At 70.8% G+C, this 57324-nt stretch carries 46 protein-coding genes, 1 tRNA gene and 3 pseudogenes; 18 read left to right on the top strand and 32 right to left on the bottom strand.

The genetic code is table 11. The features are described 5' to 3' along the window. Positions 1 to 109 precede the first annotated feature (109 nt). The 7 genes and pseudogenes from B0A89_RS07880 to trxA all read left to right on the top strand — a co-directional run bounded on the left by B0A89_RS07880 (position 110) and on the right by trxA (position 10334). Positions 110 to 997 carry an IclR family transcriptional regulator gene (locus B0A89_RS07880; RefSeq protein ID WP_169712147.1) on the top strand — a complete coding sequence of 296 codons (888 nt, stop codon included), beginning with the start codon at positions 110 to 112 and terminating at the stop codon, positions 995 to 997. 297 nt (positions 998 to 1294) lie between these two features. After that, a pseudogene (gene tsaE, locus B0A89_RS07875) lies at positions 1295 to 2575 on the top strand (tRNA (adenosine(37)-N6)-threonylcarbamoyltransferase complex ATPase subunit type 1 TsaE); the annotation flags it as partial. A 318-nt stretch (positions 2576 to 2893) separates the two neighbouring features. Next, positions 2894 to 3555, top strand: a pseudogene (locus tag B0A89_RS14965) (nucleotidyltransferase family protein). A 1-nt stretch (position 3556) separates the two neighbouring features. Then, positions 3557 to 6478: a double-strand break repair protein AddB gene (gene addB / locus B0A89_RS07865; protein WP_085377668.1), complete on the top strand. Its 2922-nt coding sequence runs from the start codon at positions 3557 to 3559 to the stop codon at positions 6476 to 6478. After that, positions 6405 to 9296: pseudogene (gene addA / locus B0A89_RS07860) on the top strand (double-strand break repair helicase AddA); the annotation flags it as partial. The gene addB and the pseudogene addA, both read left to right, overlap by 74 nt. After that, positions 9248 to 9976, top strand: coding sequence for a PD-(D/E)XK nuclease family protein (locus B0A89_RS15385; protein ID WP_338045719.1), 729 nt, complete (start codon positions 9248 to 9250; stop codon positions 9974 to 9976). The pseudogene addA and the gene B0A89_RS15385, both read left to right, overlap by 49 nt. A gap of 37 nt (positions 9977 to 10013) precedes the next feature. Then, on the top strand, positions 10014 to 10334 hold the full coding sequence (trxA, locus tag B0A89_RS07855; protein ID WP_085377667.1) for a thioredoxin: 321 nt from the start codon (positions 10014 to 10016) through the stop codon (positions 10332 to 10334). 60 nt (positions 10335 to 10394) lie between these two features. Here the strand turns inward: trxA and B0A89_RS07850 are convergent, their stop codons facing one another. The 8 genes from B0A89_RS07850 to pyk form a co-directional block, all read right to left on the bottom strand. After that, complete coding sequence (locus tag B0A89_RS07850; protein WP_169712146.1) at positions 10395 to 12044, bottom strand: putative bifunctional diguanylate cyclase/phosphodiesterase; 1650 nt, start codon at positions 12042 to 12044, stop codon at positions 10395 to 10397. 366 nt (positions 12045 to 12410) lie between these two features. Continuing rightward, the gene (gene pheT / locus B0A89_RS07845; protein WP_085377665.1) at positions 12411 to 14816 is read right to left on the bottom strand and encodes a phenylalanine--tRNA ligase subunit beta; all 2406 of its coding nucleotides are present in this window, start codon (positions 14814 to 14816) and stop codon (positions 12411 to 12413) included. Positions 14817 to 15366: 550 nt separating this feature from the next. Continuing rightward, the gene (gene pheS, locus B0A89_RS07840; protein WP_085378829.1) at positions 15367 to 16449 is read right to left on the bottom strand and encodes a phenylalanine--tRNA ligase subunit alpha; all 1083 of its coding nucleotides are present in this window, start codon (positions 16447 to 16449) and stop codon (positions 15367 to 15369) included. Positions 16450 to 16521: 72 nt separating this feature from the next. Continuing rightward, positions 16522 to 17616, bottom strand: a complete 1095-nt coding sequence (locus tag B0A89_RS07835) for a calcium:cation antiporter (protein ID WP_085377664.1) — start codon at positions 17614 to 17616, stop codon at positions 16522 to 16524. 153 nt (positions 17617 to 17769) lie between these two features. Continuing rightward, a complete protein-coding gene (rplT, locus tag B0A89_RS07830; RefSeq protein WP_085377663.1) occupies positions 17770 to 18150 on the bottom strand; it encodes a 50S ribosomal protein L20 in 381 nt (126 codons plus the stop codon). 15 nt (positions 18151 to 18165) lie between these two features. Further along, positions 18166 to 18366: a 50S ribosomal protein L35 gene (gene rpmI / locus B0A89_RS07825; protein WP_024843601.1), complete on the bottom strand. Its 201-nt coding sequence runs from the start codon at positions 18364 to 18366 to the stop codon at positions 18166 to 18168. A 117-nt stretch (positions 18367 to 18483) separates the two neighbouring features. Then, positions 18484 to 18708, bottom strand: coding sequence for a hypothetical protein (locus B0A89_RS07820; RefSeq protein WP_085377662.1), 225 nt, complete (start codon positions 18706 to 18708; stop codon positions 18484 to 18486). Between the two features lie 32 nt (positions 18709 to 18740). Then, on the bottom strand, positions 18741 to 20189 hold the full coding sequence (pyk, locus tag B0A89_RS07815; RefSeq protein ID WP_085377661.1) for a pyruvate kinase: 1449 nt from the start codon (positions 20187 to 20189) through the stop codon (positions 18741 to 18743). Positions 20190 to 20305: 116 nt separating this feature from the next. On the opposite strand from pyk, the gene B0A89_RS07810 reads away from it, so the two are divergent. Continuing rightward, complete coding sequence (locus tag B0A89_RS07810; protein ID WP_420814375.1) at positions 20306 to 21073, top strand: N-formylglutamate amidohydrolase; 768 nt, start codon at positions 20306 to 20308, stop codon at positions 21071 to 21073. Positions 21074 to 21090: 17 nt separating this feature from the next. Here the strand turns inward: B0A89_RS07810 and B0A89_RS07805 are convergent, their stop codons facing one another. Genes B0A89_RS07805 through B0A89_RS07795 form a run of 4 tightly spaced genes read right to left on the bottom strand, consistent with a single transcriptional unit; the run spans position 21091 to position 24976 of the window. Then, entirely contained in the window at positions 21091 to 21957 is an 867-nt protein-coding gene (locus B0A89_RS07805) for an NAD(P)H-hydrate dehydratase (RefSeq protein ID WP_085377660.1), read from the bottom strand. Continuing rightward, a complete protein-coding gene (locus tag B0A89_RS15380) occupies positions 21954 to 22268 on the bottom strand; it encodes a histidine phosphatase family protein (protein ID WP_205949819.1) in 315 nt (104 codons plus the stop codon). The genes B0A89_RS07805 and B0A89_RS15380 overlap by 4 nt, the downstream gene beginning before the upstream one ends. Then, complete coding sequence (locus tag B0A89_RS15375) at positions 22265 to 22717, bottom strand: histidine phosphatase family protein (protein WP_205949737.1); 453 nt, start codon at positions 22715 to 22717, stop codon at positions 22265 to 22267. Before B0A89_RS15375 ends, B0A89_RS15380 begins: the two co-directional genes overlap by 4 nt. 51 nt (positions 22718 to 22768) lie before the next feature. Continuing rightward, a complete protein-coding gene (locus B0A89_RS07795) occupies positions 22769 to 24976 on the bottom strand; it encodes a primosomal protein N' (RefSeq protein ID WP_085378827.1) in 2208 nt (735 codons plus the stop codon). Between the two features lie 625 nt (positions 24977 to 25601). Between B0A89_RS07795 and B0A89_RS07790 the strand changes: the two genes are divergently transcribed. From B0A89_RS07790 to B0A89_RS07770, 5 genes are all read left to right on the top strand, one after another. Further along, entirely contained in the window at positions 25602 to 27353 is a 1752-nt protein-coding gene (locus tag B0A89_RS07790) for an ABC transporter ATP-binding protein (protein ID WP_085377659.1), read from the top strand. Next, a complete protein-coding gene (ygfZ, locus tag B0A89_RS07785) occupies positions 27354 to 28085 on the top strand; it encodes a CAF17-like 4Fe-4S cluster assembly/insertion protein YgfZ (protein WP_085377658.1) in 732 nt (243 codons plus the stop codon). A 156-nt stretch (positions 28086 to 28241) separates the two neighbouring features. Beyond that, positions 28242 to 29306 (top strand): DNA polymerase IV, encoded by a 1065-nt coding sequence (gene dinB, locus B0A89_RS07780; RefSeq protein WP_240558452.1) that lies wholly within the window; start codon positions 28242 to 28244, stop codon positions 29304 to 29306. A 60-nt stretch (positions 29307 to 29366) separates the two neighbouring features. Continuing rightward, on the top strand, positions 29367 to 30242 hold the full coding sequence (locus tag B0A89_RS07775) for an EamA family transporter (RefSeq protein WP_085377656.1): 876 nt from the start codon (positions 29367 to 29369) through the stop codon (positions 30240 to 30242). A 288-nt stretch (positions 30243 to 30530) separates the two neighbouring features. Then, positions 30531 to 30857, top strand: coding sequence for a DUF6280 family protein (locus B0A89_RS07770; protein WP_085377655.1), 327 nt, complete (start codon positions 30531 to 30533; stop codon positions 30855 to 30857). Positions 30858 to 30971: 114 nt separating this feature from the next. Here B0A89_RS07770 and B0A89_RS07765 read toward each other — a convergent pair whose 3' ends face one another. Together B0A89_RS07765 and B0A89_RS07760 are read right to left on the bottom strand one after the other, a co-directional pair. Then, a complete protein-coding gene (locus tag B0A89_RS07765) occupies positions 30972 to 31691 on the bottom strand; it encodes an LrgB family protein (protein WP_085377654.1) in 720 nt (239 codons plus the stop codon). Further along, positions 31681 to 32037 (bottom strand): CidA/LrgA family protein, encoded by a 357-nt coding sequence (locus B0A89_RS07760; protein ID WP_085377653.1) that lies wholly within the window; start codon positions 32035 to 32037, stop codon positions 31681 to 31683. The genes B0A89_RS07765 and B0A89_RS07760 overlap by 11 nt, the downstream gene beginning before the upstream one ends. 175 nt (positions 32038 to 32212) lie before the next feature. Here B0A89_RS07760 and smc point away from each other — a divergent pair, with 175 nt between their 5' ends. From smc to B0A89_RS07740, 4 genes are all read left to right on the top strand, one after another. Further along, complete coding sequence (smc, locus tag B0A89_RS07755; RefSeq protein ID WP_085377652.1) at positions 32213 to 35674, top strand: chromosome segregation protein SMC; 3462 nt, start codon at positions 32213 to 32215, stop codon at positions 35672 to 35674. Between the two features lie 161 nt (positions 35675 to 35835). Further along, positions 35836 to 36291, top strand: coding sequence for a RidA family protein (locus B0A89_RS07750; protein ID WP_085377651.1), 456 nt, complete (start codon positions 35836 to 35838; stop codon positions 36289 to 36291). A 23-nt stretch (positions 36292 to 36314) separates the two neighbouring features. After that, positions 36315 to 37067, top strand: a complete 753-nt coding sequence (locus tag B0A89_RS07745; protein ID WP_085377650.1) for a glycerophosphodiester phosphodiesterase family protein — start codon at positions 36315 to 36317, stop codon at positions 37065 to 37067. After that, entirely contained in the window at positions 37055 to 37780 is a 726-nt protein-coding gene (locus B0A89_RS07740) for an SDR family oxidoreductase (protein WP_085377649.1), read from the top strand. The genes B0A89_RS07745 and B0A89_RS07740 overlap by 13 nt, the downstream gene beginning before the upstream one ends. Here the strand turns inward: B0A89_RS07740 and B0A89_RS07735 are convergent. The 18 genes from B0A89_RS07735 to B0A89_RS07655 form a co-directional block, all read right to left on the bottom strand. Next, entirely contained in the window at positions 37777 to 38241 is a 465-nt protein-coding gene (locus B0A89_RS07735) for a PTS sugar transporter subunit IIA (RefSeq protein ID WP_085378826.1), read from the bottom strand. The two genes, B0A89_RS07740 and B0A89_RS07735, sit on opposite strands and share 4 nt — an antisense overlap. A 113-nt stretch (positions 38242 to 38354) precedes the next feature. After that, complete coding sequence (gene hpf, locus B0A89_RS07730) at positions 38355 to 38936, bottom strand: ribosome hibernation-promoting factor, HPF/YfiA family (RefSeq protein ID WP_085378825.1); 582 nt, start codon at positions 38934 to 38936, stop codon at positions 38355 to 38357. Positions 38937 to 39026: 90 nt separating this feature from the next. Next, entirely contained in the window at positions 39027 to 39800 is a 774-nt protein-coding gene (gene lptB / locus B0A89_RS07725; RefSeq protein ID WP_085377648.1) for an LPS export ABC transporter ATP-binding protein, read from the bottom strand. After that, positions 39800 to 40282, bottom strand: a complete 483-nt coding sequence (gene lptA, locus B0A89_RS07720) for a lipopolysaccharide transport periplasmic protein LptA (protein ID WP_085378824.1) — start codon at positions 40280 to 40282, stop codon at positions 39800 to 39802. The genes lptB and lptA overlap by 1 nt, the downstream gene beginning before the upstream one ends. Further along, a complete protein-coding gene (locus tag B0A89_RS07715; RefSeq protein WP_085377647.1) occupies positions 40282 to 40896 on the bottom strand; it encodes a hypothetical protein in 615 nt (204 codons plus the stop codon). The genes lptA and B0A89_RS07715 overlap by 1 nt, the downstream gene beginning before the upstream one ends. Position 40897: 1 nt before the next feature. After that, a complete protein-coding gene (locus B0A89_RS07710) occupies positions 40898 to 41857 on the bottom strand; it encodes a KpsF/GutQ family sugar-phosphate isomerase (protein WP_085377646.1) in 960 nt (319 codons plus the stop codon). 9 nt (positions 41858 to 41866) lie between these two features. Then, positions 41867 to 42481 carry a ribonuclease D gene (locus tag B0A89_RS07705; protein ID WP_085377645.1) on the bottom strand — a complete coding sequence of 205 codons (615 nt, stop codon included), beginning with the start codon at positions 42479 to 42481 and terminating at the stop codon, positions 41867 to 41869. Positions 42482 to 42788: 307 nt separating this feature from the next. Then, entirely contained in the window at positions 42789 to 42884 is a 96-nt protein-coding gene (locus tag B0A89_RS14620) for a DUF2474 domain-containing protein (RefSeq protein WP_157115285.1), read from the bottom strand. Continuing rightward, positions 42881 to 43900 carry a cytochrome d ubiquinol oxidase subunit II gene (cydB, locus tag B0A89_RS07700; RefSeq protein ID WP_276207411.1) on the bottom strand — a complete coding sequence of 340 codons (1020 nt, stop codon included), beginning with the start codon at positions 43898 to 43900 and terminating at the stop codon, positions 42881 to 42883. The genes B0A89_RS14620 and cydB overlap by 4 nt, the downstream gene beginning before the upstream one ends. Further along, entirely contained in the window at positions 43900 to 45315 is a 1416-nt protein-coding gene (locus B0A89_RS07695) for a cytochrome ubiquinol oxidase subunit I (RefSeq protein WP_085377644.1), read from the bottom strand. The genes cydB and B0A89_RS07695 overlap by 1 nt, the downstream gene beginning before the upstream one ends. Positions 45316 to 45423: 108 nt before the next feature. Next, positions 45424 to 46347 (bottom strand): SDR family oxidoreductase, encoded by a 924-nt coding sequence (locus B0A89_RS07690; protein WP_085377643.1) that lies wholly within the window; start codon positions 46345 to 46347, stop codon positions 45424 to 45426. Positions 46348 to 46437: 90 nt separating this feature from the next. Next, the gene (locus B0A89_RS07685; protein ID WP_085377642.1) at positions 46438 to 47490 is read right to left on the bottom strand and encodes an AI-2E family transporter; all 1053 of its coding nucleotides are present in this window, start codon (positions 47488 to 47490) and stop codon (positions 46438 to 46440) included. A 94-nt stretch (positions 47491 to 47584) separates the two neighbouring features. Next, the gene (gltB, locus tag B0A89_RS07680; protein ID WP_085377641.1) at positions 47585 to 52129 is read right to left on the bottom strand and encodes a glutamate synthase large subunit; all 4545 of its coding nucleotides are present in this window, start codon (positions 52127 to 52129) and stop codon (positions 47585 to 47587) included. Further along, the gene (locus B0A89_RS07675) at positions 52126 to 52548 is read right to left on the bottom strand and encodes a GFA family protein (RefSeq protein WP_476704024.1); all 423 of its coding nucleotides are present in this window, start codon (positions 52546 to 52548) and stop codon (positions 52126 to 52128) included. The genes gltB and B0A89_RS07675 overlap by 4 nt, the downstream gene beginning before the upstream one ends. Then, positions 52548 to 53270 carry a hypothetical protein gene (locus tag B0A89_RS07670; RefSeq protein ID WP_240558448.1) on the bottom strand — a complete coding sequence of 241 codons (723 nt, stop codon included), beginning with the start codon at positions 53268 to 53270 and terminating at the stop codon, positions 52548 to 52550. Before B0A89_RS07670 ends, B0A89_RS07675 begins: the two co-directional genes overlap by 1 nt. 38 nt (positions 53271 to 53308) lie before the next feature. Further along, a complete protein-coding gene (locus tag B0A89_RS07665; RefSeq protein WP_085377639.1) occupies positions 53309 to 54886 on the bottom strand; it encodes an NAD(P)-dependent oxidoreductase in 1578 nt (525 codons plus the stop codon). A 139-nt stretch (positions 54887 to 55025) separates the two neighbouring features. Next, complete coding sequence (locus tag B0A89_RS07660) at positions 55026 to 55835, bottom strand: undecaprenyl-diphosphate phosphatase (RefSeq protein WP_085377638.1); 810 nt, start codon at positions 55833 to 55835, stop codon at positions 55026 to 55028. An 11-nt stretch (positions 55836 to 55846) separates the two neighbouring features. Beyond that, positions 55847 to 56833 (bottom strand): complex I NDUFA9 subunit family protein, encoded by a 987-nt coding sequence (locus B0A89_RS07655; protein ID WP_205949736.1) that lies wholly within the window; start codon positions 56831 to 56833, stop codon positions 55847 to 55849. Between the two features lie 186 nt (positions 56834 to 57019). Here B0A89_RS07655 and B0A89_RS07650 point away from each other — a divergent pair. After that, positions 57020 to 57104 (top strand) — tRNA-Leu (locus B0A89_RS07650). Positions 57105 to 57324 lie beyond the last annotated feature (220 nt).

Raw genomic sequence — 57324 nt, 5'->3', positions numbered from 1 at the left:
GCTGTATCGTGCAGGGTGGGCGATGCGGGGACGTCAACGCAAGGGTTTTGCCCCGCTTTCCACGATGTGGATTGCGCCCTGCCGCACCTTGCGCCAGCCTTGCGGCACCATGACACGCTCGCACAAAGCTTCCCCGGCCGCCCCTGCGGGCCGCCCGCGCAGATCCGCCCCGCCGGCAGAGGCGGGCGCGGGCCGGACCCCGAGCGCAAACCCCGCCGCCGGACAGGGGGCCGCTGGGGCCGCGGGCGCGGTAGATCGGGCGCTGGCGATTCTGGATGCGCTGGCGGCGCAGGACGGGCTGGCGCTGTCGGACCTGGCGCGCGGCCTGGGGCTGGCGCCCTCGACCACGCACCGGCTGCTGGGGGCGCTGGCGGCGCGGCGGCTGGCCGAGGTCGATGCGGCGACGCAGGGCTGGTCGGTCGGACCGGCCGCGGTCCGGCTGGGCGCGGCATTCCTGCGCCGGGGCGGGCTGGCCGAACGCGCCCGCCCCCTGCTGGACCGCCTGGCAGCCGACAGCGGCGAGACGGCGGTGCTGGTGGTGCCTGACGGCGATGCCGCACTGGTTGTGGCCGAGGCGGCGGGCGCGCCCAGCCTGCGGGTGGTCATGCCGCCCGGCACGCGCCTGCCCTATCACGCCAGTGCGGCCGGCAAGGCGCTGATCGCGCATCTGCCGCTGTCGCGGGTGCGCGTTCTGCTGGGCGCGGACGGCGCGCTGCCGGCGCTGACCCATCGCACCCTGACCGATGGGGGCGAGCTGATCGCCGACCTGGCGACGCTGCGCCACAGCGGCTGGCTGGCCGAACGGGACGAGGCCGCCGAAGGCCAGTCCGCGGTCGCCGCCCCGGTCTTTGGCGGGCTGGACGATCCGGTGGCCGCGCTGGCCCTGGCCGGGCCGTCGCTGCGGCTTGAGTCGCGCATGGCCGCGCTCGGCCCCGTTGTCTGCGCGGCAGCGCGGCAGCTGGGGGCGGCGCTTGGCGGCAGGCCCGCCGCGCAATAGGGCGGGCACTCCGGGCCGGCCTGACCGATGGGCAGGCCGGCCCGCCGGCGGCACACAGGCGCTGGCGGCAGGCATCGACGGCACGCCGCCCTGCCACGATGCGCGGCGTTGAAGCAGCGGGCATCCGCCACCGACATGCTGCAGGCCAAGACGCGATTGACCCTTGCCGCAGACGCGGACTGACCGGGCCGGGCCGGGCCGGGCAGCAGGTCAGGCGCGCAAGGGGGCTGGCCGCAAGAGCGACCGGCGGATCGGCGGGCAGTCGGGCGGCGGGTCGGCTGCTGGCGGGTCGGCGGGATGCGCGTCGAGGGATGCGCCTGCGGGGCGATGTGGGTGCGCAGGCCGGGTTTCGGCGCGCGGGGCAGCGGCAAGGCACCGGCCGGCGCATCCGATCCGGCGGCATCTTTCCGCCGCCGCAATGCAGGGATAGGGTGCATGGCGATGATGCAGACGCCCCCTTCACTCGCCGTTCTCGACGACGCGGACGAAATGCTGACCGCCGGGCTGGCGCGCGCCCTTGCGCCTTTACTGCGCCCCGGCGACACGCTGCTGCTGGACGGGCCGGTGGGCGCGGGCAAGACCCATTTCGCCCGCGCCCTCATCCGCGCCCGGCAGGGCGAGGCGGCCGAGGACGTGCCCAGCCCGACCTTCACCCTGGTCCAGACCTATGCCGATGCCGAGGGGACCGAGCTGTGGCATGCCGACCTCTATCGCCTGGCCGACCCCTCGGAACTGGCCGAACTTGGCCTTGACGAGGCGATGGGAACGGCGATCACGCTGATCGAATGGCCGGATCGGCTGGACCGGCCGCCCAAGGGCGCGCTGCGCGTGGCGCTGGCCCCCGCGGGGCCGGACCGGCGCCGCATCACCCTGTCCGGCGATCCACGGCGCTGGGGGGGCGCCGCGCGCGCCGCCGCGATGGCCCTGTTCCTGCACAGGGCCGGCCGGGCAGAGGCGCGCCTTTCCCCGCTGGCGGGCGATGCCTCGGCGCGGCGGTATTTCCGGCTGGCGGACGCGCAGGGCACGGCGGTGCTGATGGACGATGCCGCTGGCGCAGTCCGCCCCTATCTCGCCATGACCGGATGGCTGCGCGCGCGCGGCTTTCACGCCCCCGCGGTGCTGGCCGAGGACGAGGGCGCGGGATTTTTGCTGCTTGAGGATCTGGGCGACGATCTGGTCGCGCGGGTGCTGGAAAACCGGCCCGAGGCGGCCGGGGCGATCCATGACCGCATCACCGATCTGGTCGTCGATCTGCAACGCCATGCGCCGCCCCCCTTCGTTCCGGCGCTGGACGGGCCGGCGCTGGCCGATCAGGTCGGCCTGTTCGCCGACTGGTATGCCCCCGCCGCCGGGGCGGGGGACGCGGCGGCCGGGGTGGCCCCTGTCGTGGCCGCGCTGCATGCGGCACTGTGCGCGGCCGAGGCGCCCGTCCTGTCGCTGCGCGACTTTCACGCGGAAAACCTGGTCTGGCGGGGCGATGGCCCGCTGGGGCTGCTGGATTTTCAGGACGCGGTGGCGACCCATCCGGCCTATGAGCTGGCCTCGGCCCTGCAGGATGCCCGCCGCGACATCCCTCGGGCGATCGAGGAGCGGCAGATCGCCCGCTATCTTGCCGCGACCGGCAGGGACAAGGGGCGGTTCGCCGCCGCCTATGCCCTGATGGGGGCGCAGCGCGGCCTGCGCATCATGGGCATCTTTGCCCGGCTGTGCCTGCGCGACGGCAAGCCGCGCTATCTCGATTTCATGCCCCGCGTCTGGGCGGCGGTGCGCCGCAATGCCGCCCATCCCGCGCTGGCGCCCTTGGCCGCCGCGCTGGAGGACGTGCCCGCGCCGACCCCGGTGGTGATCGCGGCGCTGCGCGAGCGCTGCGGCACGCAGGCGCCGCCCGACCGGATGATGCTGTTCGCCGCCGGCCGGGGCACCCGCATGGCGCCGCTGACGGATACCACGCCCAAGCCCCTGATCCCCGTGGCCGGGCGCCCGCTGCTGGATCATGCGCTGGACCTGGCCCGCGCGGGCGGGGCGCGCAAGGTGGTCGTGAACACCCATCACCTGGGCGAGCAGATCGCCCGCCACCTGGCCGGCACCAGCGTTGCGATTTCCGACGAAGGCGCGCGCCTGCTGGAAACGGGGGGCGGGCTGCGCAAGGCGCTGCCGCTGCTGGGGGCGGGGCCGGTGCTGACGCTGAACCCCGACGCGGTCTGGCGCGGCCCCAATCCGGTCGCGGGCCTGCGCGCGGCATGGAACGGGCTGCGCATGGACGCGCTGCTGATGCTGGTCCCGGTCGAGCGCGCCCGCGGGCGGATCGGGGGGGCGATTTCACGCTGGGTCCCGATGGCCGCATCCGCCGGGGCGGCCCCCTGGTCTATACCGGCGCGCAGGTCATCCGCACCGACCGGCTGGCCGCCATTCCCGATGCCGTGTTCTCGCTGAACCGGCTGTGGGACATGATGATCGCGGATGGGCGCGCCTTCGGCATCGTCCATCCGGGCGAATGGTGCGACGTGGGGCGGCCGGACTGCATCCCGCTTGCCCAGGCCCTGCTGGCGGAGGGCTGAGATGCGCGGCCTTTACGCCCTGCCACCCGGCGTCGATTTCGCGGCCGAGGTCGTGCGCGGCCTGCAGGCGCGCATGGCCCCGCGACCGCCCGAGGCGATGGCGTCGGTCACGATCTGGTGCAATTCGGGCCATACCCTGCGCGCGATCGAGGGGGCCTTTCACCGCGGGCCGGCAATGCTGCTGCCCCGCCTGCGGCTGGTCGCCGATCTGGGCGCAGAGGCGGGGCCGGCGGCCGCGCCCCTGGGGCGGCTGCTGGATTTGTCGCAGCTGGTCGCCCGCGCCCTGCCCGAGGCCGAAGGACAGTCGCTGCCCGCGCTGACCCGCTCGCTGGCCGATCTGATGGCCGAGATGCAATCCGAGGGCCTGCCCCCCGAGGCGCTCGACGCCATCGACGCGGCCGACCACGCCGCCCACTGGCAGCGGGCCCTGGCCTTTTTGCGCATCGCCGCGCGCTTTCACCTTGAGGGCGACCCCGTTGACCGCGAGGCGCTGCAACGGCTGGCGGCCGAGCGGCTGGCGGCGGACTGGGCGGCGGGCCGCAACCTGCCCGGCGGGCCGGTGATCGTCGCCGGCTCCACCGGATCGCATGGGGCGACGCGGCTGTTCATGCAAGCCGTCGCGGCCCTGCCCGACGGCGCCGTGATCCTGCCCGGATATGACGAGACGATGCCGGCGGGGATGCTGGCGGACGGGCAGGACGACCACCCCCAGGCCCGCTTCACCCCCTTGGTCGCGGCGGCGGGAACGCCGCGCGCCTGGACCGACGCGCCCCCGCCCGACCAGGGCCGCGGGCGGCTGGTCAGCCTGGCGCTGCGCCCCGCCCCGGTCACCGATCAGTGGGTGGCCGAAGGGCCGTCGCTGGGGCCGCTGGCCGATGCCGCCCGCGGCATGACGCTGATCGAGGCCGACACCCCCGCCGCCGAGGCGAACGCGATCGCCGTCCTGATCCGCAGCGCGGTCGAAGGCGGCCGGGCGGTGACGCTGATCGCCGCCGACCGGACGCTGACGCGCCGCGTCACGGCGGCGCTGGACCGCTGGTCGATCCGCCCTGACGACAGCGCCGGGGCGCCGCTGCCGCTGACCGCGGCGGGGCTTTTCCTGCGCCATATCGCCGAACTGCCGCTCTCGCCCCTGGGCATTGCGCCGCTGCTGGTGCTGCTCAAGCATCCGCTGACGGCGACGGGCATGGGGGCGGACGACAAGGCCCGCCGCGCCGCGCGCCGGGCCCATCTGCTGCACACGCGCGATCTGGAACTGAAGCTGCGCCGCGACGGCCCGGCCTTCCCGGACGGCGCGGCGCTGCGCCGCTGGGCCGAACGGGGGGGCACGGCCCCTGCGCGGGCGGTCTGGGCGCAGGGCATCGCGGCGCTGCTTGACGAGACGCTGCCCCTGATCGCCCGGGCCGATGCCCTGCCGCTGGGCGAACACGCCGCCCGCCACCGCCATCTGGCGGAAATCTGGGCCGCCGGTCCTGGCGGCGATGTCGAAGCCTCGCAGCTTTACGCCGAGCAGGCGGGCGAGCAGGCGCGCGCGGTGCTGGACCATCTGGCCCTTTACGCGGGGCGCGGCCCGGCGGCGGGGGCGCATGACTTTGCCGCGCTGCTGGCCGACCAGTTGCAGGCGAAGGCGGTGCGCACCGAGGCGGATGCCCACCCCCTGGTGCGCATCCGCGGCCCGCGCGAGGCCCGGACCGAGGCGACCGGCCTTGTCATCCTGGGCGGGCTGAACGAAGGGGGCTGGCCGCAGGCGCTGGACCCCGACCCCTGGCTGTCGCGCCCGATGCGGCGGCAGGCGGGGCTGACGCTGCCCGAACGGCGCATCGGGCTGGCCGCCCATGATTTCCAGATCGCCGTCGCCGCCGAGGAGGTCGTGCTGACCCGCGCCCGCCGCAACGACGAGGCCGAGACGATCCCCTCGCGCTGGCTGAACCGGCTGGTCAACCTGATGGCCGGCCTGCCCGGTCAGGGCGGCCCCGAGGCGCTGGAGGGGATGCGGGCGCGGGGGCGGGCCTGGCTCGACATGGCCGCTGCCCTGGCCGAGCCGCAGCCCGCCGACCGCGCGCCCCCCGCGCCGCGCCCCTCGCCCCTGCCCCCCGCCCCGGCGCTGTCCGAGCTGTCGGTCACGGCCGTATCGCGCCTGATCCGCGACCCTTATGCCGTCTATGCCGACAAGGTGCTGGGCCTGCGCCCGCTGGACCCGCTGCGCCCCCAGCCCGACGCGGCCGAACGGGGCAACGTGCTGCACGACATCGTGCGGCTGTTCCTGACCCCGCCCCCCACGGCGATGGACCCGCCCGAGGCGCTGCGCGAGCGGCTGATGCAGGCCGCCGACACGGTCCTGGCCCGGCAGGTGCCCTGGCCCTCGGTGCGCATGTTCTGGCGCGCCCGCATCGCCGCGATCGCCGGCCCTCTGTCGCGCCAGGAACATGAGCGCCTGCACGAGGGCGAGCCGGTGACGGTGGAAACCCGGCGCAGCCTCGATCTGCCGGGGCTTGGCTTCACGCTGACGGCGCGGCCCGACCGGATCGACCGGCTGCGGGATGGAAGGGCGGTGATCTATGACTACAAGTCAGGCGCCCCGCCCACGCGAAAGCAGATGCTGGCCTTCGACAAGCAGCTTCCGCTTGAGGCGGCGATGGTCGAACGGGGGGCCTTCGGCGCGCCGATGGCGGTTGCCGATCTGCGCTATATCCGCCTGGGCGGGGACGGGGCGGTCCAACCCCGCGGCTGGGACGACGAGATGCGCGCGACATGGGACGGGTTCGTGGAGCTGATCGGGGGCTATCTGTCCGGCGCGCACGGCTTTACCGCCCGCCGCGCGATGGAGCGGACGGCCGGCGGCTCGGCCTATGACCAGCTCAGCCGCCATGGCGAATGGTCCGATGCCGATGCGCCCTGCCGGATCGAGGTCGGCCGTGACTGAACCGGACGCCGGCGCACCCCCTGCCCCCCGCTTCGATGGGGCCACGCTGAACCAGCATCGCGCGGCCGATCCGGGCCGGTCCACCTGGCTGACCGCCAATGCCGGGTCGGGCAAGACCAGCGTGCTGACCGACCGGGTGGCGCGGCTGCTGCTGGGCGGCACCCGCCCCGAACGCATCCTGTGCCTGACCTATACCAAAGCGGCCGCGACCGAGATGCAGAACCGCCTGCTGCGGCGCCTGGGCGAATGGGCGATGCTGGACGATGCGCGCCTGACCGCCGCGCTGGACGGGGTGGGCCTTGGCCGCGGCGCCGACCTGAACGCCGCCCGCCGCCTGTTCGCGCAGGCGATCGAGACGCCCGGCGGGCTGAAGGTGCAGACGATCCACAGCTTCTGCGCGGGCGTCCTGCGGCGCTTTCCGCTCGAGGCCGGGGTGCCGCACGGCTTTGCGGAACTGGACGAGCGGACGGGCGCGAACCTGCGCGCGGCGGTGATCGAGCAGATGGCGGCGGATGAGGCGCCCCAGATGGCCGACCTGCTGGAGCTGCGCTCGGATGACGGGCTGGACGGCTTTCTGGCAGGGCTGCGCGATTTCGATGCGCCGCCCTGCCCGGAAAGGCTGTGGGCCGATTGCGGCCTGCCCCCCGCCTTTGACGAGGCGGCGCTGCTGGCAGACTGTCTTGACGGCGATGAGGCGACGCTGATCCCGGCGCTGATCGCCCTGCTGGATACGGGCGGCACCACTGACATCAGGGCCGCCGCCGCCCTGCGCCGGGGCTGCTGGGACAAGGCCGGGGTCGACGAGATCGCGCTGCTCGAAGCCGTGCTGCTGACCGGCGAGAGCGCCAAGGCCCCCTTCAGCGCCAAGCTGGGCGGCTTTCCGACCAAGGCGCTGCGCAACGGGCCATGCGCGCCCCTGATGGGCGCGCTTGAGGCATTGATGAGCCGGATCGAGGCCGCGCGCCCAAGGCGGCTGGCCCTTGCCCATGCGCAGCGGACACTGGCGCTGCACCGCTTCGGCCATGCGTTCTGCCAGCGTTACGCGGCCGCCAAGCGGGCGGGCGGCTGGCTGGATTTCGACGACCTGATCGCGCGGACGGCGCGGCTGCTGGACAGCGCGGCGATGGCGCAATGGGTGCTGTTCCGGCTGGACGGCGGCATCGACCACATCCTGGTGGACGAGGCGCAGGACACCTCGCCGGCGCAGTGGCAGGTGATCGAACGCCTTGCCGCCGAGTTCACCGCCGGCGAGGGCGCGGCCGACCGCCCCCCCGAACATCCGCGCACCCTGTTCGTCGTGGGCGATCCCAAGCAGTCGATCTATTCCTTCCAGGGCGCGGACATGCAGGTCTTCGCCCAGCGGCGCGACGCCTTTGCAACGGCCTTTGCGCAGGCCGGGCGCCCCATGCAGGACGAGGCGCTGCTGCATTCCTTTCGCTCGTCCCCGGCAATCCTGTCGCTGACGGATGCGGTCTTTCAGGGCAATGCGGCGCAGGGCCTGGGCGATCGCCCGCCCCGGCACATCGCCTTCTGGGACCGCATGCCGGGGCGGGTCGATCTGTGGACCCCCGTGCCCGAACCGGAAAGGCCCGAGGCCGCGGAATGGCATCGCCCGGTGGACGCGGCCGCGCCCGATGCCGCGGGCCGGGTGCTGGCCGATGCGGTCGCGGCCGCGGTCGCGCAGATGATCGGCACGCCCATCCTGCCCCGCCGCAGCGATGCGGCCCGCCCGATCCGGCCGGGCGACGTGCTGATCCTCGTGCAGCGGCGCGGCCCGATCTTTCACGAGATCATCCGTGCGCTGAAGCAGGCCCGCCTGCCGGTCGCCGGGGCCGACCGGCTGCGCCTGGGGGGCGAGCTGGCGGTGCGCGACATCCGCGCCGTGCTGTCGGCCCTGGCCACGCCCGAGGATGACCTGTCGCTGGCCTGCGCGCTGCGCTCGCCCCTGTTCGGGCTGGACGAGGATGCGCTCTACCGGCTGGCCGCGCATCGCCGCGGCTATCTGATCGAGGCGCTGCGCGCCTCGGACCACCGCGCGGCGATGGCGGTGATCGAGGATCTGCAGGCGCGCGCCGATTTCCTGCGCCCGCACGATCTGATCGCGCGGCTGCTGGTGCGCCATGGCGGGCGGGCGCGGCTGGTCGGGCGGCTCGGCCCCGAGGCCGAGGACGGCATAGACGAGCTGCTGTCCCAGGCGCTGGCCTATGAACGGGCCGAGGCGCCTTCGCTGACCGGGTTCCTGGCCTGGCTGGCCGACGATCAGGCCGAGATCAGGCGCCAGCCCGGCACGGCAGGCGAGGGCGAGGGGCTGATCCGCGTCATGACCGTGCATGGCGCCAAGGGGCTGGAAAGCCCGATCGTGATCCTGCCGGACTGTGCGGCCCGCAAGGGCGCCCCGCCCGGCCTGCCGCTGGTCATGCCCGATGCCGGGCCGCCGGCGCATTGGCGCCCCGCCAAGGCCCAGCAGACCGGAGCCGTCGCCGCCTGGGTCGCCCGCGACCGCCGCCGGATCGAGGAAGAACGCCGCCGCCTGCTGTATGTGGCGATGACACGCGCGGAAAGCTGGCTGATCGTCGCCGCGGCCGGCGACACCGGGGGCGACGCCGGGGACGGCACGGGGGACGATGCCGGCAGCGATGCGGCGGGGGGCAGCCAAAGCTGGCACGCGATGGTGCAGGCCGGCTTTGACCGCGCCGCGCTGCACGGGCTGACCGAAACCCGCATCGACGATGGCCGGGGCGGGCAGATGCGCAGATTGTCCTTCGGCCAATGGCCCGCCGCCGCCGACGCGGCCGGCCGGGACGGGTCCGAGGCGGCGGCGCTGCCCGCATGGCTGCGCCAGGATGCCCCGCCCGCCCCCCGCCCCCCCGTCCCGTCGCGGCAACGGCGCTGGGGGGCGACAAGGTGCTGCCCGGCGATCCTTCGGCCGGGGCGCAGGACCGTGCCGCGGCGCTGCGGGGGGGCACGCGGCTGCACCTGCTGCTGGAACACCTGCCCGGCACGGCGCGCGAGGGCTGGCCCGCCCGCGCGGCGGCCCTGCTGGCGGGAACCGAGGACGGCGTTCCGACACGGGCAGAGCTGGCGGCGCTGCTGGACGATCTGGCCGCCATCGTCGAGGCCGAGGCGCTGGGGGATGTCTTTGCCCCCCCGCCCGGCGCGCAGGTGCTGCGCGAAGTTCCCCTGACCGCGCCGCTGCCGGGGGGCGGGCGGCTGACGGGCGTGATCGACCGGCTGATCGTGACCGATCAGGGCGTCACCGCCATCGACTACAAGTCGAACGCCGTCGTGCCGGCGGATGCGGGGGGCACGCCTTCGGGCTATCTGCGGCAGATGGCGGCCTATCGGCACGCGCTGCGGGCGATCTGGCCGGGACGGCGGATCGACACGGCGATCCTGTGGACCGCCGCGCGGGAACTGATGGCGCTGCCCGACGCGCTGCTGGACGAGGCCTGGGACGCGGCGCTGCGCGACCTTGACCCGGAACGGGGGCGCTCCTAGCTGTGAAGGCAACCAACGGTCCATGAAGGAGCCACAGATGGCCACGATGAAAGCCACCGACGCCGATTTCGACAGCGTCGTCCGCCAGTCCGATGTTCCCGTCATCGTCGATTTCTGGGCGGAATGGTGCGGCCCGTGCCGGCAGATCGGCCCCTCGCTTGAGGAACTGTCCGACGAATATGCGGGCAAGGTCAGGATCGTGAAGGTGAACGTGGACGAGAACCCCGATGCCCCGGCCCAGCTGGGCGTGCGCGGCATCCCGGCGCTGTTCATGTTCAAGGACGGTCAGGTCGTCTCGAACCGCATGGGCGCGGCGCCCAAGGCCTCGCTCAAGGCGTGGATCGACGAATCGATCTGACGCAGGCGGCGGCACCCGGCGGCGCCCTGTCCCTGGCGGACGGGCGCCGTTCTTCCATCCTCAGCCCGCAGCGGGTGCGCCGGTCCCCAGTTCATGCAGCGCGCGGGGACGGCCGAAATAATAGCCCTGCATCAGCCTGATTCCATGCTGCTTGAGACAGGCAAGCTCGCCCGGCGTTTCCACCCCTTCGGCCACAATCTCCATCCCCAGCCCCTCGGACAGCCCGACCAGGTGGCGCAGCATCACCCCGGCCCGTTCGTTCACGCAGCAATGGCGCACCAGATCGCGCGAGAGCTTGATGCCGTCGAACTGCCCCGACGTGATATGGGACAGCATTGCATATTCTGTCCCGAAATCGTCCAGCACGGTGCGAAAGCCATGCTGGCGCAGGCGGGCGAAGGCATCGCTGCCAGCCAGCACCGCCATGTTCACGCTTTCCGTCAGCTCCAGCGTGATCCGCTGGGGGGCGATGGCGTATTCGCGGGCGATGGCAAGGACATCGTCGGCAAAATCCGGTGCGGCAAGCTGGCGGGCCGAGACGTTGAGATTGACGCGGATATCGGGTGCGGTGCCTGCCATGTCGGCGCAGGCGCGCCGCAGGACCCAGCGCCCCAGTTCGGCGATCAGGCCGTTCTGTTCGGCCAGATGCACGAAGGTGGATGGCCCGATGCGGCCGAACTGGGGATGCTGCCAGCGGATCAGCGCCTCGACCGATACCTGCGCGCCGCTGTCCACATCCACGATCGGCTGATATTCCAGAAAGAACTCGTCATTGCGGCAGGCAGGGGCGATGGCGCGCAGCAGAAGCTCGCGCCGGTCCGATTCGGCCTGCATCCGGGCGTTGTGAACGACGATGCCTCCCGATTGCGCCTTGGCCCGGCGCAGCGCAAGGTCGGCCTTGCGCAGGACCATCGAGCCAGGGTCGGGGTCGTCCCAGTCTGCATCGGCGATGCCGGCGCTGAAGGACAGGGGGACAAGCAGATCGCCTATGGCGATCCCGGCGGTGCTGGCACCGGCCAGGGCCGCGCACATCGCCCGCGCCTCGTCCCCGTCAGCGACTGCGACGCAGAATTCATCCCCGCCCATCCGCGCGCATAGCGAATGGGCAGGCGCCGCCGCGACCAGCATCTGCCCCAGCCGCACCAGAAAACGATCCCCGACCTGATGGCCGTGCAGGTCGTTGATCGCCTTGAACCCGTCCACGTCCAGCATGACCACCGTCGCGCTTGCCTGCCGGTCGCGCAGCCGCGTCAGATAGGCCGACAGCGTGCGCCGGTTGCCAAGCCCGGTCAGCGCGTCGCGTTCGGCCAGATAGCGCGCCCGGTCCAAGGCCCGACGCTGGTCGTGGATATCCTCAAGCGTGCCGACCCATTCCGCGGCAAAGCTGCTCCGCTCGCTCAGGCGCACGCCGCGGCCGCGCACCCATCGCCAGCGTCGGTCGCGGTCCAGCACGCGGCATTCGATCTGAAGGCTATCGCCCATCGCCTGATTGCGGAAATCAAGCAGCATCTGATCGTCGGGATGAAAGGCCGCAACATAGCCGCGGCCGATCGCCTCATCCGCGGGGCGGCCGGTCAACTGCTCCCATCCGGTGATGCCGGTCATCTGCCCCGTGTCATCGGCGCGCCACAGCACCAGCGCGCCGGCACGCACGACCGCGCGATAGCGTTCGCGAAGCCGGCCGCGAAACTCGTCGCCCGTTTTCGCCATGCCGGCGTCGCTTTCAAAATCAATGTCCGGCGATGAGGGGTTCGGCCAATGCGTCGTCATCTTACCCCGATGAATAAAACAAACGAAATCAGGATCGTCTGCCGCGGCAGGACAAACATCTTGCTGGAACCGCCGGGGCCTTGGGCAGGCAGCAATCCGCGGCGGACCCGCACGGGTGATCCTAGCGGGGGGCCGTTCGTCAATCCAGTTCCATGAAGGCCGCGGCCCATGTTTTCCGCAAGGGTCGCCGCCCCGCCCATCAGGGTGCGCGCAGCCGCCCCCACCCTGATGGCTGGGCGGGACAGGACAGGGCAAGGCGGCCCAGCGTGCAGGCAGGCAGGCCGCCCAGCGGGGACGCGCGCCCGCTCAGCCCCGCAGCGATCCGCCCGAAGCCTTGCTCACCTTGTCCACGATACGGGCCGCGACCGCCTCGATCTCTGTCTCGGTCAGGGTCCGCTCGCGGGGTTGCAACCGCACGGTGATCGCCACCGACTTGCGCCCCGGTCCCATCTGGGCAGCGGCCCGCTCGCCGCGGAACTCGTCAAAAACCGTGACGCCGGCGATCAGGGCCTTGTCCGCCCCCTGCGCGGCGTTGACGATGACCGCGGCCTCGACCTGATCGTCCACCACGAATGCAAAGTCGCGGTCGACCGGCTGCAGGTCGCTGGCCATCAGGGCCGGGCGGGTCGGCACCCTGGCCTTGGGCAGCGGGATATCGGCGACATGAACGCTCAGCGCCACGGCCGGGCCCTTGACGTTCATCGCCCGCAGGATGCGGGGGTGAAGCTCGCCGAAGGTCGCCAGGCGGTTGGGGCCAAGCTGGATATTGCCCGCGCGGCCAGGATGCCACCAGCCGTCGAGCCGGCGGTCGATCTGCACCCGTGCGGGCGCGCCAATGGCGGCCAGGATCGCCTCGGCATCGGCCTTGGCGTCATAAGGATCGACCGGCCGGCGGCTGGCATGGGGATCGCGGGGGGCGCTGGCGCCCACCAGCAGGGCAGACAGGCGGACCGCCTGCTCGCCCGGCTCGCCCCCGGTAAAGACGGGGCCGATCTCGAACAGGGCAAGGTCCATGAAGCCGCGCGCCTGGTTGCGCGCCGCCGCGGCCAGCAGGCCGGGCAGCAGGTCGGGGCGCAGATGGCTCATCTCGCTGCTGATCGGGTTCTCGATCCGCACCGCGTCAGACCCGCCGCCGAACAGCGCAGCCGAGGCCGCGTCGATGAAGCTGTAGGTGACGCATTCATTGTAACCCAGCGCCGCCGCCATGCGCCGCGCGGCGCCCATGCGCCGCTGCTGCGGCGTCAGGACGGGGGCGGGCACGCCCGGCGCGGGGCGCGGCAGGGGCTTGCCCTCCAGCCTCGTCAGGCTGGCGATGCGGGCGATCTCCTCGATCAGGTCGGCCTCGCCTTGCACGTCGGGGCGCCAGGACGGCACCTGCGCCATGTCGCCGTCCATGACAAAGCCCAGCTTTTCCAGCGTGGCGCGTTGATCGGCCTCGGGGATGTCCATGCCGACGAGGCTCTGCGTGCGCGCCGGGTCGAGCCGATAGGCGCGGGCATGATCGGGGGCGGCGCCCGCCTCGACCACGCGGCTCGCCTCGCCCCCGCACAGATCAAGGATCATGCGCGTCGCCAGTTCCAGCCCGTCGCGGGTAAAGGCCGGGTCCACGCCGCGTTCAAAGCGATAGCGCGCATCGCTGTTGATCTTGAGCGCCCGGCCCGTCGCGGCGATGCCGATGGGCTGCCAGAACGCGCTTTCAAGGAACACGTCGGTCGTCGCCTCGGTCACGCCCGAGGCCTCGCCCCCCATGATCCCGGCCAGGCTTTCCGGGCCGCCCGCGTCCGCGATCACCAGATCGCCGGGGCGCAGCGCATAGGCCCGCCCGTCCAGCGCCAGCAGGCTTTCGCCCGCCGCCGCGCCGCGCACCACCAGATCGCCCGCGACCTTGCCCGCGTCAAAGACATGCAGGGGGCGGTTCAGGTCATAGGTGAACAGGTTGGTGATATCGACCAGCGCGGAAATCGGCCGCAGCCCGATGGCCCGCAGCCGCCGTTGCAGCCATTCGGGCGACGGCCCGTTCGTCACGCCGCGGATCAGCCGGCCGGTGAAATGCGGGGCACGGTCCAGCACATCGGGGGCGATGGTGACGGCGATGGGGCTGTCAAAGCTGCCCGCGACAGGCACGATCCCCAGCGGCTTCAACGTGCCAAGGCCCCGCGCCGCCAGATCGCGGGCGATGCCGCGAATGCCCAGCGCGTCGGGGCGGTTGGGGGTGATCTTGATCTCGATCACGGGGTCGATCCTGTCCGGCGCGTTCTGGGCCAGCCAGTCCACGAAACGCTGACCGACCTGTCCCGAGGGCAGCTCGATGATGCCGTCATGTTCGTCGGACAGCATGAGTTCGCGTTCCGAGGCCATCATCCCGTGGCTCTCGATCCCGCGGATCTTGCCGACGCCCAGCGTGGTGTCGATGCCGGGGACATAGTCGCCCGGCTTGGCGAGCACGCCGATCAGCCCGGCGCGGGCGTTGGGCGCGCCGCAGACGATCTGCTTCTCGCCTTCGTCCGTGGCGACGCGCAGCACCCGCAGTCGGTCGGCGTCGGGGTGCGGCTGCGCGTGTTCGATCCGCGCGATGGTGAAGGATTGCAGCGCGGCGGCGGGGTCGTGGATGTCCTCGACCTCGAGCCCGAGGTCCGTCAGCGCGTCGGCGATCTCGGCGACGGAGGCCGTGGTGTCGAGGTGGTCACGGAGCCAAGAGAGGGTGAGTTTCATTTTTTTAGCATCCCTCGAATAAACCTTGCCGCGGGAATATTATTGCCGAAAGCAACGAACCTATTTTCTGCACATGCTCCATAGTCTGGAGGCATTGTGTCTCGCCGATGGCGGAGGACTACCAGAAACGGAATCGAAACGAGTATGGCGCCAACTGCCCCTAACAATTCAACATTTCCGGCAAATCTGGCCCCGCCAAAAATGATAAGTGCAGCACCCACTATCGTGCCGAAAACCTGGCCACTCGCCCTTGAACGTGCAAGCAGTCGCCCCAAAACGCCGCCAACAATTAGCGGAGCTATCGCCGCTCCAGCAAATGAAGCGCAAGCCATCAGGAGCGAATGGTAATTGGGCATTCTGGATATAGTGCCGTTCCGCGCAGCAACGATTAGAAACACTGACGTCATAAGGAGAGGCGCCCCAAGCACAACTGCTAACAGATGCCGCAGTCCTACTGACTTAGCCGAAGAGAAAACGAGATAGCCTACGCCGCCGACAGCGGTGAAAAACGGGAGCAGCAGAATGCCGATTAGCGAATCGGAGGAGTGACTCACCGACTCAACCCCCCGCTCACCGACGGCACATCCCCCGCCGCGAACCCATAGTGCCGCAACCACCGCAGATCGCTCTCAAAAAACGCCCGCAGGTCCGGGATGCCGTATTTCAGCATCGCGATACGGTCGATCCCCATGCCGAACGCAAAGCCCTGCCATTCCGCCGGATCAACACCCGCCGCGGCCAGCACCTTGGGATGCACCATGCCGGACCCTAGAATCTCCAGCCAGCTCTCCCCCTCGCCGATCTTCAGCTGGCCGCCGGACCAGTCGCAGCGGATGTCGACCTCGGCGGACGGCTCGGTGAAGGGGAAGTGCGAGGCGCGGAAGCGCAGCTCGACGCTCGGCACCTCGAAGAAGGCGCGGCAGAACTCCTCCAGCGTCCATTTCAGGTTCGCCATCGAGATGTCCTTGCCGATGGCCAGCCCCTCGACCTGGTGGAACATCGGCGTGTGCGTCTGGTCCATGTCCATGCGATAGACCCGGCCCGGCGCGATGATGCGGATGGGCGCGCCCTGCGCCTGCATGGCGCGGATCTGGACGGGCGAGGTGTGGGTGCGCAGGACGTGCGGCGGGCGGTCGTCGCCTGCGGCACGGGCCATGAAGAAGGTGTCGTGCTCCTGCCGGGCGGGGTGTTCGGGCGGGATGTTCAGCGCGTCAAAGTTGAACCAGTCGCTTTCGACCTGCGGCCCTTCGGCGACCGCGAAACCCATGTCGGCGAAGATCGCCGTCACCTCGTCCATCACCTGGCTGACCGGGTGGATGGTGCCGGCCGGGCGCGGGCGGCCCGGCAGCGTCACGTCCAGCCATTCGCCGGCCAGGCGCGCGTCCAGCTCGGCATCCTCCAGCGCGGTCTTGCGGGCGCGCAGGGCGGTGTCGATCTCGTCGCGCAGGCGGTTGAGGGCGGCGCCGCGGGTCTGGCGTTCCTCGGGCGTCATGCGGCCCAGTTCCTTCATCAGGGCGCTGATCTCGCCCTTCTTGCCCAGGGCGGCCAGCCGCACCTCCTCAAGCGCGGGGGCGCCTTCGGCCTGGGCCACGCGGGAAAGCCAGGTCTGGCGCAGGGTGTCGGTGTCGGTCATCGCGGCCCTCGGGAACATGCGCGCGCAGCCTTAGCACGCTGGCGCGGCGGCGCAAAAGCCCCGGCCCCGCCCTCAGGGTGCAAAGATCAGCGCGACATAGGCCAGGAACAGCACCAGATGGACCGAACCGTGCAGCACATTGGTGCGCCGCGCGCCGAAGGTCTGCACCGCCGTCAGCAGCGACAGCGCGAGGATGATCTGGTTCGCCGGCCCCAGGCCCAGCACCACCGGCCGGTCGGTCAGCATCCCGATCAGCAGCACCGCGGGAACGGTCATCCCGATGGTGGACAACGCCGCCCCCAGCAGCAGGTTGACCGACCGCTGCAGGCGGTTGCGCAGCGCCGCGCGCACCGCGCTCATCCCCTCGGCCGCCAGGACGATGGTGGCGATGATGACCCCGCCCAGCGCCGTGGGCAGGCCCGCCGCCGCGATCCCCCCCTGCACCAGCGTCGACAGCGTCTTGGACAGCAGCACGATCGGGATCAGCGTCGCCAGCAGCAGCACGACATGCCCCCAGGTGCGATAATGGGCATGCCGGGGCTCGACCGGCGGCTCCTCCGGCTCGATGAAAAAGCCGCGATGGCGCGAAACCTGGATGAACAGGAACACCAGATAGAGCGCCAGCGTAACCACCAGAAAGAAGAGCGACTGGAACTCGGTGAAGGTGGGCGTGAAGCTCGAACTGGTATAGGCCGGCAGCACCAGCGAAAAGACGGCCAGCGGCACCAGAACCGACAGGAAGGCGCCCGCCCCTGACAGGTTGTAGCTCTGCTCGCCAAAGCGCAGCGCGCCCAGCAGCAGCGCCACGCCGACAAGGCCGTTCAGCACGATCATCAGCACCGCGAACATCGTATCGCGCGCGAGCGTCGGCTGTCCGTCCCCCGACAGCATGACGGCGACGATCAGCGCCGCCTCGATCCCGACGACAGACAGCGTCAGGATCAGCGTGCCGAACGGCTCGCCCAGACGCTCGGCCAGCGCCTCGGCATGGTGAACGACCGCCGATGCGCCCCAGATCATGACGGCGAACAGCCACAGGAAGGGCAAGGCCCCCGCCGCGCCCGAGACCGGCAGCATGGCCGACAGCGGCGAACGGAACAGGGCCAGCGTCAGCAGAACGACGACGATCGCCCGTTCCCTTGCCAGACCGGCGATGATCCTGCCCATTGCGCTCTCCGTCCTGCTGCGATGACGCAGGATTAGCAGCCGGCGCGGCCGAACAGAACGGCCCTGCCTGCAAAAGCGGTCGTTTTCCCGCTCGGTCACGAAAAAACCCGCGCTGGCGACAGCGCGGGTCGGCAGAAAAAGCAGGCTGCGCGATCAGGCGGCAGCGGCAACGGTGCCGGCGGCGGCGCGCGCCTGCGCGACCACGGCGGCAAAGGCTTCGGGTTCATGCACGGCCAGGTCCGCCAGCACCTTGCGGTCCACCTCGATCCCCGCCCGGCCCAGCGCGGCGATGAAGCGCGAATAGGTCATCTCGGCATCAACCGCGCGCACGGCGGCATTGATGCGCGCGATCCACAGCGCGCGGAAGTTGCGCTTGCGCACCTTGCGGTCGCGCGTGGCATACTGGTTGGCCTTGTCGACCGCTTGGGTCGCCGTGCGGAAATTGCGCGAGCGGTTGCCGTAATAGCCCTTGGCGGCGTCGAGGACCTTCTTGTGGCGGGCGTGCGTGACCTTGCCGGATTTCACTCGGGACATCGTTCGGTTCCTCGATCAGCGATTGTAGGGCATGTATTTCTTGACGATCTTCGCGTCCGCATCGGACAGGATCATCGTCCCCGTCACGTCGCGGATGAATTTCGTCGAGCGCTTGATCATGCCGTGGCGCTTGCCGGCCGGGCCGGCCTTGACCTTGCCCGACGCCGTCATCGAGAACCGCTTCTTGGCGGCCGACTTGGTCTTCATCTTCGGCATTTTCGTCTCCTCGTCAGAGTGAACGTGCGACTCGGCAATGCCATCGGGCCGGCCGCACGGGGGTTGGAAGCGCGCCTGATAGCGCCCTGGCCGCCCGAAGGCAAGGGCAGCGGCCGGTCAGACCCGGATCTCGCCCGCCAGCAGCCGCTGCCAGGCCAGGCCCAGATCCTGCACCCGGAAGGGCGTCGGGTCCAGGAACGCGCCGGCGATCAGCGCGCCCAGCCCGAAGACAAAGGCGATCGCCGCAGCGCGCGGCGGCTCGGTCCGGGCAAGCGCAGCGATCGCCAGGATGACCGACAGCGCCATCAGCGCGGTGCCGGCAAGGATCAGGATGTCGGACATGGGATCGCCTTGAGCTGTTCGTCGGCGCGGGCTTATTCCGGGTCGGTCCGGGAAAGCAACTGCTCGTCACAGGAAGCGACACGAAGAATGTTGGTCGATCCCGCGGTGTTGAAGGGAACCCCGGCCATGACGATGATCTTCTGCCGCGCATCGGCGAAATCGAACTCGACCGCGGCATGGGCGGCGTTGACGACCGCCTGCTTGAACCGTTCCAGTACCGGGGTCAGGACGCAGTGCGCCCCCCAGATCAGGCACATCTGCCGCAGGACCTGCGGTTCCGAAGTCATCGCGATGATCGGCACGCGCGGGCGTTCGCGTGCCACCAGGCGCACGGTCATCGAGGATTGGGTATAGGCGCAGATCGCCGCGACATCGGTCGTCTCGGCGATCTCGCGCCCGGCCAGGGCGATCGAATCGGCCACCGTGCTGCGGTTGGCGATGTTGCGCGAACTGTCGATGACCTCGCGATAGACCGGATCGCTCTCGACCGACCGGGCGACGCTGTCCATCGTGGCCACCGCCTCGACCGGATAGCGCCCGGCGGCGGATTCGGCCGACAGCATGACCGCATCCGCGCCCTCGTAGATGGCGGTCGCCACGTCCGACACCTCGGCCCGCGTGGGCATCGGGCTTTCGATCATCGATTCCAGCATCTGGGTCGCCACGATCACCGGCTTGGCCGAATGCCGGCAGGCGCGGACCAGCCGCTTCTGGATCGGGGGGACCGAATGGACGGGCAGCTCCACCCCCAGATCGCCGCGGGCGACCATGATCCCGTCCGACACCGCCAGGATGTCGGCAAAGCGTTCCACGGCCGCGGGCTTCTCGATCTTGGACAGGATCGCGGCGCGACCGCGCGCCAGGGCGCGGGCCTCGTCCACATCCTCGGGGCGCTGGACGAAGGACAGGGCCAGCCAGTCCACCCCCAGCGCGCAGGCGAATTCGAGATCGGCGCGGTCCTTGTCCGACAGCGCCGCCAGCGGCAGCACCACGTCGGGCACGTTCACGCCCTTGCGATCGGAAATGATCCCGCCGGTCGTCACCACGCAGTCGGCGAAACCGGTCCCGCAGGATTCGACCCGTAGGTGGATCTTGCCGTCATTGACCATCAGCCGCGCGCCCGGCTCGAGCGCGGCAAAGATTTCCGGGTGCGGCAGCTGCACGCGCTGCCCGTCCCCCGCAGCCGGGTCGAGATCAAAGCGGAACCGCTCGCCCGCCGCCAGCTCGTGCGGGCCGGCCGCAAAGACGCCCACCCGCAGCTTGGGCCCCTGCAGGTCGGCCAGGATGCCGATCGGGCGGCCGGCCTCTGCCTCGACCGCGCGGATGATGTCATAGCGCGCCTTCTGTTCGGCCTGGGTGCCATGGCTCATGTTCAGCCGGAACACATCCGCGCCGGCATGGAACAACGCCCGGATCACCCCGATATCGGACGATGCGGGGCCGAGCGTCGCCACGATCTTGACATTGCGGTGCCGTCTCATCCGAACCTCGTTCCCTGGGCCTGCTGATGGCCACTGTTTGCGCTATCGTTAAACGGCATCCGGCAGGCGGGGGCAACTGGCGCCGGCACAGGCTGGGCATTATAAACATCCCCGCAATGGATGACGACGCCATGACATGTCCGCCCGATGCGCCTGCCTTCGCCGCCGAGGGCGAGGCGCGCCCCGCGCGCTGGCTGGTGACATGCGATCACGCGACCAACCGGGTTCCGCCTTGGGTGAACGGGGGCGATCTGGGCATCGCGGCTGCCGACATGGCGCGCCACATCGCCTATGACGTGGGCGCGCTGGGCCTCGCACGGGCGCTGGCCGCGCGGCTGGATGCGCCGGCGGTCTGGGCGGATTTTTCGCGCCTCGTCATCGACCCGAACCGGGGCGAGGATGATCCGACGCTGCTGATGCGGCTTTATGACGGCACGGTGATCCCTGCCAACCGGAACGCGGATGCGGCCGAACGGGAACGGCGGCTGGAGCGGCTGCACCGCCCCTATCATCGGGCGCTTGCGCGGCTGGCCGCGGCCCATCCGGCCCGCGCCATCTGCGCCATCCACAGCTTCACCCCCCAGTTGCGCGGGCGCCCGCCGCGCCCCTGGGCGGTGGGCATCCTCTATTCCCACAGGGACGAACGGCTCGGCCCGGCGATGGTGGCAGCCTGCCGGGCGCAGGGTTGGGTCACGGGCGACAACCAGCCCTATAACGGCCATCTGGATGGCGATTCGATCGACCGGCACGCCCTGGCGCAGGGCCGGCCCAATGTGCTGATCGAGGTAAGGAACGACCTGATCGCCGACCAAGGCGGCCAGCAGGCCTGGGCCGACCGACTGGCCCCGGTGCTCGAAGGGGTGCTGGCCGGCAGCGGCCTCTAACAGCCGGCCCCGCGGCGCTAGATGCCGCGCATCAGCGCCGGGATCTCGGCGGGCAGCTCGCGCGCCAGGAAACCCATCAGCCCCATGCGCTCGGTCAGGCGCCGCCCGGCCTCTCCGTGCAGCCAGACGCCCCAGCAGGTCGCCTCCCACGCGGGCAGGCCGCGGGCGCACAGGCCGGCGATGATGCCGGTCAGAACGTCGCCCGACCCGCCGGTGGCCAGCCCGATGCCGCCGCCGCCATAGATGACCGCCTCGCCGTCCGGGCTGGCGATGACCGTGGTCGATCCCTTGATCAGCAGCACCGCGTTCAGACGGCGGGCATAGTCGGCCGCGACTTCCTCGCGCCGGTTCTCGATGTCGTCGGCCTCAAGGCCGGTCAGCTGCGCCATCTCGCCCACATGCGGGGTCAGGATCGCGCCGCCCGGCAGCCCCGCCACCGCATCATGCAGCCCGCCCGCACCGCAGATCGCCGCCGCATCAAGGATCACCAGCCCCTCGACCGCAGGCAGGATCGCGGCCAGCAGCCCGGCCGCCGCCTCGTTCGAGGCCATCGCCGGCCCGATCACCAGACAGTCGCAGCCGTCCATCCTGTCGATCAGCCCGCCGGGGCCGGCAATCTCGCCCTCGTCCGAAACGGGCAGGGCAAAGACGCCCGATTCGGGCATGGCCATGCCGGTGGGCACCGCCAGCGGTTCGGGCACCGCGATCTGGACCTTGCCGGCGCCGGCGCGGAACGCGGCCTCGGCGGTCAGCACCAGCCCGCCGGGCACGGTCAGCGAACCGCCCACCAGCAGCACCCGCCCGCGCGCGTTCTTGTCGGTGCCCTCGGGATGGACCGGCAGCGGATGGGCACGCAGCCAGGCGGCATCCAGAACCGCGCTCAACCCCGCGTTCCCACGATGGGGTCAGGCTTGCGCGTGACGGGGGTGGCCTCGGCCTCCATCGGGGCGGTGACGTTATAGCGGATCAACTGCATCTCTCCGTCGCTGCCTTCGGCTGCGTGCCATTCGTATTCAGTGATCGAGCAGTTGGCGACATCCTTTTCCCGGTCGATGGCAAGGATTTCCTGTTCGGTCAGGCCCTCGATCACATAGCGCAGGCACAGGACCACGACCTGATGGGCGACGATCATCACCCGGCAGCCGCTGTGATGCAGCGCGACCGTGTCCATCAGGGCCCGCAGGCGGAAGATCACGTCGCACCAGCTCTCGCCCCCGGCGGGCGGTGATAGAACTTGCCGAGGCTCTCGCGCAGTTCGGCCTGCTGGGGAAAATCGGCGCGGATGCCCCTGCCGGTCAGCCCGTCGAGGATGCCGAACTCCTTTTCCCGCAACCGCTCGTCCAGATGGATGCGGGTGCCGGGGGGGCAGCCGCCGGCCTCGCGGAACAGCCGGGCGGTTTCCTGCGCCCGGATATAGGGCGAACACAGGATCACGTTCGGGCGCCCCTCCTCGTTCCCTTCGGCGAACCAGCGGCCCAGCGCGCCCGCCTGCTCGCGCCCCAGGGGGGACAGGGGCACGTCCACGTCGCGGCCCGTCAGTTCGATTCGGGCCAGTCCCTGCTGATAGGCCGCGTCGCGGGCGACGTTGCCGGCGCTTTCGCCGTGCCGGACGATCCACAGCCGCGCGGGCCATCTGTCGGTCATGTCTGCTGCTCCCTCATGCGCGGGGGCAATGCGCGGCGGGGCCGGGCGGTTTCACAGAAAGCTCTGCGGATCGATATCCACCGACAGGCGCAGATTCGCCGGCGCCCTGGGCGCGCCTGCCAACCAGGCGGCAATCGCCGATTGCACCGGCGCCTGGCGTGGCGCGCGCACCAGCATCCGCATGCGGTAACGCCCCCGCACGCGGGCGATGGGCGCGGGCGCGGGGCCGAACAGTTCGGCCCCGATCTCGCGCAGCGGCGCAGCCAGGCGGGAAAGCGCGGCGGCATGAGCCTCGACCACCGCCTGATCGGGATGGGACAGGATGATCCCGGCCAGGCGCGAAAAGGGCGGCATCTGCGCGGCGCGGCGAGCGCCGGCCTCGGCATCCCAGAACCGCTCGTCCTCGCCCGACAGGATCGCACGGATCACCGGATGGTCGGGCTGGTGCGTCTGCAGCAGCGCAAGGCCGCGCTGATCCCCCGCGCCGGCCTGCGCGAACCGCCCGGCCCGGCCCGCCACCTGCCGCATCAGCTGGAACGAACGTTCCGCCGCGCGCAGGTCCGCGCCCTGCAGGCCCAGATCGGCGTCGATCACCCCCACCAGCGTCAGCAGCGGAAAGTTGTGCCCCTTGGCGACCAGCTGGGTGCCGATGATGATGTCGGCGCCCCCGCCCGCAATGCTGGCGATGGTGTCCTTGATCGCGCGGGCCGAGGTGAACAGGTCCGAGGACAGCACCACCGCGCGGGCGCCGGGAAAGCGTTCGGCGACCTCCTCGCCCAGCCGCTCGACGCCGGGGCCGACGGCGGCCATCTTGCCCTCGACCCCGCAGGCCGGGCAGGCGGTGGGCACGGGTTTGCTCGCCCCACACTGGTGGCACACCAGGCGTTTGAGGAACCTGTGTTCCACCATCCGCGCATCGCAATCGTCGCAGCCGACCTGATGCCCGCAGGCGCGGCAGGTGGTGATGGGCGCATAGCCGCGCCGGTTGAGGAACAGCAGCGACTGTTCCCCCCGGCCCAGCCGCTGATCGACCGCCCCCGCAAGCGTGGGCGAGATCCAGCGCCCCGATGGCATGTCCTCGGCCCGCAGGTCGATCGTGCCCATCTGCGGCAGCTCTGCCTCGCCATAGCGCGACCGCAGGTCCAGCCGCCCATACTTGCCCGCGGCCACGTTCACCCAGCTTTCGACCGATGGCGTGGCCGAGGCCAGCACCACCTGCGCCCCCTCGATGCTGGCGCGCAGCACGGCCATGTCGCGGGCGTTGTAATAGACCGTCTCGTCCTGCTTGTAGGAACCGTCGTGTTCCTCGTCGACGACGATCAGCCCCAGGTCGCGGAACGGCAGGAACAGGGCCGAGCGGGCGCCGACGACCATGCCCACCTCGCCGCGCCCGGCCATGTGCCACAGGCGGCGGCGCTCAGTGCGGGTGATGCCGCTGTGCCATTCGCCGGGCCGCGCGCCGAAACGCGCCTCGACACGGGTCAGGAACTCGGCCGACAGGGCGATTTCCGGCAGCAGGACCAGCGCCTGCCGCCCCTGCCGCAGACATTCGGCAACGGCTTCCAGATAGACCTCGGTCTTGCCCGACCCGGTGACGCCGCGCAGCAGCGTGGTGCCATAGGCCCCGCCGCGGATGCCCGCGCGCAGCGCATCCGCCGCCGCCGCCTGGTCGGGCGCCAGCGGCTTGCCCGGCCGGGCCGGGTCCAGCCGCGGGAACGGCAGGTCCACGGGCGCGGCGGTTTCCACCAGCGTGCCCGCCGCGACCAGCCCCCTGACGACCGACAGCCCGACGCCCGCCAGCTGCGCCAGCTCGGACGGAGCAAAGCCCGCCCCGCCGTGATCGGCGATCACGCGCAGCACCGCGCCGCGGGCCTCGGTCATGCGCGCGGGGGCCGGGCCGGCAAGGTGGACCAGCCGCCGTTCTGCCGCCGGGCGGTCGAGATCGGGGGCGCGCAGCGCCATGCGCAGCATGACCGGCAGCGGTGTCAGCGTGTATTCGGCGGCGCGGCCCAGAAATTCGACCATCCCCGGCGTCAGCGGGGCCGCGTCCACCAGCCCGGCGACAGGTCGCAGCCTTGCGGCGTCGAACTCCCCCTGCCCTTCGCCCCAGACCGCCCCCATCACCCGGCGCGGGCCCAGGGGCACGATCACCAGCTGCCCCAGAACGACGCCGCCCTCGGGGGCGAGGTAATCCAGCAGCCCGACGGGCTCGGTCGTCAACACGCCGATGCGGGCGCCCTGGGGAAAACGGGTGAGCATCGGGGTGATGTGGCGCGGCGGGGGGCGGGGGTCAACGGCCCGCTGCGGTTCAGGGGCAAACGGGGGCATGCCGCGGTCATCCCCCGGCCCTGCCCTGGGCCTCGCGCGGGCCGCGTCGGGTTCCCAAGGCAGGCAGGCCCGCCACAAGCTGCCGCCCCGTTACTGCGGGGCGGACAGCGCGGGTGCCGTGCTGGGGCCGCGGCATGGCCGAGAACAGCAGGCGCCGCCCCTTCCCCCCTCGGCATGGCACCGCGCGCAGATGGCCTGCCGCCGGCCGCGGGCAGGGCGCATGGCAGGTGCTGCCCCTGCCGCCTGCCCCCGCGCATCAGGGCCAGTCCGCCGGCCGGGGCGGCAAGGCGGTCATGCCGCCCGTCAAGCCAGGCCGCAGCCTGGGCCGGCCAAGGCGCAGGCGGAAAGGGGCGCGTGCCCTGCCCCGCGCGGCCCGCCACAGCCCATCCGCCCCCCGCAACGCAGCGCCGGAACGGAAAGCCGCCCTTGCGGCGACGATGCCCTGCGCCCCCGCCCCCCGCACCCGCTCCTCGTCCCTGCCCGGCAGGCCCGCCCATGCCCGCCTTGCCGCCCCCGCCCCCGCCGCGCTATCCCCCCGGAAACGAGGGAGAGCCGGATGCCGTCACGCGCCACCCGAACGCCCGGCCTTTTCGGCCGGTTGTGGCGCGATTACCTGCGCCGCTATTGGCCGCGCATGGGGCTGGCCACGGTGCTGATGGTGATCGAAGGCTCGACCCTCGCGGTTCTCAGCTGGATGCTCAGGCCGCTGTTCGACCGGGTATTCGTGGGCCGCGACACCGGCGCCATGTGGTGGGTGGGCGGCGCGATCCTGGGGTTGTTCCTGGTTCGCGCCTGCACCTATGTCATCACCCGCGCGATCCTCACTTCCGTCCAGCAGGGCGTTGCCAGCCGGATGCAGACCGACCTGCTGCGCCACATCCTGACGCTGGACGGCAGCTTCTTTCAGGCCAACCCGCCCGGCGCGCTGATCGAGCGCGTCCAGGGCGACACGCTGGCGATCAAGTCGATCTGGACCAGCTTCATCACCGGGGCGGGGCGGGATGCGGTATCGCTGGTGGCGCTGTTCGGGGTGGCCGTGGGGACCGATCCTGAATGGACGGCCATCGCGCTGGTCGGCGCGCCTTTGCTGATCGTCCCCACCGCGCTGGTCCAGCGCTATATCCGCCGCAAGACGCGGGCAAACCGGATCGCCGCCTCGGCCCGCGCCACCCGCCTTGACGAGGTGCTGCACGGCATCGGGGCGGTGCGGCTGAACCGGATGGAGGATTACCAGACCGACCGCTTTGCCCGCGTCGTGACCGCCATCCAGCAATCGGAAACCAAGATGAGCGCCGTCACCGCCATGGTTCCGGCGCTGATCGACATCGTGACGGGCCTGGGCTTTGTCGGCGTGATGGCGGTGGGCGGGGCCGAGGTGACCAGCGGCGAGCGCACGGTGGGCGAGTTCATGTCGTTCTTCACCGCGCTGTCGCTGGCCTTCCAGCCGCTGCGGCGGCTGGGCGGGCTGGCGGGGGGCTGGCAGACGGCCGCCGCCTCGCTCGAACGGATCTATGCGATCTTCGACACCACTCCCACCATCCGGTCCGGGCCGCGGACCCGGCCGCCCGCCGATACCACCATCCGGCTCGAGGACGTGCATCTGGCCTATGACGGCCATCCTGTCCTGCGCGGCCTGACCTTTACCGCCCGCGCGGGGCAGACGACCGCGCTGGTCGGCCCATCGGGGGCGGGCAAGTCCACGGTGTTCAACCTGCTCACGCGGATGGTGGACCCCGATGCCGGGGCCGTCACCCTGGGGGGCGTGCCGGTGGCCGATTATGACCTGGGCACGCTGCGCGACCAGTTTTCCACCGTCAGCCAGGATTCGGCGCTGTTCGATGAATCGCTGCGCCAGAACATCGTGCTGGGCCGGTCCGTCCCCCAGCAACGCCTGCGCGCCGCCGTCACCGCGGCCCATGTAGCCGATTTCGCCGATGCCCTGCCCGCCGGGCTGGATACCCCGGCCGGCCCGCGCGGATCGGCCCTGTCGGGCGGCCAGCGCCAGCGTGTCGCCATCGCCCGCGCGCTGCTGCGCGATGCCCCCGTGCTGCTGCTGGACGAGGCGACCAGCGCGCTGGACGCGGCATCCGAACGCCTGGTGCAGCGGGCGCTGGACGAATTGTCGGCCGGCCGCACCACGCTGGTGATCGCGCACCGCCTGTCCACCATCCGCGCCGCCGACAGCATCGTCGTGATCGAGGCGGGGCGGGTTGTCGAACAGGGCACCCATGACCAGCTTATGGCGGCGAACGGCGCCTATGCGGCGCTGGTGCGGCTGCAATTCGGACAGGGGGCGAAAGGCGACTAGATGCGGACCATCCTGCGCGTGACCGGACCGGACCGGACGGATTTCCTGCAAGGCCTGGTGACGAACGACATCAGCCGCGCGCCGGTCTGGGCGGCGCTTCTGACGCCGCAGGGGAAATACCTCGCCGATTTCCTGATCGTCCCCGAGGGCGAATCGCTGCTGATCGACGTGGACGAACGGCTGGCGGACGACCTGCTGCGCCGCCTGTCGATGTATCGCCTGCGCGCCGATGTGCGGATCGAACGCACCGCCCTGACCGTCGCCCGCGGCACTGGCCCCGCCCCAAAGGGCGCGATCCCCGACCCGCGGCATCCGGCGCTGGGCTGGCGGCTATACGGCGCGCAGGGCGATGACGGCACCGACTGGGACGCGATCCGCATTGCCCATACCATCCCCGAAACCCTCGTCGAACTGATCCCCAACGAAACCTTCATCCTCGAGGCCGGATTCGAGCGGCTCAACGGCGTCGATTTCCGCAAGGGCTGCTATGTGGGCCAGGAGGTGACGGCGCGGATGAAGCACAGGACCGAACTGCGCAAGGGGCTGGTCAGCGTGGATGTTGCGGGCGAGGCCCCGCCCGGCACTTCCATCCTGACCGCCGACGGGCGCGAGGCGGGCGTGCTTTACACGCAAGGCGGGGGGCGCGGGATCGCGCATCTGCGCTTTGACCGGGCAGGCGCCGGCCTCAACGCGGCGGGCGCGGCAGTCACATGGACCGATGCCCGGCCCTGATTCCCAGGGCGGCCCCGGCAACCCCGCGGGCTGCTGCATGGCCGAGGGCCGCGCCGGCGGCCCCGTTCCCGGAACGCTGCCCCCGAGGGCGCGCAAGGCAAGGAATGCGGCCCGGCCAGCCCGGCAGCGCCCCCTGCGGCGGGCGCGCCGGCCCCGGTGCGCCGCATCGTTCATATCGACATGGACGCCTTTTTCGCCAGCGTCGAGCAGCGCGACAACCCCGAGCTGCGGGGCAGGCCGGTGGCGGTCGGCGGATCGTCCCTGCGCGGCGTCGTCGCCGCCGCCAGCTACGAGGCGCGCGCCTTCGGGGTGCGCTCGGCCATGCCATCGGTGCGGGCCGCGCGGCTGTGCCCGGACCTGATCTTCGTCAAGCCGCGCTTCGAGGTCTACAAGGCGGTCAGCGCCCAGATCCGCGACATCTTCGCCCGCTTCACCCCGCTGATCGAGCCGCTGTCGCTGGACGAGGCCTATCTGGACCTGACCGATCACCTGGATGGACGCACCGCGACAGGGATCGCCCGCGAGATCCGCGCCCTGATCCGGGCCGAAACGGGGCTGACCGCCTCGGCCGGGGTCAGCTACAACAAGTTCCTGGCCAAGCTCGCGTCCGACCAGCGCAAGCCCGACGGGCTGTTCGTCATCCCGCCCGAGGCGGGCGCGGCCTATGCCCAGTCTTTGCCCATCGGCCGCTTTCACGGCGTCGGCCCCGCCACGGCGGCGCGGATGGAGCGGCACGGCATCCGCACCGGCGCCGACCTGCACCGGCAGAGCCTTGAATTTCTGACCGCGACCTTCGGCAAGGCCGGGCCGCATTACTGGAACATCGCCCGCGGCATCGACGATCGCCCGGTGCGCCCAGACCGGACGCGCAAGTCGATCGGGGCCGAGACGACCTTTTCCGCCGACATCTTCGACCCCCAGACCGCGGCCGAGGCGCTGGAGCCGCTGGCCGCGAAGGTCTGGCGCCATGCCCAGCCGCGCGGGGCCAGCGGGCGCACGGTGACGCTCAAGGCCAAATACACCGATTTCCGCATCGTCACCCGCGCCCGTTCCCTGCCCCATCCGGTCATGTCCCAGCAGGCCCTGCTGGCCGAGGCGGCGGCCCTGATCCCGCAGGTGCTGCCCGACCCGCGGGGGGTGCGGCTGCTGGGGATCACCCTGTCGGCGCTGTGCCCGCTGCCGCAGGCGCCCGCGCCGCGGCAACTGGATCTGTTCGGCTGACCTTGCGGCCGGGCGCGGCTTGACCTCTAGCTGGCGCGACACCCCTGAAAGGGACCGATCATGCAAGGACGCGATCGTGCGCTGGCGCTGCTGGTGCCGGTGCTGTGGGGGCTGAACTTTCCGGCAACCGCGCTGATGCTGGACCATTATCCGCCGCTGCTGGGGGTGGCGCTGCGATTCCTGCTGCTGGCGGTTCCCACGGTCCTTCTGGTGCCGCGGCCCGCCATTCGCCTGCGCTGGCTGATCCTGACGGGGCTTGGCCTGGGGGTGCTGCAGTTCGGCTTTCTCTATGGCGCGATCGTGGCGGGGATGCCGGCGGGGCTGGCCTCGCTGGTGCTGCAATCCTCGGCGCCCTTCACGATCATCCTGGCGATGCTGCTGCTGGGCGAGCGGCAAAGCCGGCGGCAGGCGGCTGGCATCGCGCTGTCGGTGCTGGGGCTGGCGCTGATCGGGCTGGTGCGCGCGCGCAGCGCGGCATGGTGGCCGGTCGCGCTGACGCTGATGGCGGGCCTTGGCTGGGCGGTGGGCAATATCGGCGCGCGCCTTGCCCGCCCGCCCAAGCCGCTGCACCTGACGCTGTGGATGTCCGTCATCCCGCTGGCCCCGATGTTCCTGCTGTCCTTTCTGTTCGAACGGGACCGCATCCTCCCCGCGCTGGGCACCGCGCTCACGCGCGCGGCGCTGCCGGCGGATCTGGGGCTGCTGTATATCGTGATTTTCGCCTCGCTGATCGGATACGGCATCTGGACAACGCTGATGTCGCGCTATCCGGCCAGCCAGGTGGCCCCCTGGTCGATGCTGGTGCCGGTGGTGGGGGTGCTGTCGTCCTGGCTCGTCCTTGGCGAAAGGCCCCATCCGGCCGAACTGGCAGCCGGCCTGCTGGTCATCGCGGGCGTGCTGATGGCCTCGCGCCCGCCCCGGTCCGGCACGGCCTGAGAAGGGCGCGGAAAAAGCCTGCCTTCTTTTGCAACCTTGTGACCGGCAGGACGTTGGATCAAGTCGCGCAGAAAGCGGCTGCCTGTCACACTATATTCACATTCAGGCAGGACGCTGGGCAACGACAGACATGCCCGCTTGCATGCACTGCATGGCTGCCTTGCGGAAGCAGGGATAACGAATCACCTGATGCTGGGGCTAGACCGCTCAGACACCCGATCAGGGCAAAGACAAGGGTCCGGTGACCCGGCCACGATTTTTTTTCGGGGCTTGTGACGGGAAGACTTCATGCGTGACTTTGTGGACGGCTCTGCATTCAACTTCGAACAAGGCCAGCGCGCCCGCAAGCTCTTTGCCGCCGTCGTGCTGGCCGCGCTGGACGATGCGATTGCAGACGACAAGAAATACGGCAATGGCGCGGAACAGATCGCTCGCTGGGCCCGCTCGCGCGACGGGCGCGAGGTGCTGAGCTGCGCGGGCATCGATCCGAACGAGCGGGTGGTGAAGGGCCTGGTCGAATTCGTGTCCAAGGGGGTGCGCACCTCGGTCGCGCTCTCGCGCGAGGAAAGCGAACGGCGCATGGCCGCCGAGGCCGACGAGGCCGAAGCCGCCTGATCCCTCCCGTCGGCCTGACCACCGCCTGGCAGGCCGTAGCTGTGACCGAGAAGGACGGGCCGCAACAGCCCTGCCCGACATCCGGGCCGCCCTGCCGCAGGGCGGCCCTTGGCCTTACTGCATCAGCCGCAGCACCAGCGGCGCCAGCACCGCCGTGAGGATCGCGTTCAGCCCCATGCCGATGGCGGCAAAGGCGCCCGCCGTGGGGTGGACCTGCAAGGCGCGGGCCGTGCCGATGCCATGCGCGGCGGTTCCCACGGCCAGCCCCCTCGCCCGCCAGTCGCGCACGCCCAGCAGGTTCAGGAAGGGCGTGACAACCATCGCGCCGAAGATGCCGGTGCACAGCACCAGCACCGCGGCCAAGGTGGGCTGCCCGCCCAGCCGTTCGGCAATGCCGATGGCGACAGGGGCGGTGGTGGATTTGGGCACCAGCGAGGCCAGCACCTCAGGCCCCGCGCCCAGCGCCCGCGCGATCACCAGCGCCGACACCATCGCCGCCAGCGACGCCGCCACCAGCCCGGCCGCGATCGGCAACAGCGCGCGCCGCATCCGCGGCAGGTTGTCCTGCATCGGCAGGGCCAGGGCCACCGTCGCGGGTCCGAGCATGAAGTGGACGAACTGCGCCCCCTCGAAATAGGTCGCGTAATCCGTTCCCGTCGCCGCCAGCAGCGTCCCCAGCAGGGCGACGGCGATCATCACCGGATTGGCCCAGCTCTGCCGTCCTGTCGCGCGATAGCAGGCATCGCCCAGGGCATAGGCCGCCAGCGTTGCCGTCAGCCACAGCAGCGGCCCCTGCGTCAGATAGGCCCAGATCACCGCCGGATCAGCCTTCATCGGCGTTCCCCGTCAGCCGCGCCACCGCGGCAAAGGCCAGCGCCCCGGCCGCCAGCGCCAGCAGCGTCGATCCGGCGATGGCCAGCGCCAGCGCCGCCCCATGGGTCCGCAGCACCGGCAGATGCGCGATCACCCCCACCCCGGCAGGAACAAAGAACAGCGAAAGCTGCGCCAGCAGACCGCTCATCACCGCGCGCAGCCGATCGACCAGCCCCGGCCACAGCCGGAACGCGCCCAGCAGCAGAACCAGCCCCGTCACCGGGCCGGGCAGCGGCAGGCCCGACGCGCGCGCGATGACTTCGCCGGCCAGCTGAAAACCTAAGAGTATCAGAACTGCGATGATCATGCCCCGCAGTCTGCCGCGAAACCGCGCGGGGCGAAAGGCGGGCCGGGCCGCCCTGGGCCGCAGACGGCAGCCGCCGCCGGAATCCGCCCGGCCCGTGCCGCATGGGGGCGGTTTCGTTGACTTGCCCGCCGCCCGGCCCGACACTGCGCGCCGATTTCCCTCTGCCGGATGCCTCATGCGCTTTGACCGCCTTCGCCTCAACGGTTTCAAAAGCTTCGTCGATCCGGCCGAGCTTGTGATCCGCGAGGGGCTGACCGGCATCGTCGGCCCGAACGGCTGCGGCAAGTCCAACCTGCTGGAGGCGATCCGCTGGGTCATGGGCGAAAGCCGCCCGACGGCGATGCGCGGCGCGGGCATGGAGGATGTGATCTTTGCCGGCACCACCCGCCGTCCCGCCCGCGCCCATGCCGAGGTGACGCTGGCCGTCGACAACCGCCGGCGGCTGGCCCCGGCGGGCTTCAACGACGCCGACAGGCTGGACATCACCCGCCGCATCACCCGCGATGGGGGATCGGTCTATCGCATCAACGGGCGCGAGGTGCGGGCGCGCGACGTGCAGATGCTGTTCGCGGATGCATCAAGCGGGGCGCAGTCGCCCGCTCTGGTCCGGCAGGGGCAGATCGCCGAGCTCATCAATGCGCGCCCGGCCGCGCGGCGGCGCATCCTCGAAGAGGCGGCGGGGATCGGCGGGCTTTACCAGCGCCGCCACGAGGCGGAACTGAAACTGTCGGGGGCCGCGGCCAATCTGGCGCGGGTGGATGACCGGCTGGAACAGCTCGGCGCGCAGGCGGCGGCGCTGACGCGGCAGGCGCGCAGCGCGGCGCGCTATCGCGAGATCGGCGCGGCGCTGCGCGCGGCCGAACGCGCGGCGCTGTGGCGGCGCTGGTCCGATGCCGCGGCGGCGCTGGAGGAAGCCTCGGACGCGCTGGCCGCCGCCCGGTCCGCCGCGCTGCGCAGCCAGGTCGGCGCGCAGCGCGCGGCCGGGCTGCGGGCAGCGGCCGAGGCCGCCCTGCCCCCCTTGCGTGACGAGGAAGCGATCGCCGCCGCCCTTGCCGCCCGCGCCGCCGCCGAGGCCGAGGCGCTGGACGAGGCCGGCGCGCAGGCCAGCGCGGCGATCGATGCGCTGTCCGCCCGTCTTGCCGAACTGGACCGGGACATCGCGCGCGAGACGGCGCTGAACCGCGATGCGGCCGAGGCGGCGGCGCGGCTTGGCCATGAGCGGGCGGAACTGGAACGGGCACAAGCCGGGCACGAGGATCGCCTTGCCGCCGCAGAGACCGGCGCAGAGGAGGCCGGCGCCGCGCTGCGCGCGATCGAGGCGCGCCTTGGCGATGCGGCGGATGAGGCCGCCCGGCTGGCCGCGCGCCACCAGTCGGCCGATCGGCTCGCCTCGGACCTGCGGGCCATGGGCGCGCGGGCCGAAGGCGCGCGGAACGAGGCCGGGCGGGCTGCTGATGGCGCCGATGCCGCCTCGGCTGCCGCCCGCGCGGCGCTGGCCGAGGCGGGCGCAGCCCAGGGCCGCGCCCAGGCCGCCGCCGCCGAGGCCGAGGCCCGACTGGCCGCCGCCGAGGCGAGCCGGACCAGCGCCGCCGCCGCCGAGACAGCCGCCCGCACCGCCCGCGCCGCCGCCCAGGGCGAGGCGGGCGCGCTGGAGGCCGAACGCGCCGCGCTGGAGCGGCTGGTCCAGCGCAGGCGCGCCGGCGGGGGCGCGCTGCTGGACGCCCTGAGCGTTGCGCCCGGCCATGAACGGGCGCTGGGGGCCGCGCTTGGCGATGACCTGCGGTTGCCCGTCCGCGACGGGGGCGCAGGCACAAGGGCGGGCTGGCGCCTGCTGCCGCCGCTCGAGAAGGCCGCGCCCCTGCCGCAGGGCGTCACGACGCTGGCCGATCACGTCGCCGCGCCCCCTGCCCTGGCGCGGCGGCTGGCCCAGACCGGCCTTGCCGCCGATGCCGCCGCCGCCAGCGCATTGCAGCCGGCGCTGCGCCCCGGACAGCGGCTCGTGACGCCCGCGGGCGATCTGGTCCGCTGGGACGGGCTGGTGGTGCCGGCCGATCAGGCGGCCTCGGCCGCGGCGCTGCATCTGCAGCAGGTCAACCGCCTTGCCGGGCTGGGCGCCGAGGCCCAGGCGGCGCAAGCGCGCGCGGATGCGGCCGCCGCGGCGCATGAGACAGCGCGCGCCGCGCTGGACATCGCCGCCGCGGCCGAGACGGCGGCCCGCGGGCATAGCCGCGCCGCCGAACGCGCGCTGGCCGAGGCGGTCCGCCGCGCGGCGGGGGCCGAAACCGCGCTCTCGCTGGCCACCGCGCGGGCCGAGGCGGCGCGGGCCGACCTGACGCGCCATGCCGCCGATGCCGCCGATGCGGCCAAGCGCCTGGCCGAGGCAGATGAGGCGCGGGCAGCCCTGCCCGATCTTGCCGCCGCGGCCGCCGCCGTCGACAGCGCAAGGCGCGGGGCCGAAGCGGCGCGCGCGGCCACCCTGACCCGGCGCGGCGCGCTCGACGAGCTGCGCCGCGAGGGCGCCGCCCGGGCAAGGCGGCTGCACGAGATCGCCCGCGAGGATGAGGGCTGGCGTGCGCGGCTGGATCAGGCGGACGGGCGCGCCGCCGAACTGGCGCGCCGCCGCGACGAGGCCGCCGCCGCCCTGGCCGAGGCCGAGGCGCGGCCCGCCATCCTGTCGGCGCGCCGCGCCGATCTGGGCCTGCGCGCGGCCGCGGCGGGGGCGCGGCTGGACAGCGCCCGCGCCGCGCTGGCCGATGCGGGGGCGGCGCTGTCATCGGCGCAGGCGGGCGAACGCGATGCCGAACGCGCCGCCGCCGATGCCCGTGCGGCACACGCCGCCTGCGAGGCTCGCGCCGAGGCCGCCGGCCATGCCGAAGCGCAGGCCGCCAGCCGCATCCGCGAGGCGACCGGCGAGACGCCGCAGGCGCTGGCCCGGCAGCTGGAGGATGGCGCAGCCCTGCCCCCCGCCGCGCGGATCGAAGGCGAGATCGCCCGCCTGCGCGCCGCGCGCGATGCCTTGGGGGCGGTGAACCTGCGCGCGGAGGAGGACAAGCGCGCGCTTGAGGACGAGCGCGCGCGCCTGGCCGCCGAAAAGGCCGATCTGGACGCCGCGATCCACAGGCTGCGCGCCGCGATCGGCAACCTGAACCGCGAGGGCCGCGAACGCCTGCTGGCCGCTTTCGAGCAGGTGAACACCGATTTCGGGGCGCTGTTCACCCATCTGTTCGGCGGCGGCGAGGCGCGGCTGGTGCTGGTCGAATCGGACGACCCGCTGGAAGCGGGGCTGGACATCCTCGCCCAGCCGCCGGGCAAGAAGCTGTCCACCCTGTCGCTTTTGTCGGGGGGCGAGCAGACGCTGACGGCGCTGGCGCTGATCCTTGCGGTCTTTCTGGGCACGCCCGCCCCGATCTGCGTGCTGGACGAGGTTGACGCCCCACTGGACGATGCCAATGTCGCCCGCTTCTGCGACCTGCTGGAGGAGATGCGCCGGCGCACCGACACGCGGTTCCTGGTGATCACCCATCACGGCGTGACGATGGCGCGCATGGACCGGCTGTTCGGCGTCACCATGGCCGAACAGGGGGTCAGCCAGCTGGTCAGCGTCGATCTGGAACGGGCCGGGGCGCTGGTGGCCTGACGGGGGCCTGACGGGGCGTGAGGGCGGCATGACCGGGATGCGTGAACCGGGGGCTTTCCGCCCCCGGACCCCCGAGGATATTTCCGTGCAGAAGAAGCCCGCTGTGGCCACCGCCCCCCGGCGGCGCTAGCCTGCGCGCGACCTGGCCAAGGAGCTGCCCCATGTCCATCGACGCCCGCCTGAGCGAACTGAACATCACCCTGCCGGCCGCGCCCGCACCCGCGGCCAATTACGTCCCGGCGGTGCAGTCGGGGAACCTGCTGTTCGTGTCAGGCCAGATCCCGGCCGGGCCGGAGGGGCTGATCCGGGGCCGGCTTGGCGCGGACATGGATGTGGCGGCGGGCGCGCAGGCCGCGCGGGCCTGCGGGCTTGCGCTGCTGGCGCAGGCCCGCGCGGCGCTTGGGTCGCTTGACCGAATCGCGCGGGTGGTCAAGCTGACCGGCTTTGTCGCCTCGACCCCCGATTTCACCGATCAGCCCGAGGTCGTGAACGGCTGTTCGGACCTGATGGTCGAGGTGTTCGGGGACAGAGGCCGCCACGCGCGCGCCGCCGTCAGCGCGCCCGCCCTGCCCCGCGGGGTCGCCGTCGAAGTCGAGGCCGTGTTCGAGATCGCCTGATCCTGAAGGAAGGAGCCGCGGCCATGCTGCACCCCGATTTCCTGACCCGGCCCATCGCCCATCGCGGCCTGCACGGGCCGGGCGCGCCGGAAAACTCGGCCGCCGCCTTCCGGGCGGCGATCGCGGCGGGCCATGCCATCGAACTGGATGTGCAGCCCGCCGCCGACGGCACGCCGCTCGTCTTTCATGACGAGACGCTCGAGCGCATGACCGGCATGCCCGGCCCCGTATCGGGGCTGAGCGCCGCGCAGGCGGGGCGCCTGCGCCTTGCCGGCACGCAGGAGGGCATCCCGGCGCTGGCCGATGTTCTGGAACTGGTCGCAGGGCGCGTGCCCCTGCTGATCGAGATCAAGGACCAGGACGGCGCCCTGGGACCGCAGATGGGCGATCTGCCGCGCGCGGTCGCGGGGCTGCTGGAGGGCTATGGCGGCGCGGTGGCGGTGATGTCCTTCAACCCCCATGCCGCGGCCATGCTGGCCAGGGCGGCGCCTGCCATACCCGTCGGCCTGACCAGCTGCGCCTTTGCCCAGGACGACTGGCCCGATGTTCCGCCGCCGCGGCGCGACCGCCTGGCCCGGCTTGCCGATTTCGACGGCGCGGGGGCCTCCTTCGTCTCGCACCATCATCTTGATCTGGACAACCCGGCCGTGGTCGCGCTGCGGGCGCGGGGGGTGCCGGTGCTGTGCTGGACGATCCGTTCGGCCGAGGAGGAACGCGCCGCACGGCGCGCTGCCGCGAACATCACCTATGAGAGCTATGCGCCATGCGCGTCCTGATCACCGGCGGCACCCGCGGCATCGGCCTGGCCACCGCGCTGGATTGCGCCGCCCGAGGCTGGCCCCTCGCCCTGGGCTATCGCGGCAACGCAGGGGCGGCGGGGGCGGCGCTGGATGGGGTGGGCGCCGCCGGGGGCAAGGCCCATGCCTTTGCCGCCGATGTGGCCGACCCCGCCCAAGTCGCGGCCCTGTTCGACCAGGCCGAGCGCGCCCTGGGCGGCCTTGACGGCGTGGTGGTGAACGCCGGCATCGTCGCGCCGGTCATGCCGCTGGCCGACATGACGCCCGAGCGGCTGGACCGCATGGTGCGCGTCAACCTGACCGGCGCCCTTTATCAGGCGCGCGAGGCGGCGCGGCGGCTGCCCGAGGGGGGCGCGATCGTGTTCGTGTCGTCGGTGGCCGCCCGGCTCGGCTCGGCGGGGTCTTACGTTGATTACGCCGCCTCGAAGGGCGGGGTGGATACGCTGACGATCGGGCTGGCAAAGGAACTTGCCCCCCGCCGCATCCGCGTGAACGGTGTGCGCCCCGGCATCATCGACACCGACATCCACGCCGATGGCGGAGAGCCGGACCGCGTCGCACGGGTGGGCGCGTCCCTGCCCCTGGGCCGTGCCGGCACCGCCGCCGAGGTCGCGGCCGCGATCACCTGGCTGCTGTCGGACCGGGCAAGCTATGCCAGCGGGGCAATCCTCGACATCGCCGGCGCGCGCTAGCCGGCGGAAGGTTCCGGCCCGTCGGTCAGCACGGCATGCAGCGCCACGGGGTCGGTGTTGGCGCGCAGCTTGGCGCGCAGCCTTTCGTCGCGCAGCGTGCGGCTGACCAGCGCCAGCGCCTTGAGATGTTCGACGCCGGGGCTGTCTGGGGCCAGCAGGGTGAACACCAGATCGACCGGCTGGCGATCCACCGCGTCGAAATCCATCGGCTTTTCCAGCCGCAGGAACAGGCCCGCGACATGGTCCAGCCCGCTGATGCGCGCATGCGGCAGGGCCACGCCATGCCCCACCCCCGTCGCACCCAGGCTTTCGCGTTCCTGCAGGGCATCGAGCGTGCGGCCGGCATCCAGCCCATAGGCCTGGGCGGCCAGTTCGGCCAAGTCGTGGAACAGCCGCTTTTTGGAACTGACCTGCGCCTGCGAACGGACGGCGGCGGGGGAAAGAATGTCACCGATCCGCATCTGCCGTCCGCCTGCCTGTTCCCGCGCTGCAACGCGCATCCCTTGGTCCTGCCGTCACGGCGGCGCAGCGCCGGCCGCCTGCCGCGGCCCTGCCGCTGCGCCGGGCCAGACCCTCAGCGCAGGTTGCGTGGGTCGATCCAGCCCACGTTGCCGTCCTCACGGCGGTGCACCACATTGACGCCCCCGTGCCTTTCGTTGCGGAACACCAGCATCGGCGTGCCGGCAAGCTCCATCTGCATCACCGCGTCGCCCACCGACAGGGTCGGCACCCGCAGTTCGGTTTCGGCGACGATGATAGGCTGCAGGCCGCTTTCGCCCTGCGATTCCCATTCCTCCTCATCAGCGGCCAGCACATAGCTGGGGGCGGCGTCGTATTCAACCGGGGCGCTGCGGTCCTTGTAGTGATCCTTCAGCCGGCGCTTGTAGCGGCGCAGCTGCTTGTCCATCCTTTCCCGGCACTTTTCAAAGGCGGCATAGATGTTGTCGGCATCGGTGCCCTTGGCCTGCACGTTCAGCCCGGTGGACAAGTGGACGATGGCGTCGCAGGTCAGCGCATAAGCATCCCGCGAAAAGATCACCGTGGCATCGGTGGGCCGCTGGGAATACTTGTCGAAGGTCTCGGCCAGTTCGCCCTTGACATGGGTCTGCAGCGCGTCGCCCACATCTATCTGCTTGCCGCTGATCTGAAAACGCATGAAATGTCCTCCGTTGGCCCGCTTGGCGCCGCGCGGCAGGACGCCGGACGGCATCGGGTCATCTCATTTGCGGACAGCTTGCCCCGGCTGTCAATCGCGGCCCGGAGGGCTGGCGTCCGCCATCGTGAAACTGTCGCCCAGATAGACCTGGCGCACCTGCGGATCGGCGACGATCTCGGCCGCGCTGCCCGCGCGCAGCACATGTCCGTCATGCAGGATATAGGCGCGGTCCACGATCCCCAGCGTCTCGCGCACATTGTGGTCGGTGATCAGCACCCCGATGCCCCGCGACTTGAGCTGGTGGACCAGCCCGCGGATCTCCCCCACCGCGATCGGATCGACACCCGCAAACGGCTCGTCCAGCAGCAGATAGGCCGGATTCGAGGCAAGGCAGCGCGCGATCTCGACCCGGCGCCGCTCGCCCCCCGAAAGGGCCAGCGCGGGGGCGCGGCGCAGATGGCCGATCGAGAAATCGCCCAGCAGTTCCTCCAGCCGGTCGCGGCGGCGGTGAGGGTCGGGGCAGGCGACCTCGAGGGTGGCCATGATGTTCTGCTCCACCGTCAGGCCGCGAAAGATCGACATTTCCTGGGGCAGATAACCGATCCCCATGCGGGCGCGCCGATACATCGGCAGCGCCGATGCATCCTGCCCGTCGATCATCACCCGCCCCGCATCGGGCAGGATCAGCCCGGCGATGCAGTAAAAACAGGTCGTCTTGCCCGAACCGTTCGGCCCCAGCAGGGCCACAACCTCGCCCCGGTCCAGCGCAAGGGACACGTCGCGGATGACGGGGCGGTTGCGATAGGCCTTGCGCAGCCCCTCGACCCGCAGCCCCCTTGCGGGGGCAGGGCGCGGCGCGGCCATCAGCGCCCGCCGGGCTGCAGCACCGTGCGCACGCGCCCCGCGACGCTGGCGCTGCCGTTGCGCAGGTTGACCTCGATCCGGTCGCCGGCCAGCACGTCCTTGCCCTGCGTGACAATGGCATCGCCCGACAGGATGATGGTGCCCCCCGCCACGTCATAGACCGCCTCGGACGCCTCGGCGGCATCCGTCCCGTTCACCAGCGTGACCCCGCCCGATGCGGTCAACGCCTCGATCTGCTGCTGGCCGCCCTGTCCATAGCGGACGGTGACGGCTTTCGCGCTCAGCCGCATCGGGCCCTGCCCGATCAGAACATTGCCGGTGAAGGTCGCCTGGCCGGTGGCCTGATCGACCTTCAGCGTATCGGCCGTCACCTCGACCGGGGCCCCGGTATCGGCCTTGATGCCGCCGAAGGCGACGGTCTGGGCCGCAGCGGCGCCGCAGGAAAGCGCAACGATACCGGCAAGGATCAGGGAACGCAGCATCATCGGCTCTCTGTCTGCGGGGCGGATGAGGGGGCGGCCCCGGCGGATGAGGGGCGGTATAGCAGACGCACGCCCCGGTTCAATTCCAGAACCTGTCCTGCGCCGGCATCGGTTTCAAGCACCATGCCGCCCGCATCCAGGCTGCCGAAGGGGGCGGTGACCGCGATCGGGCCGGGCGCGGTCAGGCGGCCCGCGGCGGTATCGGCCTCGACCTGGGGGGCGCGCAGGCTCCAGCCCGAGGACAGCGCCATGTCCACGCCCCCGCCCAGCACGATATGGCTGCCATCCTGCTGCCCGGTGCCGGCGCTGAGCGTGGTGCGCAGCCCATCGCGCGTGCGCCAGTCCAGCACGGGCTGAACCGCCGTCCCGCCCCCCGGCCCGGGGTTGAAGCGCCCGGCGCTGAAGGTGACGATCGCCCCGTCTGCGGTGACGGTCGAAAAACGCGGCCCGGTGATGCCGGGGGCGCGCGCCTCTGCGTCGCCGCCGTCCCTGACATAAGGGATCGCCGCATCCGGTTCGGCCCGCCGCGACAGCAGGAACAGCGTTGACAGGATCGCCAGCGCCGCAAGCGGCAGGATGATACGCAGCCACAGGACGACGCGCCTGCGGCCCATCTCAGACCATCCCGGAACGAAGGAAGTCGTGGACATGGATCAGCCCCGCGGGCCGCCCCTCGGGATCGACGACGAAAAGGCAGGTGATCTTGCGGTCCTGCATCTCGGCCAGGGCCGACTGGGCCAGGGCCTGGGGCGCGATGGTGCGGGGCGCGGGGGTCATCACCTCGGCCGCAGTGCGAGACAAAAGCCCGTCCATGTGGCGCCGCAGGTCGCCATCGGTGATAATGCCGGTCAGCCGCCCGTCCGGCGCGATCACGCCGGTCACGCCAAAGCCCTTGGCGGAAATCGTCAGCAGGGCCTCGGCCATCGGCGCATCCTCGGCCACCAGGGGCAGATCGTCATGCATCAGATCGGCCACCCGCGCCAGCCGCGCGCCCAGCTTGCCGCCGGGGTGGAAGGTGCGGAAATGTTCGGGCGTGAAGCGGCGGTGTTCCATCAGCGCCACGGCCAGCGCATCGCCCAGCGCCAGCGTCATCGTCGTCGATGTCGTCGGCACGATCCCGCTGCCGCAGGCCTCGTCCGCCGGCGGCAGCAGCAGCGCCACATCCGACTGGCGCAGCAGGGTCGAGCCGTCGCGCCCCGCCACCCCGATCAGCGGGATGCCGAAGCGGCGCGTATGGGCGATGATGTCGGCGATCTCGGGCGTCTCGCCGCTGTTGGAGATGACGAGCGCCACATCGCCCTGCGTGACCATGCCCAGATCGCCATGGCTTGCCTCGGCCGGGTGGACGAACTGCGCCGGCGTGCCGGTCGAGGCGAGCGTCGCCGCGATCTTGCGGCCGACATGCCCCGACTTGCCCATCCCCGACACGACGACGCGGCCCCTTGCCGCCAGGATCAGCCGGGCGGCCGCCTCGAACGGAGGGCCGAGGGGGCCGTCCAGCGCGGCCAGCAGCGCCCCGAGGCCCTGCGCCTCGACCCCGACGACGCGGCGGGCGGTTGACAGGTAATCTTCCATCCCGCGCACCTAGTGGCGGAAGATGTCGTTGTCATCGCCCCATCCCATCAGATCGAGATGGGCGCGCGCCGGCAGGAAATCAAAGCATGCCTGCGCCAGCGCCATGCGCCCCTCGCGCGCCAGGCGGCGTTCCAGTTCGGCCTTGAGCGCATGCAGATACAGCACGTCCGAGGCGGCATAGTCCATCTGCGCCTCGCTCAGCGCCTCGACGCCCCAGTCGCTGGTCTGCTGCTGCTTGGAAATGTCAACGCCCACCAGATCATGCAGCAGGTATTTCAGCCCGTGCCGGTCGGTGAAGGTGCGCACCATCTTGGATGCGATCTTGGTGCACCAGACCGGGGCCGTGACCACGCCAAAGGCGTTTTCCAGCGCCGCGATGTCAAAGCGCCCGAAATGGAACAGCTTGATCGTGGCCGGATCAGTCAGCATCCGCGTCAGGTTGGGCGCCGCGCGCTGGCCCTGCGCGATCTGAACAAGATGGGCATCCCCGTCGCCCGCCGAAAGCTGGACAAGGCACAGCCGGTCGCGGCGCGGATCAAGACCCATCGTCTCGGTGTCGATGGCCACGACAGGGCCAAGGGACAGGCCGTCCGGCAGATCGCCCTGGTGAAGATGGATGGTCATGGGGGGCGTCCTTTGCCGGGGATCAGGGTGCGGCGCAGCCCGCAGGGGCAAGGGGCCGGCCTTCAGGGCGGTTTGCCCGCCCCGGCGCGGCGCGTCAACCGCGCCGCCGCGCGGCATGGGGCGGCTGGCATGCGCAGCGCCGCCGCGGCCGCCCGCCCTCGCTCTCCCCTCAAGGGCGGCGATCGGCGCCTTTCGCCATTATCCGCTGCCCCATGCGCCAGCCGCCGGGGCCAGCACCGCCATCCCCGGCCCTGCCCCCATCCTCGCCGGCGCCATGGCCAGACGCAGGCGCAGCCAGGGCGCCGTTTCAGCCGATCCACAGGCGCAGCAGCGCGGCCACCCCGCCGACCGCGGCCACCCCGCCCAGATACAGCGCGGCGAACCACGCCAGGCGGCGAATCATCCGTGGTATCCCGTGCCGGCGGACACCTTTCCGCGGAACACCCAATAGGCATAGGCCGTGTAGACAAGGATCACCGGGATCAGCATCACCACGCCGACAAGGAAAAAGCTCTGGCTCTTTTCAGGGGCGGCGGCGTCATGGATGGTCAGCGCGCCCGGAACGATCCAGGGGAACATCGACACCCCCAGCCCCGCAAAGCACAGCGCGAACAGCGCCAGCGACAGAAAGAAGGGCCAGCGGTCGCGCCGCGCCGCCAGCATCCGCAGCAGCATGGCCGCGACCCCCGCCACCAGCACCGGCACCACTGCTGCGACCCCCATCGTCGGCCAGGTGAACCAGCGCCGCCAGTAATCGCCATGCAGGAAGGGCGTGGCGATGCTGACCGCCGCGATCGCGCCCAGCACGACCAGCGCCATCGGGCGGGCGATGGCATAGGCCTCGTCCCGCAGGCGCCCTTCGGTCTTGAGGATCAGCCAGCAGGCCCCCAGCAGGATATAGGCGGCGCAGACGCTGATCCCGGTCAGCACCGTAAAGGGCGTCAGCCAGTCGAACCAGCCGCCCGCATAGGCCCCGTCCCGCACGCGCACCCCTTGCAGCACCGCGCCCAGCGCCACCCCCTGCATCAGCGCCGCCACGCTCGAGCCGAACCAGAACCCCGCATCCCACCAGTGCTTGCGCCCCTCGTGGCGGGCGCGGAACTCGAACGCGACGCCGCGGAAGACCAGCCCCAGCAGCATGGCGATGATCGGCACGTAAAGGGCGGGCATCAGGATCGCATAGGCGGCCGGAAACCCGGCCAGCAGCCCGCCCCCGCCCAGCACCAGCCATGTCTCGTTCCCGTCCCAGACGGGGGCGACGGTGTCCACCATCACGTCGCGGTCATCCTCGTGCATGACGGGGAACAGCATCGCCATGCCCAGGTCAAAGCCGTCCATCACGACATAAAGGAAGATGGCCAGCACCAGCACCCCCGCCAGGACGGTCGATACGTCAAGGTCGATGCCCAGTCCGTTCATCAGCGCACCCTTGGTCCGGATGTGGCGGCGCTCGCCCCGCCGGGGGTGATGCCGGCCGCGTGCTGGGGCTGGCCGCGGACGGGGCCGTGTTCATCGGGCATGGGCGGGCGCGCCATCATCCGCAGCATGATCGCCGTTCCGGCCAAAAAGACGATGCCATAGACGGCGACAAAGGCCAGCAGCGATGCGCCCACGGCCGGGGCCGCGACGGGCGAGACGCTGTCGGCGGTGCGCAGCAGGCCATAGACCGTCCAGGGCTGGCGGCCGGTTTCGGTCGTGATCCAGCCCGCCAGCACGGCGATGAAACCAGCCGGACCCATTGCCAGCGCCGCGCGGTGCAGCCAGCGCTGATCGTAAAGCCGGCCGCGCCAGCGCGCGAGGCCCGACCACAGGCCCAGCGCCAGCATCGCAAGGCCCATCCCGACCATCACGCGAAAGGCCCAGAACGTCACCGGCACGGGCGGCCACTGATCGCGCGGCACGGTATCCAGCCCCGCCATCGGGGTGTTCAGGCGGTGCGTCAGGACCAGCGATCCCAGCCTTGGCACGCTGATCGCATGGTCCAGCCGGCCGGTTTGCATGTTCGGCACCCCGAACAGGTTCAGCGGCGCCCCGTCGGGGTGGCTCTCAAAATGCCCCTCGATCGCCATGATCTTGACGGGCTGGTGCTCCAGCGTGTTCAGCCCGTGCTGATCGCCCGCCAGGATCTGGGCCGGCGCGACCAGCAGCACCATCCACATCGCCATGCTGAACATGGTCCGCGTTTCGGCCGTCGCGCGCCCGCGCAGCATCTGCCATGCGCCGGCCGCGCCCACCACCAGCGCCGTGGTCAGATAGGCGGCCAGCACCATGTGGACCAGCCGGTAGGGCAGCGAGGGGTTGAAGATCACGGCCCACCAGTCGCCGGGCAACAGGCGCCCGCTCTCGTCCACGACATGGCCCTGCGGCGTCTGCATCCAGCTGTTCACCGCCAGGATCCAGAACGCGGAAATCAGCGTGCCCACCGCCACCGCCAGCGTGGCAAAGGCGTGCAGGCCCTTGCCCACCCGGTCGGTGCCGAACAGCATGACGCCCAGAAAGCCCGCCTCGAGGAAAAAGGCCGACATCACCTCATAGGCCATCAGCGGGCCGATCACCGGGCCGGCGCGTTCGGAAAACACCGACCAGTTGGTGCCGAACTGATAGGACATGACGATGCCCGACACGACGCCCATGCCGAAGGCCACGGCAAAGACGCGCATCCAGTATTTCAGCAGGTTGTGATAGACCTCGCGCCCCGTGGACAGCCACAGAACCTCAAGCACGGCCAGATAGCTGGCAAGCCCGATGGTAAAGGCGGGAAACACGATGTGAAACGACATGGTGAAGGCGAACTGCGCCCGCGCCAGCAGCACTGCATCCAGATGGTCCAGCATCGCGTTCGGCCCTGCCCGACATGGATAGGGCCTTGCCGTGATTCGGCAAGGCCCATGCCTTATCGCCAAGGCGGGGGCAAAAGTCAGCCCCCGCGGGCCCCGCCAGGGTCAGCCCCCGGTGCCGCTGCCGCCGGTTGCGGCATAGACCTCGCCGGTGATATAGCTGGCCTCGTCCGATGCCAGCAGCACATAGATCGGCGCGATCTCGACCGGCTGGCCGGCGCGGCCCATCGGGCTGTCGGACCCGAATTCGGGCAGCTTGTCCTTGGGCTGGCCGCCCGACACCTGCAGCGCGGTCCAGAACGGCCCCGGCGCCACGGCGTTCACGCGGATGCCCTTGGGCGCCAGCTGCTTGGCCAGCGCCTGCGCGAATGCCCGGTTGGCCGCCTTGGTCTGGGCATAATCGAACAGATGGGCCGAGGGCGAGAATGCCTGCACGGACGAGGTGATGATGATCGAGGCGCCCTTCTTCAACGAGGGCAGCGCCTGCTGGGCCATCCAGAACGGGGCATAGATATTGGTCTTGATGGTCGCGTCGAACGCGTCCGAGGTGATGTCGGCGATCGATTCCTGGCTTTGCTGCCGGCCGGCGTTCAGCACCAGCACCTCAAGCCCGCCAAGGCCCTTGACGGCATCGTCCACCACCTTGCGGGCGGCGGCCTCCTCGCGCAGGTCGGCGGGCAGGGCCAGCGCCTTGCGACCCTCGGCCTCGATCAGCTTGATGACGCTCTGCGCGTCGGATTGCTCGTCGGGGTGATAGCAGATCGCCACATCCGCCCCCTCGCGCGCAAAGGCGATGGCGGCGGCGCGGCCGATGCCGCTGTCGCCCCCGGTGATCAGGGCGCGCTTGCCGGCCAGGCGGCCGGTGCCCTTGTAGCTTGTCTCGCCGTGATCGGGCTGGGGGTCCATCCGTTCGCACAGGCCCGGCCAGGGCTGCTGGTCGTCGGAATAGGGGTTGAGCGGGATATGCGGGCCGTCGATCGCGCCCGCGCGATGGGGCATGGCAACGGGATCGGTCTTGTCCTCGGACATCGGCGGGCTTCCTTTATCTTCGACGTTCGGGCAGTCAACGGGCGGGGCAGGCCGATGTTCCCTGCCGCCGGCCAAAATGGTCAGCTCATGTCAGGGCCGGGGCGGGCGGGCGATATGGGCCAGCCATTCGGCGTCATAATGCCGCCCGATCACCCCCAGCGCCGCCGCCGTGGGCACCGCCAGCAGCAGCCCCGGAAAGCCGAACAGCACCCCGCCCAGCGCCAGCGCCAGCATCAGCGTGACCGGATGCAGCTTGACCGAATCGCCGACGATGCGCGGCGTGATGACATTGCCCTCGGCCACCTGCCCGAAGACGAAGATCGCCGCGACCAGCGCGATCTTCCACCAGTCGCCCCAGAACTGGACCACCGCCACCCCCGTGGCGATCACGAAGCCCGAGGTCGAGCCGAGATAGGGGATGAAGTTCAGCACCCCCGCCGCCATGGCGATCAGCAGCGCATAGTTCAGCCCGACCCCCATCAGCGCGACCGAATAGAAGGTCGCCAGGATCGCCCCCACGATCAGTTGCCCCCGGACAAAGCGGGTCAGGACATCGTCGATGTCGCGCGCCAGACGCCGGATCAGCGGCGCATGGCCGGGCGGCAGGCGGCGGTTGATGCCGGCCACCAGGCGGTCCCAGTCATACAGCAGATAGACGCTGATGGTGAAGGTCGCCACGACGATCAGCCCGGTCGTGACGGCATTGACCACGGTGTTGAGCGTGCCGCCCAGCATCTGCAACGCGGTCAGGCGCAGCCGTTCCACCACATCGGTGACAAAGCGCTGGACCACCGTGCCTTGTTCCATCGCCTCGGGAAAACGCTCGGTCAGAAAGCGAAAGCCGCTGCGCAGCGCGCCGGGCATCGCCTCGATCGCCTGACGCGCCTGCCCCAGCAGCGTCGGCAGCAGCCACAGCGCCCCCGCGACCATCGCCGCGACAAAGCCCAGCGCGATCACCGCCGTCGCCCAGCCGCGGGAAAAACCCAGCCGTTCCAGCCGGTCGGCCAGCGGGTCCAGGAAATAGGCGATCGCAAGGCCCAGCACAAAGGGCGTCAGCACGCCGCCCGCCTGCGCGACGACCAGCCACAGGACGAACAGGCCCAGCAGGCTCCACAGCACCCAAGGGCGGAACATGATCAGCATGGGCACCTCGCGGGCAGGACCACGGGGTCTTCACTACCGCGCCCGCGCCCGGCCATGCAACCGGGCGGCGGCAAGGGGGGCACCCCCCTGCCCCTCACTCGGCCGGCACTGCCGCCAGATCGCCCGTCTCGGCCAGCGGATGCCTCAGATGCGGCAGCATCTCGCGCGGGCAAAGCTGGACGAAGCTGGCCCGCTCGCGGTCCCAGCCGGCCAGGATGTCCTGCGCGCGGCGGCTGCCGGTTTCGGCGGCGTGACGCTCGATCAGGCCGCGCAGCTCGCCCTCCCAATGCGGGACGGTGACGGGGCAGCTGACCAGCGTTTCGGCATTGACATAGCGCCCTGCCAGGCCCTCGGGATCATACAGATAGGCCATGCCCCCCGTCATGCCGGCACCGAAATTGGCGCCGATCCGGCCCAGGATCACGGCGATGCCGCCGGTCATGTATTCGCAGCCATTGGTGCCGCAGCCCTCGATCACGACCTGCGCCCCGCTGTTGCGCACCGCGAACCGTTCGCCCGCCCGACCGGCGGCGAACAGGAACCCGCCCGTCGCCCCATACAGCACGGTATTGCCGATGATGACGTTGTCGGCCGCCACCAGCGGGCTGTCCATCGCCGGCTTGACCACGATGATCCCGCCCGACAGGCCCTTGCCGACATAGTCGTTGGCATCGCCCGACACCTCGATCTTCAGCCCCGGCGCGGCAAAGGCGCCAAGGCTCTGCCCGGCGCTGCCGGTCAGGCGGATCGTCAGGTGATCGGGCTGCAGGTTGTTGCGCATCCCGAACTTCTGCACGATCAGCGAGGATGTGCGCGTGCCCACCGTGCGCTGGGTGTTGCGCACCGCATAGTTCAGCTGCATCTTCTCGCCCGCGGCGAAAAAGCGTTCCGCATCGCGCACGATCTCGGCGTCCAGCGTGTCCATCACCGCGTTGCGCGGCTTGGACCGGTCATAGACGATCTTGTCAGACCCATCGACGGTGATCAGCAGCGGGTTCAGGTCCAGATCGTCCAGGAAGGCCGACCCGCGGCTGACCTGCGTCAGCAGGTCCGCCCGCCCGATCACCTCGTCAAGGCTGCGCGCGCCGATGGATGCGAGGATCTCGCGCACCTCCTGCGCGTAGAAGGTGATCAGGTTCACCACCTTGTCCGCCGATCCGGTGAACATCGCGCGCAGGCGTTCGTCCTGCGTGCAGACCCCCACCGGGCAGGTGTTCGACTGGCACTGGCGCACCATGATGCAGCCCATGGCGATCAGCGCGGCGGTGCCGATGCCGTATTCCTCGGCCCCCATCATCGCCGCCATGACCACGTCGCGCCCGGTGCGCAGCCCGCCGTCCGTGCGCAGCGTCACCCGGTCGCGCAGGCGGTTCATCGCCAGCACCTGATGCGCCTCGGTCAGGCCCATTTCCCACGGCAGGCCGGCGAACTTGATCGACGTGGCGGGCGAGGCGCCGGTCCCGCCATTGTGGCCGCTGATCAGGATGATGTCGGCTTTCGCCTTGGCCACGCCCGCCGCGATGGTCCCGACGCCAGACCCCGCCACCAGCTTGACCGTGATCCTGGCGCGCGGGTTGATCTGCTTCAGGTCATAGATCAGCTGCGCCAGATCCTCGATCGAATAGATGTCGTGGTGCGGCGGGGGCGAGATCAGCGTCACGCCCTGCGTCGAATGGCGCAGCCGCGCGATCAGCGCCGTGACCTTCATCCCCGGCAACTGCCCGCCCTCGCCGGGCTTGGCCCCCTGCGCGACCTTGATCTCAAGCTCCTCGCAGGCGTTCAGGTATTCCGCCGTGACGCCGAACCGCCCCGAAGCGACCTGCTTGATCTTGGCGCAGGGGTTGTCGCCGTTGGGCAGCGGGTGGCTGTGCGCCGGGTCCTCGCCGCCCTCGCCGCTGTCGGATTTCGCGCCGATGCGGTTCATGGCGATGTTCAGCGTCATGTGCGCCTCGGGCGACAGCGCGCCCAGGGACATGCCCGGCGTCACGAACCGCTTGCGGATCGAGGTGATGCTTTCCACCTCGTCGATCGGCACGGGCTTGCCCAGCGGCTTGATGTCCAGCAGGTCGCGCAGGTGGATCGGCGGGTTGGCCCGCATCTGCGCCGAAAACTGCTTCCACACCTCATAGCTGGCCCTTTCGCAGGCCAGTTGCAGAAGGCGCATGGTGCTGGCTTCCCAGGCATGTTTCTCGCCCGTCCGCCGCGCCTTGTAAAAGCCGCCGACCGGCAGCAGATCGCCTGCCGGGGCGTGCCAGCCCTTGTGGTGGATATCCTCGAGCTTTTGCTGCAACCCGTGCAGGCCGATGCCGCTGATGCGGCTCTGCATGCCGGGGAAATATTCGGCGACCATGGCGCGGGACAGGCCCACCGCCTCGAAGTTGAGGCCCCCGCGATAGGACGACAGGACCGAGATCCCCATCTTGGCCATGATCTTGAGCAGGCCCTGGTCGATCGCATCGCGATAGCGGCGCATGTTCTCGATCAGCGTGCCCGGCAGCAGGCCCCGTTCGATCCGGTCGGCGATGGTGTCCTGCGCCAGATAGGGGTTCACCGTGGTCGCGCCGCAGCCGATCAGCACCGCGAAATAATGCGGGTCGATGCATTCGGCCGACCGCACGTTCAGCGAACAGAAGGTCCGCAGCCCCTTGCGCGTCAGCCACGAATGAACCGCGCTGGTCGCCAGGATCATCGGCAGGCCGATGCGGCCCCCGTCCTGGTGCTCGTCGGTCAGCACGATCTGGCCCGCGCCCGACCGCACCGCGTCCTCGGCCTCGGCCCGGATGCGGGCCAGCGCCTCGGCCATCGCCTCGGGGCCGGCGCCATCGGCAAAGGTGCAGTCGATGCTCGTCACCGCATCGCCGAACATGGCGATGACCGCCGCCAGCTCGCCATTGGCCAGGAATGGCGTTTCCAGCAGCGTGATTTCCGTGTGGCGCGAGCTTTCGTCCAGCACGTTCTTGAGGTTGCCGAACCGGGTCTTGAGGCTCATCACCCGCGTTTCGCGCAGGGAATCGATGGGCGGGTTCGTCACCTGGCTGAAGTTCTGGCGGAAGAAATGGCTCAGCGGGCGATACTGGCCCGACAGCACCGCGGGCGGCGTGTCATCGCCCATGGAGGCCAGCGCCTCCTTGCCGTCCTCGGCCATGGGGGACAGCACCCCCTCGATTTCCTCGAGCGTGTAGCCCGCCGCGATCTGGCGGCGGCGCAGATCCTCGCCCGTATAGGTCACCGGCTCGGGCAGGTCGGCCAGCATCCTGCCGGGCTGGACGACCTTTTCCACCCAGTCGGCAAAGGGCTGCGAGGCGGCCAGCCGGTCCTTGAGCTCGGTGTCGTGGTAAAGCCGCCCCTCGACCATGTCGACGGCGATCATCTGGCCCGGGCCCAGCGCGCCCTTTTCCCGCACCGCCGATTCGTCCACCGGCACCATGCCCACCTCGGACCCCGCGATCAGCATGCCATCCGCCGTCACGACATAGCGCATCGGGCGCAGGCCGTTGCGGTCCAGCCCGCCGCAGACCCAGCGCCCGTCGGTCATGGCCAACGCGGCCGGCCCGTCCCAGGGCTCCATGATCGAATTGCAATAGGCATACATGTCCGCCCAGGCCTTGGGCATGTCGGTCGTGGCCTTCGACCAGGCCTCGGGAACCATGATCGTCTTGACCATCGGGGCCGAGCGGCCCGAGCGCACCATCACCTCGAACACCGCGTCCAGCGCCGCGCTGTCGGACGACCCGCCCGGCACGATCGGCTTGATGTCCTCGGCCATGTCGCCGAAGGTCGCGGACGCCATGCGGATCTCGTGGCTTTTCAGCCAGCCGAGATTGCCCTTCAGCGTGTTGATCTCGCCGTTATGGGCCAGCATGCGGAAGGGCTGGGCCAGCCACCATTGCGGAAAGGTGTTGGTGGAATAACGCTGGTGATAGATGGCAAAGGCGCTTTCAAAGCGTTCGTCCATCAGGTCGGGGTAAAAGACCGCGACCTGTTCGGCCAGCATCATCCCCTTGTAGATGATCGACCGGCAGGACAGCGTGCAGATATACATCCCCGGCGTCTGCGCGGCGATGGCGGCGCGCTCGATCCGGCGGCGGATGATATACAGCTCGCGCTCGAACGCTTCCTCGTCGATCTCCTTTTCGCAGCGGATCAGGATCTGCTCGATCTCGGGGCGCGTCGCATTGGCCTTGTCGCCCAGGACGGCGGTGTTCACCGGAACATGCCGCCAGCCATAGATGTAATGGCCCATCCGCAGCACCTCGGATTCGACGATGGTGCGGCAGCGTTCCTGTGCGCCGAAATCGGTCCGCGGCAAGAACACCTGCCCCACCGCGATCAGCTTGTCCGGGTCCGGCTCGTGCCCCGTGCGGCGCACCTGGTCATAGAAGAAGGGCACCGGGATCTGGACATGGATGCCCGCCCCGTCGCCCGTCTTGCCATCCGCATCAACCGCGCCGCGGTGCCAGACGGCCTTCAGCGCGTTGATGCCGTTCGTGACGACCTTGCGCGAGGGCCTGCCGTCGATGTTCACGACAAGGCCCACCCCGCAGGAGGCATGTTCATCCTCGGCCCGATACAGGCTGTTTTCGGCCATCCAGGCGCGGCGGGTTTCCTCGGCTTCCATCCAGTCGGGGGCGAACGTCATTCCATGTCTCCTTCCAGATGGGGGTGGTCAGCCTCGTATTCGGCGCGGGTCTTGCGCCGATGATCGCCCGCCAGCGCAAGGCCGGGCAGGGCGCGGTCGGTATAGATCTCGCTGGTCAGCGGGATGTCGCGGGCGGCGTCGAACAGGCCCGGCATCAGCTCGTAATCGGCATTCTGCTCATCCGTCTGCCGCAGCCACAGATGCGATCCGCAGCGCGGGCAGAAGGCGCGCTCGGCAAAGGCCGTCGAGGGATAGGTGGCGACCGCGCCGGTCACCTGCACCGCATCCGCCGGTGCGACGAGGCTGAGAAACAGCGACCCCGACCACCGCTGGCACATCCGGCAATGACAGGCCGCGGTTGATCCATGATGGCGCGCGACAGTGATCCTGACCGCACCGCACAGGCAATGCCCCGTCATCATGCCCTGCCCCCTGACGGATCGCCCACCATCTGGGCGTTGCAGCCATAGTCCGGCACCGTCGAGGCAAAGCCCGGCTGGCCGGGGCGGATGAAGCGGACCGGCGTGTCATCGGTCGTTTCCGTTTCGCCCTGCCAATCGGTGGCAGTTTCCACCCCGCCATAGAAGCGGCCGGTTTCGCGGCTGACATACTGGCTGCCGCTGCGCGCGATCAGCAATGTGCCGTTCTCGGCATAGGTCATCAGGCCGAAACGGGTCGTGTCCAGCGTCATCCCGTCGATCACGGCGGTGCCGGTCAGCTCGTCGCGCCCGACATGGTTCAGACGCTCTCCGTCATCCGAAATGGTCCAGAAATCGAAATCGTCCCGCCCTGCGGCCAGCAGGGTGCGCAGGCTGGCGTGATCCCTGGCCTGCGGCTCCAGCCGGTCGGTGATGCCGGCCACGACATCGGTCGATTCCATCCAGCGCGTCTCGGCGTCGATCCGGGCCAGATGAACCAGGCCCTGCGGGGTGAAATACGCCACCCACTGGTCGCCCGGCGCGTCCGCCGCGCAGGTGTAATGCTGGGCCACGGTGCAGGACCGCTGCTGCACGGTCATGGTCAGCGTGCAGCCCTGCGGCGGGGTGAACTGTCCCGCCGCCGCCTGGCCGGCGCAGACAAGGCAGCAAAGCTGCCCCATGCGCCGCAGCGCAGCATCGGCCCAGGCCCATGACGTTTGCATGAACCCTGCATGAACCGTGCATGAACACGGCATGAACATCACTCGGCCGCCACCCGCACCGCCCCGGACAGTTCGGCGGCGATGGCATCGGCGGCCTCGCGCCCGTCGCGGATGGCCCAGACGACAAGGCTCGCGCCCCGCACGATGTCGCCCACGGCCCAGACGCCGGGCAGGCTGGTCGCGTGATCGCGGCCGGCGCGGATGGTGCCCCAGCGCGTCACCTCAAGCCCCGGCTGATCCCAAAGCCGCGGCAGGTCCTCGGGCTCAAAGCCCAGCGCCTTGATGACCAGATCGGCCGCCTCATCGTAATCGGCGCCCTCGATCGCCTCGGGCGACTGGCGGCCCGAAACATCGGGCGCGCCCAGCCGCATCCGCGTGACGCGCAGCCCGGCAACGCGGCTTTCCACCGGCCCGGTCGAGCGGCGGGTTTCCGTGCCGATCGCCGCAGGCGCCAGGTCGGGGTTGTCGCCCACCCCGTCGCCATCCACGTCGCCGCCCGCATTGGCGGCATCGCCCTCGTCGGCGCCGGCGGCTTCGCCCACGACATGGCCTGCAAAGGCGTTGGGCGCGGCCAGCCAGACGAACTCAACACCCTCTTCCTCGGCGTTCTGCACCTCGCGCTGGCTGCCGGGCATGTTGGCGCGGTCGCGGCGGTAAAGGCACTTGACCGACTGCGCCCCCTGCCGGATGGCCGTGCGCACGCAATCCATCGCCGTGTCGCCGCCGCCGATCACGACGACGCGCTTGCCGGCGGCGTTCAACTCGCCATCGGTGAAATCGGGGACATCATCGCCAAGGTCGATGCGGTTCGCCGCGGTCAGGTAATCCAGCGCCCGCACCACGCCGCGCGCGGGGGCGTTGTCGATATCCAGATCGCGCGTCTTGTAGACGCCGGTGGCGATCAGCACCGCATCATGCTTGCCGCGGATCGCGTCAAAGCTGATCGTGCCGCCCACATCCGCGCCCAGCACGAATTCGACCCCGCCATCGGCCAGCAGGCGGCTGCGCCTTTCGACGACGTGCTTTTCCAGCTTGAAGCCGGGGATGCCATAGATCATCAGCCCGCCCGCCCGGTCATGGCGGTCATAGACCGTGACCTGGAACCCCATGCGCCGCAGCCGGTCGGCAGCCGCCAGCCCGCCGGGGCCGGCGCCGATGATCCCGACGCTTTCGGCGCGCTCGGCCGCGGGGCGGATCGGCTCGATCCAGCCCTCCTCCCAGGCGGTGTCGGTGACGTATTTCTCGATCGCGCCGATGGTCACGGTGCCGTGGCCGGACTGCTCGATGACGCAGTTCCCCTCGCACAGGCGGTCCTGGGGGCAGATGCGGCCGCAGATTTCCGGAAAGCTGTTGGTTTCCTGCGCGCGCAGATAGGCCTCCTGCGTGCGCCCCTCGGCGGTCAGGCGCAGCCAGTCGGGGATGTTGTTGTGCAGGGGGCAGTGGCTCTGGCAATAGGGCACGCCGCACTGGCTGCAGCGGGCGGCCTGTTCCTGCGCCTTGGCATCGGCGAATTCGCGGTAGATTTCGTGAAAATCGGCCCGGCGCTCGTCGGCCCCGCGCTTTTCCGGCATCAGCCGCGGCACCGTCACGAACCTGAGCATCTTCTGCGTGGCCATCGGCTGCGCCCCTCGAATCATCCTGAACCCGCTGTAAAGCAGGCAAGAACAATCAAAAAGTCAGCATTCTTGACCTATATGCGTTTTAGTTCTCTGGTTCTGAATTCCAGATGTGCATGGTAAAGGAAATCAGGTCAATCTAACTGACCAATCCCATGCCATAGCCAAGCAGGACAGCCCCCCCGACGATGATCCGCCACCATGCGAACAGGCCATAGCCGCGGGCCGAGACGTAACCGAGCAGCCAGCGCACAACCAGGACGGCGCTGACAAAGGCGCAGACAAAGCCGACCGCCACATTGCCCAGCGCCGCGGCGTCCAACACGTCGCGGTTCTTCATCAGGTCAAAGGCAAAGGCCCCCGCCATCGTCGGCATGGACAGGAAAAAGCTGAACTCGGCCGCAGCGCGCTTGCTGGCCCCCATCAGCAGCGCCCCGACGATGGTCGCCCCCGAACGCGACACGCCCGGGATCATCGCCAGGCACTGGATCGCCCCGATGCCTGCCGCGACGGGCAGGGGGATGTCCTCGGCCGCCAGATAGCGCGGCCGCGCCGCCATGCGGTCCACGAACAGAAGGACGATCCCGCCCAGCAGCAGCATCGCCGCAATCAGGATCGGGGTTTCGAACAGCACCCGCTTGATGAAGTCATGGGCCAGAACCCCCACGACCACCGCCGGCAAAAAGGCGAGCAGCACCGCGGCGATGAACCGGCGGGCGCGCGGATCGCGCGGCGCGCTGGAAAAGATCGTCCACAGCCGCCCGGCATAGACCCCCAGGATCGCAAGGATGGCGCCCAGCTGGATCAGAACCTCGAAGGCGCGGCCAGGGCTGTCAAAGCCCAGGAAATGCCCGGCCAGCAGCACATGCCCCGTCGAGGACACCGGAATGAACTCGGTCAGCCCTTCGAGCAGGCCGAGGGCGGCGGCGACAATGGTATCATGCGGCATGAGATGCGCGTTCAGCTGTCGCGAAGGTTCCGGGCCGACGCCTTGAGGGCGTCATACTGGCCGGACGGGCGAAAGCGCCACAGATATTCGGGCACGATGGCCTCGGCCGAGGCAGGCTGAATCCCCAGATCGGCAAAGCCGCGCACGCCCGTGCCGACACGGTTGGGCACGCGAAGCTGCCGGACCTGGTCACGGGTCAGGACGCGGTTGGTCAGAAGCCCGCCGCTGACCGCCTGGATCGTGTCGAAGCCCAGGCCCATCAGGTTGCCCAGCACATCGGGCAGCCCGACAAGGACGCGGCGGCGGCCGATCACGCGGGCAACCATGCGGGCGATCTCGCGCATGGTCATCACGTCGGGGCCGCCCAGTTCATAGATGCCGGGCGCGGCGGCGCCGGTCGCGCCCATGACCGCGGCCTGGGCGACATCGTTGACATGGACCGGCTGCAACAGCGCGCCCGCTCCCGGCAGCGGCACGACCGGGCCCAGCCGCATCATGCCGGCCAGCTTGTTGAAAAAGCCGTCATCAGGCCCGAAAATGACCGAGGGGCGCAGGATCACCGCATCGGGCCGATGCGCCAGCACCGCCGCCTCGCCCCGCCCCTTGGACTGGGCATAGTGGCTGGCGGCCTGCGGATCGGCGCCAAGGGCGGACAGATGGACCAGCCGGCCCACCCCGCCTTCGGCCGAGATGCGGGCAATCCGGCCCGCAGCCTCCTCATGGATGGCCTTGAAGGTGTTGCGCCGCTCGCGCACGAGAATGCCGACGCAGTTGACGACCGCATCCGCCCCCACCATCGCGGCGGTCACGGAAAGATCGTCGCGCACGTTGCAGAAGACCGGCTCGACCTGCCCGACCATGCCGTAGGTGCGCACGACGCCTGCCTGGTTGGGGCGCCGGACGGCGACGCGGACGCGCCATCCCTCGGCCGCCATCGCCCTGGCGATCTGCCGGCCCACGAACCCCGAGCCGCCGTAGATGGTGACCAGCCGTGCCATGATGTCCTGCCCCTTCGGCCAATGCGCCGACCTGATGCGCACGCCTCCGCTGATAGCGAAGGCCCCGCTCCGCATCAAGCGCGCCTGCCCTGCCCCGCCCCCTGCCCGAAGGGGCGACGCAAGTTTTCGCCAAAAGGCCGTTGACACCCCCTGCGGGCATCTCTAAATCACCGCTTCACGCGACCTGCCCAGGTGGCGGAATTGGTAGACGCGCACGGTTCAGGTCCGTGTGCCGCAAGGCGTGGAAGTTCGAGTCTTCTCCTGGGCACCAAATCGCCGTGACAAGGCCCCGCTTCGGCGGGGCCTTTTCAATTTGGCTGCGCGGCTTCTGTTCGGGCGGCTGCGCCTTGCGGCGCTTGCAGTGCAAGCCGGGGCCGATCGCCGGCTGGCGCCGGCCGCGATCCCATGCCGCCCGTTCCCTCGGCACCGTCCCGCAGGGGGTGCGGCGGGCAGGCCTCTCCGCTCTGCCTGCCGCCCATCCAGCCGCCTGG

Source organism: Paracoccus contaminans (genome assembly GCF_002105555.1).
Classification (GTDB): Bacteria; Pseudomonadota; Alphaproteobacteria; order Rhodobacterales; family Rhodobacteraceae; genus Paracoccus; species Paracoccus contaminans.
Note: the sequence above shows the minus strand (reverse complement) of the source record. Positions and strands in the feature narration are given on the sequence as shown.

Excerpts from the sequence above, each read along its gene's own strand:
- addB (WP_085377668.1), top strand. The coding sequence starts at position 3,557 with ATGCGCGGCCTTTACGCCCTGCCACCCGGCGTCGATTTCGCGGCCGAG.
- B0A89_RS07790 (WP_085377659.1), top strand. The coding sequence starts at position 25,602 with ATGCCGTCACGCGCCACCCGAACGCCCGGCCTTTTCGGCCGGTTGTGG.
- B0A89_RS07705 (WP_085377645.1), bottom strand. The coding sequence starts at position 42,481 with ATGACCATCCATCTTCACCAGGGCGATCTGCCGGACGGCCTGTCCCTT.
- B0A89_RS07765 (WP_085377654.1), bottom strand. The coding sequence starts at position 31,691 with ATGAAGGCTGATCCGGCGGTGATCTGGGCCTATCTGACGCAGGGGCCG.
- B0A89_RS07685 (WP_085377642.1), bottom strand. The coding sequence starts at position 47,490 with ATGCTGATCATGTTCCGCCCTTGGGTGCTGTGGAGCCTGCTGGGCCTG.
- B0A89_RS07750 (WP_085377651.1), top strand. The coding sequence starts at position 35,836 with ATGTCCATCGACGCCCGCCTGAGCGAACTGAACATCACCCTGCCGGCC.
- B0A89_RS07655 (WP_205949736.1), bottom strand. The coding sequence starts at position 56,833 with ATGGCACGGCTGGTCACCATCTACGGCGGCTCGGGGTTCGTGGGCCGG.
- pyk (WP_085377661.1), bottom strand. The coding sequence starts at position 20,189 with ATGAGACGGCACCGCAATGTCAAGATCGTGGCGACGCTCGGCCCCGCA.
- B0A89_RS07735 (WP_085378826.1), bottom strand. The coding sequence starts at position 38,241 with ATGCGGATCGGTGACATTCTTTCCCCCGCCGCCGTCCGTTCGCAGGCG.
- B0A89_RS07745 (WP_085377650.1), top strand. The coding sequence starts at position 36,315 with ATGCTGCACCCCGATTTCCTGACCCGGCCCATCGCCCATCGCGGCCTG.
- B0A89_RS14620 (WP_157115285.1), bottom strand. The coding sequence starts at position 42,884 with ATGATTCGCCGCCTGGCGTGGTTCGCCGCGCTGTATCTGGGCGGGGTG.
- pheT (WP_085377665.1), bottom strand. The coding sequence starts at position 14,816 with ATGAAACTCACCCTCTCTTGGCTCCGTGACCACCTCGACACCACGGCC.
- pheS (WP_085378829.1), bottom strand. The coding sequence starts at position 16,449 with ATGACCGACACCGACACCCTGCGCCAGACCTGGCTTTCCCGCGTGGCC.
- smc (WP_085377652.1), top strand. The coding sequence starts at position 32,213 with ATGCGCTTTGACCGCCTTCGCCTCAACGGTTTCAAAAGCTTCGTCGAT.
- rplT (WP_085377663.1), bottom strand. The coding sequence starts at position 18,150 with ATGTCCCGAGTGAAATCCGGCAAGGTCACGCACGCCCGCCACAAGAAG.
- cydB (WP_276207411.1), bottom strand. The coding sequence starts at position 43,900 with ATGAACGGACTGGGCATCGACCTTGACGTATCGACCGTCCTGGCGGGG.
- ygfZ (WP_085377658.1), top strand. The coding sequence starts at position 27,354 with ATGCGGACCATCCTGCGCGTGACCGGACCGGACCGGACGGATTTCCTG.
- rpmI (WP_024843601.1), bottom strand. The coding sequence starts at position 18,366 with ATGCCGAAGATGAAGACCAAGTCGGCCGCCAAGAAGCGGTTCTCGATG.
- B0A89_RS07715 (WP_085377647.1), bottom strand. The coding sequence starts at position 40,896 with ATGGGCCGCAGGCGCGTCGTCCTGTGGCTGCGTATCATCCTGCCGCTT.
- B0A89_RS07810 (WP_420814375.1), top strand. The coding sequence starts at position 20,306 with ATGGATGACGACGCCATGACATGTCCGCCCGATGCGCCTGCCTTCGCC.
- B0A89_RS07770 (WP_085377655.1), top strand. The coding sequence starts at position 30,531 with ATGCGTGACTTTGTGGACGGCTCTGCATTCAACTTCGAACAAGGCCAG.
- B0A89_RS07775 (WP_085377656.1), top strand. The coding sequence starts at position 29,367 with ATGCAAGGACGCGATCGTGCGCTGGCGCTGCTGGTGCCGGTGCTGTGG.
- B0A89_RS07665 (WP_085377639.1), bottom strand. The coding sequence starts at position 54,886 with ATGGCCACGCAGAAGATGCTCAGGTTCGTGACGGTGCCGCGGCTGATG.
- B0A89_RS07795 (WP_085378827.1), bottom strand. The coding sequence starts at position 24,976 with ATGCTCACCCGTTTTCCCCAGGGCGCCCGCATCGGCGTGTTGACGACC.
- hpf (WP_085378825.1), bottom strand. The coding sequence starts at position 38,936 with ATGCGTTTTCAGATCAGCGGCAAGCAGATAGATGTGGGCGACGCGCTG.
- lptA (WP_085378824.1), bottom strand. The coding sequence starts at position 40,282 with ATGCTGCGTTCCCTGATCCTTGCCGGTATCGTTGCGCTTTCCTGCGGC.
- B0A89_RS15385 (WP_338045719.1), top strand. The coding sequence starts at position 9,248 with ATGGCCCGCCGCCGCCGACGCGGCCGGCCGGGACGGGTCCGAGGCGGC.
- B0A89_RS07835 (WP_085377664.1), bottom strand. The coding sequence starts at position 17,616 with ATGGGCAGGATCATCGCCGGTCTGGCAAGGGAACGGGCGATCGTCGTC.
- B0A89_RS07670 (WP_240558448.1), bottom strand. The coding sequence starts at position 53,270 with ATGCAAACGTCATGGGCCTGGGCCGATGCTGCGCTGCGGCGCATGGGG.
- B0A89_RS07760 (WP_085377653.1), bottom strand. The coding sequence starts at position 32,037 with ATGATCATCGCAGTTCTGATACTCTTAGGTTTTCAGCTGGCCGGCGAA.
- B0A89_RS07880 (WP_169712147.1), top strand. The coding sequence starts at position 110 with ATGACACGCTCGCACAAAGCTTCCCCGGCCGCCCCTGCGGGCCGCCCG.
- B0A89_RS07820 (WP_085377662.1), bottom strand. The coding sequence starts at position 18,708 with ATGTCCGACATCCTGATCCTTGCCGGCACCGCGCTGATGGCGCTGTCG.
- B0A89_RS07710 (WP_085377646.1), bottom strand. The coding sequence starts at position 41,857 with ATGGAAGATTACCTGTCAACCGCCCGCCGCGTCGTCGGGGTCGAGGCG.
- B0A89_RS07850 (WP_169712146.1), bottom strand. The coding sequence starts at position 12,044 with ATGGCGAAAACGGGCGACGAGTTTCGCGGCCGGCTTCGCGAACGCTAT.
- lptB (WP_085377648.1), bottom strand. The coding sequence starts at position 39,800 with ATGGCCGCGCCGCGCCCTGCCCCCGCAAGGGGGCTGCGGGTCGAGGGG.
- B0A89_RS15375 (WP_205949737.1), bottom strand. The coding sequence starts at position 22,717 with ATGACCGACAGATGGCCCGCGCGGCTGTGGATCGTCCGGCACGGCGAA.
- B0A89_RS07740 (WP_085377649.1), top strand. The coding sequence starts at position 37,055 with ATGCGCGTCCTGATCACCGGCGGCACCCGCGGCATCGGCCTGGCCACC.
- B0A89_RS07675 (WP_476704024.1), bottom strand. The coding sequence starts at position 52,548 with ATGACGGGGCATTGCCTGTGCGGTGCGGTCAGGATCACTGTCGCGCGC.
- B0A89_RS07660 (WP_085377638.1), bottom strand. The coding sequence starts at position 55,835 with ATGCCGCATGATACCATTGTCGCCGCCGCCCTCGGCCTGCTCGAAGGG.
- gltB (WP_085377641.1), bottom strand. The coding sequence starts at position 52,129 with ATGACGTTCGCCCCCGACTGGATGGAAGCCGAGGAAACCCGCCGCGCC.
- B0A89_RS07695 (WP_085377644.1), bottom strand. The coding sequence starts at position 45,315 with ATGCTGGACCATCTGGATGCAGTGCTGCTGGCGCGGGCGCAGTTCGCC.
- trxA (WP_085377667.1), top strand. The coding sequence starts at position 10,014 with ATGGCCACGATGAAAGCCACCGACGCCGATTTCGACAGCGTCGTCCGC.
- B0A89_RS07690 (WP_085377643.1), bottom strand. The coding sequence starts at position 46,347 with ATGTCCGAGGACAAGACCGATCCCGTTGCCATGCCCCATCGCGCGGGC.